The 57,671-nt window shown below is 51.9% G+C and carries 40 protein-coding genes and 2 tRNA genes (2 of these 42 cut by a window edge); 13 read left to right on the forward strand and 29 right to left on the reverse strand.

Features of this window, described 5'->3' with window-relative positions; translation table 11 throughout:
- The 5 genes from CWB99_RS08940 to CWB99_RS08960 all read left to right on the forward strand — a co-directional run.
- Nucleotides 1-2,142 carry the 3' portion of an RICIN domain-containing protein gene (locus tag CWB99_RS08940; protein WP_138551106.1) on the forward strand. The gene continues 219 nt to the left of window position 1, outside the view, so 2,142 of the gene's 2,361 nt are visible here — the last part of the coding sequence; the start codon falls outside the window, past its left edge; the stop codon is at nucleotides 2,140-2,142.
- A 192-nt stretch (nucleotides 2,143-2,334) separates the two neighbouring features.
- On the forward strand, nucleotides 2,335-3,750 hold the full coding sequence (locus CWB99_RS08945) for a PfaD family polyunsaturated fatty acid/polyketide biosynthesis protein (RefSeq protein ID WP_138551105.1): 1,416 nt from the start codon (nucleotides 2,335-2,337) through the stop codon (nucleotides 3,748-3,750).
- Between the two features lie 17 nt (nucleotides 3,751-3,767).
- Nucleotides 3,768-4,823 (forward strand): ACP S-malonyltransferase, encoded by a 1,056-nt coding sequence (fabD, locus tag CWB99_RS08950; protein WP_138551104.1) that lies wholly within the window; start codon nucleotides 3,768-3,770, stop codon nucleotides 4,821-4,823.
- 66 nt (nucleotides 4,824-4,889) lie between these two features.
- Nucleotides 4,890-6,629, forward strand: coding sequence for a carbamoyltransferase family protein (locus CWB99_RS08955; RefSeq protein ID WP_046003637.1), 1,740 nt, complete (start codon nucleotides 4,890-4,892; stop codon nucleotides 6,627-6,629).
- 108 nt (nucleotides 6,630-6,737) lie between these two features.
- Nucleotides 6,738-26,495 carry a non-ribosomal peptide synthetase gene (locus CWB99_RS08960; RefSeq protein ID WP_138551103.1) on the forward strand — a complete coding sequence of 6,586 codons (19,758 nt, stop codon included), beginning with the start codon at nucleotides 6,738-6,740 and terminating at the stop codon, nucleotides 26,493-26,495.
- A gap of 51 nt (nucleotides 26,496-26,546) precedes the next feature.
- Here the strand turns inward: CWB99_RS08960 and serB are convergent, their stop codons facing one another.
- On the reverse strand, nucleotides 26,547-27,560 hold the full coding sequence (gene serB / locus CWB99_RS08965) for a phosphoserine phosphatase SerB (RefSeq protein ID WP_138551102.1): 1,014 nt from the start codon (nucleotides 27,558-27,560) through the stop codon (nucleotides 26,547-26,549).
- Between the two features lie 121 nt (nucleotides 27,561-27,681).
- On the opposite strand from serB, the gene CWB99_RS08970 reads away from it, so the two are divergent.
- Nucleotides 27,682-28,302 (forward strand): AhpA/YtjB family protein, encoded by a 621-nt coding sequence (locus tag CWB99_RS08970; RefSeq protein WP_138551101.1) that lies wholly within the window; start codon nucleotides 27,682-27,684, stop codon nucleotides 28,300-28,302.
- Nucleotides 28,303-28,491: 189 nt separating this feature from the next.
- Nucleotides 28,492-28,683, forward strand: a complete 192-nt coding sequence (locus CWB99_RS08975; RefSeq protein ID WP_010384061.1) for a hypothetical protein — start codon at nucleotides 28,492-28,494, stop codon at nucleotides 28,681-28,683.
- Between the two features lie 89 nt (nucleotides 28,684-28,772).
- Here CWB99_RS08975 and CWB99_RS08980 read toward each other — a convergent pair whose 3' ends face one another.
- The 4 genes from CWB99_RS08980 to prfC form a co-directional block, all read right to left on the reverse strand.
- Nucleotides 28,773-29,537 (reverse strand): TatD family hydrolase, encoded by a 765-nt coding sequence (locus CWB99_RS08980; protein WP_138551100.1) that lies wholly within the window; start codon nucleotides 29,535-29,537, stop codon nucleotides 28,773-28,775.
- An 11-nt stretch (nucleotides 29,538-29,548) separates the two neighbouring features.
- Nucleotides 29,549-30,187: a pyridoxamine 5'-phosphate oxidase gene (gene pdxH, locus CWB99_RS08985; RefSeq protein WP_138551099.1), complete on the reverse strand. Its 639-nt coding sequence runs from the start codon at nucleotides 30,185-30,187 to the stop codon at nucleotides 29,549-29,551.
- Nucleotides 30,188-30,282: 95 nt separating this feature from the next.
- On the reverse strand, nucleotides 30,283-32,025 hold the full coding sequence (gene argS, locus CWB99_RS08990; RefSeq protein ID WP_138551098.1) for an arginine--tRNA ligase: 1,743 nt from the start codon (nucleotides 32,023-32,025) through the stop codon (nucleotides 30,283-30,285).
- Between the two features lie 188 nt (nucleotides 32,026-32,213).
- Nucleotides 32,214-33,803 (reverse strand): peptide chain release factor 3, encoded by a 1,590-nt coding sequence (gene prfC / locus CWB99_RS08995; RefSeq protein WP_138551097.1) that lies wholly within the window; start codon nucleotides 33,801-33,803, stop codon nucleotides 32,214-32,216.
- 283 nt (nucleotides 33,804-34,086) lie between these two features.
- Here prfC and CWB99_RS09000 point away from each other — a divergent pair, with 283 nt between their 5' ends.
- Together CWB99_RS09000 and CWB99_RS09005 are read left to right on the forward strand one after the other, a co-directional pair.
- A complete protein-coding gene (locus CWB99_RS09000) occupies nucleotides 34,087-34,827 on the forward strand; it encodes a thioesterase II family protein (protein WP_138551096.1) in 741 nt (246 codons plus the stop codon).
- 66 nt (nucleotides 34,828-34,893) lie between these two features.
- Nucleotides 34,894-35,853: a zinc transporter ZntB gene (locus CWB99_RS09005; RefSeq protein ID WP_138551095.1), complete on the forward strand. Its 960-nt coding sequence runs from the start codon at nucleotides 34,894-34,896 to the stop codon at nucleotides 35,851-35,853.
- Nucleotides 35,854-35,890: 37 nt separating this feature from the next.
- Here CWB99_RS09005 and CWB99_RS09010 read toward each other — a convergent pair.
- Nucleotides 35,891-35,965: transfer RNA gene (locus CWB99_RS09010), tRNA-Arg, on the reverse strand.
- Nucleotides 35,966-36,186: 221 nt separating this feature from the next.
- On the opposite strand from CWB99_RS09010, the gene CWB99_RS09015 reads away from it, so the two are divergent.
- On the forward strand, nucleotides 36,187-36,369 hold the full coding sequence (locus CWB99_RS09015; protein WP_054015953.1) for a helix-turn-helix domain-containing protein: 183 nt from the start codon (nucleotides 36,187-36,189) through the stop codon (nucleotides 36,367-36,369).
- A gap of 96 nt (nucleotides 36,370-36,465) precedes the next feature.
- Here CWB99_RS09015 and CWB99_RS09020 read toward each other — a convergent pair whose 3' ends face one another.
- From CWB99_RS09020 to trmJ, 16 genes are all read right to left on the reverse strand, one after another.
- Complete coding sequence (locus tag CWB99_RS09020) at nucleotides 36,466-37,254, reverse strand: choline kinase family protein (protein ID WP_171045298.1); 789 nt, start codon at nucleotides 37,252-37,254, stop codon at nucleotides 36,466-36,468.
- Nucleotides 37,241-37,861, reverse strand: coding sequence for a nicotinamide riboside transporter PnuC (gene pnuC / locus CWB99_RS09025; protein ID WP_138551148.1), 621 nt, complete (start codon nucleotides 37,859-37,861; stop codon nucleotides 37,241-37,243). Before pnuC ends, CWB99_RS09020 begins: the two co-directional genes overlap by 14 nt.
- Nucleotides 37,861-38,115 carry a hypothetical protein gene (locus tag CWB99_RS09030; protein ID WP_138551093.1) on the reverse strand — a complete coding sequence of 85 codons (255 nt, stop codon included), beginning with the start codon at nucleotides 38,113-38,115 and terminating at the stop codon, nucleotides 37,861-37,863. The genes pnuC and CWB99_RS09030 overlap by 1 nt, the downstream gene beginning before the upstream one ends.
- A gap of 153 nt (nucleotides 38,116-38,268) precedes the next feature.
- Nucleotides 38,269-38,682, reverse strand: coding sequence for a nuclear transport factor 2 family protein (locus tag CWB99_RS09035; protein ID WP_138551092.1), 414 nt, complete (start codon nucleotides 38,680-38,682; stop codon nucleotides 38,269-38,271).
- An 85-nt stretch (nucleotides 38,683-38,767) separates the two neighbouring features.
- A complete protein-coding gene (locus CWB99_RS09040; RefSeq protein WP_138551091.1) occupies nucleotides 38,768-40,144 on the reverse strand; it encodes a Gfo/Idh/MocA family protein in 1,377 nt (458 codons plus the stop codon).
- A 180-nt stretch (nucleotides 40,145-40,324) separates the two neighbouring features.
- A complete protein-coding gene (locus tag CWB99_RS09045; RefSeq protein WP_138551090.1) occupies nucleotides 40,325-41,398 on the reverse strand; it encodes a phosphotransferase enzyme family protein in 1,074 nt (357 codons plus the stop codon).
- A gap of 43 nt (nucleotides 41,399-41,441) precedes the next feature.
- On the reverse strand, nucleotides 41,442-42,326 hold the full coding sequence (locus CWB99_RS09050; protein WP_138551089.1) for a nucleotidyltransferase family protein: 885 nt from the start codon (nucleotides 42,324-42,326) through the stop codon (nucleotides 41,442-41,444).
- A 239-nt stretch (nucleotides 42,327-42,565) separates the two neighbouring features.
- The gene (locus CWB99_RS09055) at nucleotides 42,566-44,002 is read right to left on the reverse strand and encodes an NAD-dependent succinate-semialdehyde dehydrogenase (protein ID WP_138551088.1); all 1,437 of its coding nucleotides are present in this window, start codon (nucleotides 44,000-44,002) and stop codon (nucleotides 42,566-42,568) included.
- Between the two features lie 60 nt (nucleotides 44,003-44,062).
- A complete protein-coding gene (gene fdx, locus CWB99_RS09060; RefSeq protein ID WP_010384025.1) occupies nucleotides 44,063-44,401 on the reverse strand; it encodes an ISC system 2Fe-2S type ferredoxin in 339 nt (112 codons plus the stop codon).
- A 1-nt stretch (nucleotide 44,402) separates the two neighbouring features.
- A complete protein-coding gene (hscA, locus tag CWB99_RS09065; RefSeq protein WP_138551087.1) occupies nucleotides 44,403-46,265 on the reverse strand; it encodes a Fe-S protein assembly chaperone HscA in 1,863 nt (620 codons plus the stop codon).
- Between the two features lie 60 nt (nucleotides 46,266-46,325).
- Nucleotides 46,326-46,850, reverse strand: coding sequence for a co-chaperone HscB (hscB, locus tag CWB99_RS09070; protein WP_138551086.1), 525 nt, complete (start codon nucleotides 46,848-46,850; stop codon nucleotides 46,326-46,328).
- A gap of 63 nt (nucleotides 46,851-46,913) precedes the next feature.
- Entirely contained in the window at nucleotides 46,914-47,237 is a 324-nt protein-coding gene (gene iscA, locus CWB99_RS09075; RefSeq protein WP_046003656.1) for an iron-sulfur cluster assembly protein IscA, read from the reverse strand.
- Nucleotides 47,238-47,246: 9 nt separating this feature from the next.
- A complete protein-coding gene (gene iscU, locus CWB99_RS09080) occupies nucleotides 47,247-47,630 on the reverse strand; it encodes a Fe-S cluster assembly scaffold IscU (protein WP_138544720.1) in 384 nt (127 codons plus the stop codon).
- A 53-nt stretch (nucleotides 47,631-47,683) separates the two neighbouring features.
- The gene (locus tag CWB99_RS09085) at nucleotides 47,684-48,898 is read right to left on the reverse strand and encodes an IscS subfamily cysteine desulfurase (RefSeq protein WP_138551085.1); all 1,215 of its coding nucleotides are present in this window, start codon (nucleotides 48,896-48,898) and stop codon (nucleotides 47,684-47,686) included.
- 23 nt (nucleotides 48,899-48,921) lie between these two features.
- Nucleotides 48,922-49,413, reverse strand: coding sequence for a Fe-S cluster assembly transcriptional regulator IscR (gene iscR / locus CWB99_RS09090; RefSeq protein ID WP_010384014.1), 492 nt, complete (start codon nucleotides 49,411-49,413; stop codon nucleotides 48,922-48,924).
- 267 nt (nucleotides 49,414-49,680) lie between these two features.
- Nucleotides 49,681-50,403: a tRNA (cytosine(32)/uridine(32)-2'-O)-methyltransferase TrmJ gene (trmJ, locus tag CWB99_RS09095; RefSeq protein ID WP_138544718.1), complete on the reverse strand. Its 723-nt coding sequence runs from the start codon at nucleotides 50,401-50,403 to the stop codon at nucleotides 49,681-49,683.
- Between the two features lie 282 nt (nucleotides 50,404-50,685).
- Here trmJ and suhB point away from each other — a divergent pair, with 282 nt between their 5' ends.
- The gene (gene suhB, locus CWB99_RS09100) at nucleotides 50,686-51,489 is read left to right on the forward strand and encodes an inositol-1-monophosphatase (protein ID WP_138551084.1); all 804 of its coding nucleotides are present in this window, start codon (nucleotides 50,686-50,688) and stop codon (nucleotides 51,487-51,489) included.
- Nucleotides 51,490-51,553: 64 nt separating this feature from the next.
- Here the strand turns inward: suhB and CWB99_RS09105 are convergent, their stop codons facing one another.
- From CWB99_RS09105 to CWB99_RS09120, 4 genes are all read right to left on the reverse strand, one after another.
- Nucleotides 51,554-52,729 carry a mandelate racemase/muconate lactonizing enzyme family protein gene (locus tag CWB99_RS09105; RefSeq protein ID WP_138544716.1) on the reverse strand — a complete coding sequence of 392 codons (1,176 nt, stop codon included), beginning with the start codon at nucleotides 52,727-52,729 and terminating at the stop codon, nucleotides 51,554-51,556.
- A gap of 8 nt (nucleotides 52,730-52,737) precedes the next feature.
- Nucleotides 52,738-53,505 carry a class II aldolase/adducin family protein gene (locus CWB99_RS09110; RefSeq protein ID WP_138551083.1) on the reverse strand — a complete coding sequence of 256 codons (768 nt, stop codon included), beginning with the start codon at nucleotides 53,503-53,505 and terminating at the stop codon, nucleotides 52,738-52,740.
- Nucleotides 53,506-53,664: 159 nt separating this feature from the next.
- Nucleotides 53,665-53,988, reverse strand: coding sequence for a c-type cytochrome (locus CWB99_RS09115; RefSeq protein ID WP_138551082.1), 324 nt, complete (start codon nucleotides 53,986-53,988; stop codon nucleotides 53,665-53,667).
- Between the two features lie 101 nt (nucleotides 53,989-54,089).
- Nucleotides 54,090-54,632 (reverse strand): DUF2058 domain-containing protein, encoded by a 543-nt coding sequence (locus tag CWB99_RS09120; protein ID WP_046003663.1) that lies wholly within the window; start codon nucleotides 54,630-54,632, stop codon nucleotides 54,090-54,092.
- A 217-nt stretch (nucleotides 54,633-54,849) separates the two neighbouring features.
- On the opposite strand from CWB99_RS09120, the gene CWB99_RS09125 reads away from it, so the two are divergent.
- A complete protein-coding gene (locus tag CWB99_RS09125; protein ID WP_138551081.1) occupies nucleotides 54,850-56,004 on the forward strand; it encodes an MFS transporter in 1,155 nt (384 codons plus the stop codon).
- 12 nt (nucleotides 56,005-56,016) lie between these two features.
- Here CWB99_RS09125 and CWB99_RS09130 read toward each other — a convergent pair whose 3' ends face one another.
- Entirely contained in the window at nucleotides 56,017-56,490 is a 474-nt protein-coding gene (locus tag CWB99_RS09130; protein WP_138551147.1) for a prolyl-tRNA synthetase associated domain-containing protein, read from the reverse strand.
- Nucleotides 56,491-56,522: 32 nt separating this feature from the next.
- Nucleotides 56,523-56,915: a hypothetical protein gene (locus tag CWB99_RS09135; RefSeq protein WP_138551080.1), complete on the reverse strand. Its 393-nt coding sequence runs from the start codon at nucleotides 56,913-56,915 to the stop codon at nucleotides 56,523-56,525.
- Between the two features lie 128 nt (nucleotides 56,916-57,043).
- On the opposite strand from CWB99_RS09135, the gene CWB99_RS09140 reads away from it, so the two are divergent.
- Nucleotides 57,044-57,119: transfer RNA gene (locus tag CWB99_RS09140), tRNA-Ala, on the forward strand.
- A 101-nt stretch (nucleotides 57,120-57,220) separates the two neighbouring features.
- Here CWB99_RS09140 and CWB99_RS09145 read toward each other — a convergent pair.
- Nucleotides 57,221-57,671, reverse strand: the end of a protein-coding gene (locus CWB99_RS09145; RefSeq protein ID WP_138551079.1) for a glutamate-5-semialdehyde dehydrogenase. The gene runs 797 nt beyond the window's last position; only the last 451 of its 1,248 coding nucleotides appear in the window; its start codon lies beyond the right edge, outside the window; its stop codon occupies nucleotides 57,221-57,223.

Raw genomic sequence — 57,671 nt, forward strand, 5'->3', positions numbered from 1 at the left:
TACCCGTTACTGCACGACACGATCATGGATTCGCTCAACGAAGAGTCGGTCAATGGTGCCGACTCTGAGCTGGTCGGCTGCTTATCCCACTTCGAATCCCGCATTTCGAATCTGGAAATCAGCCAGCTAACCGGGCCCTTAAATGATATTCAGCATCTCATGAAGTCGGCACACAGAGATGCCACATCAAACCTAAAGGGGATGCATTATGATCTTGCTGAAAAATATAGCAAAATGGCTGATGATCTCGCGACAGTGATCCAAAGCCAACTCGCGCAAATAGACTCTGGTTCAGTTTCTAAGACCACGTTTGATACCCTCACCAGAAGCGTTATTCCCGGGTTTGTCAGCGCAATGCAAATGACCTTTTTGCACCGGGCGGAATTTGACAATATGTGCGAGAACCTGGACACCCCACCTTACTGGCATAACCTCAGTGACGATGGGCTTGTTCCCTATGCCACTTTGTATGATATCCGTGAAGGTACTCAGCACCTTACGAACCTGTTTACCCGGCCAGAGGAGAGCAGCTCGGATAATGCCTCTTGTACATTGGGCTATGCAACCTTCTTCGATTTCATGAGCCTGAAAGATGGTAACTGGGGCGAAGCCTTACGTCAGATAGGCCTGGAAGTTGTGCCCAATGGTCGTAACCCCAGCCTGATCTCGGTAAGGCTAAACTTTGAAGATTCGAAACTGATCCAATATCGGGAAGCCTTTATTTCCCCATGTCGTCACAACGCCTATAAAGATGACTACGACAACTACACCATGAACGCCTCTCATTGCGACAGCAACTACAACTCGCGTATCAGTCAGATCCGAAACCCATCATTTTTAGACCAAACGTCCCGGCATGCCGATGTAAAGGAAGTTATGTATAGCCTGGCGCATGTGATCGACGCGTGGGATCTTAACAACCTGATAAAGACCCGCAATGAGCTAACCGGCAATACCGGAAATATTGATTTTCACAATGCCCTGCGGCTAAAACACGGTCCATCCAACCTGTGTGTTGATCAACAAACTAAGGTACGTAGCGTCTGTACCAATGGCGCCAGTCACTTTGTGTTTGAACCCTTCAATGGCGGCTATTCAATCCAGCGTGCTGAAGACAATCGCTACTTTAAAGACAAAGGTGGCGATGCTGACTTTAAGGTATATTCAGATAGGGGCAATGACGCAACCTGGTATCTCAGCTCAGCCAATAGCCAAGGCCGTTATCAGCTGAAAAATAAATCAACAGGCCGCTGTCTCATAGCATCTGGGGATACGCTGTCCGTCGGGGGGTGCAGCGGAGCACAGTGGGAGATCAACGGCAGCCACGTACCGGCGGACAACACGCTGGTGCGCCTGCGCGACACCAGTAACAATACCTGCGTCAGCCAAAACTGTGATTCAGATACCTACGAGCTCAGACTCACACACCTGGACAATGGCTATAAAATTACTCGCTACACCGACGGTAAACACTTGCGAAATCAAAGTGACATAGGCTTTTCCAATGCCAGACTGTATCGCGTGATAACACCGGGTTCCCCTTTTGGACCAGCTGAAACCATCACAGAACCTGCTGCAGTGTGGTACATCTATGATGCCAACGGAGACAATAAGTTTGCGCTGCGCAATAAAGAGACCAACCAGTGTCTGGTAACACACAATGGTAGCCTGAGTAATATCAGCTGTAACGATAACAGCGAGGTCTGGGCATTTGACCGCAAAACACCGCCGCTGGGTCGTCACCTCCAACTGGCTCAAGATGGTATGTGTCTGTGGTCAGTTGGCTACATCGACTCTAAAATGTCATACGGCTTATCGGCAGGCTGCGAGCAAAGTATGAAACGCGTCACGCTTGAAGGTATGCAAGGGGGTTATTTGATCCATGATCCACTAGACGGACATTACCTGACAGATCCGGGTGCCGCAGAGTATGACCATTTTGGCCTCACAGCCCCCACAGAGCCCAGTGACAATTCGATCTGGGATTTTATCGGCCCTTATGGCAACGGTAAATATCAGATCCGCAACCGAGTCACAGAAAAATGCCTGAGTTCTAAACACCTGAATCAATACACCAGGGGTGCTATGGTGATCAGCTGTAGTGAAGAAGAGAGCAAGTCCTGGGAGTTTAAAACGCGATAATTACACAACAGCGTTTATTTTCTACTATCAACGCTGTTAAAACTTAAGCCTCGGAAATACGTCTGGGGCTTTTTATCATCTTTATGTCGTAACAAAATGGCTTTTACTCCTCCAACCTCTCCCCCTTCTCCATTATGTTTTCATAATTATGTATTACGGTTCAGTGTAATTATCATACTCGGGCATTGACTCTTGATTCAGACACTCTCAGGCGGCACCAGCCCAAACCAGTTTCCAGCCATTTCAGCGCAACAGCTGGGTGCCGCATCGTTTCGGCGCGACTATGGCGTTAACTATGCCTATGCCAGCGGCGGCATGTATCGGGGCATTGCCTCGGCAAAGCTGGTTATCGCCATGGCACAGGCCGGCTTGCTGAGCTTTTTTGGTTCGGGCGGCTTGTCTGTCGATGTCGTTGACCAGGCACTGAGTGAAATACAAAACGCGCTCTCAAAAGAACAACGCTTTGGCCTGAATCTGGTCTGTAATCTGACCCAGCCAGAGCAGGAAATGGCGTTGGTTGAGCTGTGCCTGAAGCGCCAGATTCGTTGCCTGGAAGCCGCGGCTTTTATCCGTATTACTCCGGCGCTGGTACTGTATCGCCTGCGTGGTCTGGTGCGAGATGAGCAGGGCCAGGTGGTGTCGACCAATAAGCTGATGGCCAAAGTGTCGCGCCCCGAAGTCGCCAGTGTGTTTTTAAGCCCGGCCCCGGACAATATCGTTGCCCAATTACTGGCAGATAAACAAATCACTTTAGAGCAGGCCGAGTTGAGTAAGCAGATTGCCATGTGTGACGACCTGTGTGTGGAAGCCGATTCCGGCGGTCATACCGATCAGGGTATGCCGGCGGTGCTGCTGCCTGCCATGCAACTGTTGCGCGATACCCTCAGCGCTGAGCATGCCTTCAACATTATACCGCGCGTCGGTCTGGCCGGGGGCATTGGCACGCCCGCCTCGGCGGCGGCCGCGTTTATGATGGGCGCAGACTTTATCCTGACCGGTTCAATTAACCAATGCACGGTCGAAGCCGACACCTCAGCGGCAGTGAAAACCCTGCTACAAGACATCAATGTACAGGACACTGACTACGCCCCTGCCGGAGACATGTTTGAACTGGGTGCCAAAGTACAGGTACTGAAAAAAGGCGTGTTTTTCCCCGCCCGGGCGCAAAAGCTGTATCAGCTTTATCAGCACTACCCGTCACTGGATGCCATCCCCGCGGCGCAGCGCGCGCAACTGGAAGACAAAGTATTTAAAAAGACCTTTGCTGAGATCTGGCAGGAGACCCGTCAGTACTTACACCAGCAAGGGCGCAGTGAGGAAGCCATGCGTGCAGAGCAGGACCCTAAATACAAGATGGCCCGCGTGTTTCGCTGGTACTTTGCCCACTCGATGAAACTGGCATTTGCCGGAACCACTCAGGAGCGGGTCAATTTTCAGGTCCATACGGGACCTGCACTGGGGGCGTTTAATCAATGGGTGAAAGGTACTGATCTTGAGCCGTGGCAACAGCGCCACGTGGCCAATATTGCCCAGCTGCTGATGACAGAGACCGCCACCGTGCTGACAACCCGAACCCGTCACTGGCTGGCGCCAGCACACGTCGATTAACCACAGGCGAGGCTACAATGAAAAGCTATTTATTTCCCGGACAGGGCGCGCAATACGTTGGCATGGGCAAGGCCTGGTTTGACTTGTTTCCCGAGCATACCCAAACAGCCAGTGACATTCTGGGTTACTGCCTTAAAACTTTGTGTCTGGACGACCCACATAACCAGCTGAACCAGACCGAGTACACCCAGCCTGCCCTGTATGTGGTCAGTGCATTGGCATTTTTGGCACACCAGCAGCGCGACCCGGCGCCGGCAGACTTTATGGCCGGGCACAGCCTGGGAGAATACACCGCGTTGTTTGCCGCCGGTGCGCTGTCTTTTGAAGATGGCCTGCGACTGGTGCAACAGCGTGGCGCTCTGATGAGCCAGGTCCGTGGCGGTGCAATGGCCGCGGTATTGGCGTTAGACGAGGCCGCGATAAGAGCAACTCTGGCAGAGCATCAGCTGGATGCGCTGGACATTGCCAATCTGAATAGCCCACAGCAAAGCGTGCTCTCAGGCCTGAGCGACGACATCAGCCGTGCTCAGCCTGCTATAGAGCAAACCGGTGGGCGGTTTATCCGGCTTAACACCAGCGGCGCATTCCATTCCCGCTATATGACCGATGTACAGGCAGACTTTGCACGCTGCGTGGCAGAGGTTGAATTCAAAGCCCCCGCAGTCCCTGTGATTGCCAACGTCAGCGCGCTGCCCCACCAGAGCAACACTATCCAGTCACAGCTGGTCGCTCAGCTGACCCACTCAGTACGCTGGACCGAAACAATTACCTACCTGCTGGCGCAGGGTGACATGACATTTGTCGAGCTGGGCCCTAAGAAGGTTCTCACTAAATTAGTGGCGGAGATCAAACAACACGCAGCTGAGTACGCACACAGCGATACCCAAACGCTGGCACAGCAGGTTGAACAGTGGAATCAAACGCATGGCGTCGGCACAACAATCAAAGTCGCCCATATTAGCGAGCCAATGCGCACCCGTACCCCAGCCATATTGCTGTTCGGCCACCGACCCGCGGTGTATGTGGAAGGCGCGCAGGGCTATATCGCATTAGACGAAGCCAAAGCGCTGTAACAGAGAAAGAATATGCCCCGGCCCAGGCCGGACACAGAATAATGACCCAACTTTTGGACTGAAACGATGAAATACTATATTGGCCTTGCCACCTCCTTTCATGATCCTGCCATTGCGATTGTCAATCAGCAGGGTGACGTGATTTTTGCCGAAGACGCCGAGCGTTTTCTGGGCTACAAACGGGGCCTGTACTGCCTGCCGGATAACCCCTATTACATCGAGGAAGTCCTCAAGACCTATTGCAGCGACTGCACTGAACTGGTGATAGCCAAAACCTGGAGTAAAGGCCGCGAGAAAAGCACCAACATACTCGAAAACGTGGTGCTGAGCATTCTCGAAACCTTCTCGTTTAATATTGACGTGAACACCCGCGACATCAAAGATCAGTTCTACTTTGCCCGAGCCTCACAGGCCGCTGCGGGGCGCACCCTGTCGCGCTTTTTTGAAGCCTCATGCCGTAACTTTATCGTGGGTAACTACCGTAATAAAAAGCCCACTGAAGTACGCTATTTTGACCACCACCTCACCCATGCAGCCAATGCCTGTTTTAACAGCCCATTCAGCGAAGCATCCTGCCTGGTGGTAGACGGTATGGGTGAGAAAAGCAGTATCGACTACTTCACTTATAAAGACGGTAAGATCACCCCGGCACCCATCAAGGTGAAACGCTCATTTAAAAGTCTGGGCCTGTTTTACACCATTATTTGTGAAAACCTGGGCTTTGATCCGCTCAAGGGCGAAGAATGGAAAGTCATGGGTCTGGCACCTTATGGTAAAAAAGATCAGAAAATCTACGACCTGCTGCGCGCCTCTTTGCAGGTGAAAAACGGCAACTTCGTGGTGCCGAAAAACCTCAATGCCATCATGAAAGAAATCAAAGCCATGGCGCGTGAGCCGGGCGAGTCCATTGAAGCCTACAAAGATTTTGCCTACACCGGACAACTGGTATTCAGTGAGATCTTTATGGATCTGATTGATGCCATCTACGAGCATGCACCCTCTAAAAATCTCGCAATTTCCGGCGGCTGTGCACTGAACTCCTCCTTTATGGGCACCGCGCTGGCGAAATCCAAATTTGACAACATTTTTGTACCCTCAGCCCCGGCAGACGATGGTAATGCCATTGGTGCCGCCTTGCTGTGCTACCAGCAAGACAACCCAAGCTGGCAGCCTTCTACGCAAATTCAGAGCCCCTATACCGGCTCTGAGGTGAAGCAAAAATCACTGGATAAACTGCACCGTTACAGCCACCTCAAAGCCACCGATTACGGCGAAGATGTTTACAAGAAAACCGCTGAGTTCCTGGCTGAAGGTAAAATCATCGGCTGGGCACAGGGCCGTGCTGAGTTTGGTCCGCGCTCGTTGGGCAACCGCTCAATCCTGGCCAACCCGTGTCTGGTCGACATCAAAGACACTGTGAACGCCCGGGTTAAGTTCCGCGAAGAATTCCGCCCCTTTGCGCCATCTATCTTGCATGAATATGGCGACGAGTACTTTGAGGACTATCAGGAATCTCCTTACATGGAGCGTACTTTGGTGTTTAAAGAAGCGGTGCGTGACAAAGTACCGGGCGTGGTGCATGTCGACAACACAGGCCGTCTGCAAAGCGTGAAGAAAGAATGGAACGCGCCATACTATAAGCTGATCGACAGCTTCCGTGAAATCACCGGTGTGCCGGTACTGCTGAACACCAGCTTTAACATTATGGGTAAGCCCATTGTCCACTCGGTTGAGGACATGCTGGCGGTGTTTTTGATGTCCGGCATTGATGTGCTGGTGATCAACAACACCATTTACGAGAAGTAACCCTGCGGCAGTCACAGTATTGATGTGGCTGCCCGATTGAGAAAGACCCGCGCGACGCTCAAACAACAGCGTTCGCACAGCCCGACTAGACGTTTATCGAGACAGATCATGACAAGCAAACACAACCCGCAGACTCCCTCGTTGCCAGACAAGACACCGGATATTGCCATCGTCGGCCTGTCTCTGCGTTTTCCGGGCGCCGATAACAAACATCAGTTCTGGCACAACCTCAGTCATAAAATCAGCAGTATCAGCGAAGTGCCCGTTGAGCGCTGGGACTGGAAAAAATACTACGATCCAAAGCCTGATAAACAAGCGCAAAAGTCCATCAGCAAATGGGGTGGCTTTATTGGCGATATCGCCGGATTTGATGCCGGTTTTTTTGCCATCTCCCCCAAAGAAGCCCAGAGTATGGATCCCCAGCAGCGCCTGAGTATGGAGCTGGCCTGGGCCTGCTTTGAAGATGCGGGGCTCACGCCATCGCAGTTTAAAAATACCGCCACCGGTGTCTATCTGGGGTGCAGCAATACCGACTATCAGGAGTTTTCGACCGGCAATATCGACCCGCACTTTCTGACCGGCATGTCGACCGGGGTGTTTGCTAACCGCATCTCGCACTATTTTAATTTTCAGGGGCCCAGTGAAACCGTCGATACTGCCTGCTCTTCGTCTCTGGTGGCCATTCACAAGGCCATGAATGACTTTCGCTCTGGCGAGATCAGTGCGGCGCTGGTTGGTGGCGTCAACCTGCTGATCACCAAAAACCGCTATGTCAGCTTTAGTAAGCTGGGTGTACTCTCGCCGCAGGGGCGCTGTAAAACCCTGGATGCCGAGGCCGATGGTTATGTCCGTGGCGAAGGCGTCGGCATGGTGTTATTGCTGCCGGTAGAGACTGCCAAAGCGCTGAATGCCACCATCTATGGCATCATCAAAGGTAGCGCTGTGGGGCACTCAGGCAAAACCAATACCCTGACCTCACCGAGCCCGTTTTCACAGTCGCGGGTGATCCAACAAGCCATCGACAATGCCCGGGTTGGCTCTGATCAAATTGGCTTTGTCGAATTACATGGCACCGGCACCGTGCTGGGGGATCCACTGGAGATCCAGGGCCTGAAACGCGCCTTTCGCGCCAGTAAACAGCAAACGCCCGATGCGCCTTGCTATCTCAGCACCGTGAAAACCAATATCGGCCATTTAGAGTCGGCCGCTGGTATTGCCGGAGTGATCAAAACCTTGCTGGCCTTTGAACATGAGCAGGTGCCACCGCTGCAAAACTTCGAGACGCTGAATCCGAAAATCTCTCTGGAGAAATCACCGTTTAAGTTAGCCACCGAGTGTATGCCCTGGACAGGCGAGCAGCGCCTTGCCGGAATATCCTCCTTTGGCTTTGCCGGGGTGAATGCCCATGTGATCTTAGAATCACCACAACGCCTCAACCCAGAGCGCCCAGCGTTAGACACCGCCCTGCCGATTGTACTATCGGCCAGAACCCGGACCGCGCTCACGCAACGTGCCGAAGATTTACTTGCCTATCTTGAGTCGGATAACCCGGTTGAGCTACGAGATTTAAGTTATACCCTCGCGATGGGCCGGGAGTCGATGAAACACCGGATGGGATTTGCCACAGACTCACTGGCTTCTGTCAAAGTGCAACTGAGCAAGTTTGTTACCGGTGAAGCTGGCGACTGGCACTATAGTAAAGTTGCCGCCACTACAGAGCAGAGCGAGGTCACTCACGAAACACTCGCTGCGCGCATAACCGGCTGGGTACAGGGCGATATCATCGACTGGCAAGCCGGCTATAGCAACCTCTGCCCGCAACGTATTAGCTTGCCTGCCTATCCGTTTGAGCATAAACCCTACTGGCTCGACGCAGAAGACGCGGCGCAACTCTCACACCTGCATCCGCTGCTGCATCGCAGTATACCGGCGCTGGGTGAGCTGATCTTTGCCAGTGACTTTACTGGCAATGAGTACTTTTTACGCGACCACCAGGTGCAGGGCCAGGCTATGCTGCCCGGCGTCTGTACGCTTGAAATGGTCCATGGCGCCATGACTTTGTCGGGCCAGCTGGCGGATAACCAGTCGCTGCGCCTGAGTCAGGTGAACTGGCGCAGACCGGTAACCGTTGACGCGCAAAGCGGCCCGGTTTATTTGTCGCTAAAACAAACCGGTGATCGGGTAACATTTGAGTTATACCGTGAAGCACACGATACGCGCCAGGTGTATGCCAGCGGCCAGGCTGAGGTTACAGAGCACAGCGTCACAACGCGCGCCATCGAAGCACAACCTGACGCCCGCACAGTCGCAGCCTCTGAGTTATATCAGCAATTTAGCGCCGCAGGCGTTGACTATGGCCCGGCTTTTCAGCGCATCACTACATTATCTGTGGCAGACCAACAGGCACAAGGCGAGCTCAACCCGGTTATTGCCCCCGACTTTGCCTTTGCCCCCGAGCTACTCGACAGCGCCCTGCATACCCTGTTGGGTTTTGCACAAGATGCCCGCCCGGGATTGCCCTTTGCACTGGAACAGGCTGAATTACTCACGCCGCTGCCATCGGGTCAAACACTGATAGCCTGTGCGACCCAAACCACCCATGCTGATGCCAGCAGCCAGAAGTTTGATGTCGATATCTGCGATGAACAAGGTGCGGTGTATGTGCGTCTGCGTGGATTTTCGACCCGCTCAATGGCGCACGATACCGATGCGACTCAGCTGTTTACGGTACTTCCAGGCTGGCAACATCTGACAACACTGCCACCTGCTGAAACGACTCAATACCGCTTTGATTATCAGGGGCCCGCGTCGCTCAAACCAGCCTGGTGTGCAGACTTGGCTGAGCCTGCTGATCACCTGTTGTGGGTAGCCAAGGACGAGTACGCAGAGCCATTAAAACTGTTTACTCACCTGAAAGCCCTGATCGAACAAGGTAAAGGCACAGAGCCGCTGGCCATCACTTTGCTTACCTTCCAGACGCAGCAAGTGTATGACGAAACCGTCGAGGCACACGGCGCCGGGCTGACTGGATTGCTGCAAAGCGTGGCTCAGGAGTACCCACGCTGGCACGTGCGCATTGTCGATTTGAGTACCACAGACAGTGAGGAGACAAGCCACTGGCAACAGGCGACTCACTTGCCTGCGGGCTTTTATGCGCACCGCAACGACATTTGGCATACCTTCAGCGCCTGCGAGCACACCTACCTGGATTCAGGTAAGTCAGCCTATCGCCAGGATGGCGTCTACCTGGTGCTGGGCGGCGCAGGCGGCCTGGGTCAGGTCTGGAGTGAATGGATGATCCGCCAGTATCAGGCACAAGTTGTCTGGGTTGGCCGCCGTGCGCTGAATGAAGATATTGAGCAGGCAATCAGCCGATTGAGTGAATTAGGCCCTGCACCGCAGTATATTCAGGCCGATGCCTGCGATGAAGCGGCCATGCGTGCCGTGATGCACACCATTGAGCAAGACTATGGGCAGCTCCATGGCGTGGTGCATTCTGTGTTGCATCTGGAAGATCAGGGCCTGGCCAACATGGACGACGCTCAGTTCCTGAGAGCTTATCAGGCTAAACAGGCCAGTGGTGAAACCTTACTGAGCGTGTGCAAAGACCAGCCACTCGACTTTGTACTGCTGTTCTCTTCAATGCAGTCTTTCTCGCCTGCACCTGGCCAAAGTAATTACGCTGCGGGCTGTCAGTATCTGGACAGTCTGGCCCGCTCGGCCAGTGCAGAGCTGCCAATCAAGGTGGTTAACTGGGGTTACTGGGGCGATGTTGGCCGGGTCAGCGACCCGTATTATCAGCGTAAAATGCGCCAGGCCGGGATTGGCTCTGTCGACGCGCAATCAGGCATGGCGGCACTGGCAAAGTTCATGTCTTCATCGCTGACGCAGGTCGGTGTGGTGAAAATGATACCAGAGCGGGCACAGGCGGCGCTGGTGCGCAGCAGCTATTCTTCAGAGTCCAGTTATAACGCATTTCAGTCTGAGCAAGCTGCTCCTGCGCTGGCACTCGATACCCAACCTGCTGACACCGAGATCCTTTATGCGTTGTGCCAGGCACTTATCAGTGCAGGCTGGCAGCATCCGACTGAGCGCACCAAGGCGCTATCAGCCTTGCCGGATTACTTTGAATTATGGTGGCAGGAAACCGCACGCTACCTGAACGAGGCCGGTTTACTACAAAACGACGAGCTGACTCTGCCCGAGCCGCCAGCCAATCTGACCGTACTGGAACAGGATGACTATGCGCTGCTCAACGCGGCGCTGGCGGCACTGCCCGAGATTTTATCCGGCCAGCGTAAAGCCACCGACGTGCTGTTTCCCGGCGGATCACTGACACTGGTTGAATCGGTATACCGGGATAACCCGGTGGCCATGCATGCCAATAAGGCGCTGGTTACCCAACTTACCCACTATCTGGCAAGTTTAGGTGAGCAGCCCATTAGGATCCTGGAGATTGGCGCAGGTACCGGCGGCACCACGCGTACTGTACTGCCCAAATTGCGCAATTTTACTGTCACTGAATACGCTTACACTGACTTGTCGCAGGCCTTTTTCAGCCATGCCAAAGCACAATTTCAGCCAGACTATCCTTTTGTGCAGACCGCCTATTTTGACGTCAGCAAGCCTCTCACTGAACAGCAAATTGACTTAGCCAGCTATGACGTGGTGATTGCCACCAATGTGCTGCACGCCACTCCTGACATGCTGAGCACACTGAACAACGCCAAGGCATGCCTGAAGCGCGGTGGTCTGTTATTAATCAACGAAGTGACTCAGCCATCGCTGTTTACTCAGCTGACCTTTGGCCTGCTCGAAGGCTGGTGGCTGAGCAAAGACACCACGCTGCGCCTGCCAGGCTCTCCTTTGTTGTCGCAGCCGCGCTGGCAGCAGTTACTAAGCAGCAATGGCTTTGAACTGACAGCCTCTGCCACAGACGCGCAATCACCACAGCAAGTGCTGTGCGCGCAAAGTAATGGCCGTTTGGTGCAGCAACGCGCAAAACCGGCTCAACAGACGACACCAATTTCAAACCACAATACAGCGATGCAACAACCCGAACAGACACAGACCGACTCGCAGCCAGCAACAGACAGCGCAACCCTGAGCGATTTCGTCGCCCAAACCCTCGCAGGGATCGCCAGCCAGGCGCTGAGCATGACGGCGGATGAATTAGACCCGGATGACTCGTTTGCCGATTACGGCGTGGATTCGATCCTGGCCATTCAGATCCTCGATGAGATCAATGCCCGTTTTACTCTGAGCCTGCCGCCAACCTTATTGTTCGACTTTCCGTCCATCGCGACGCTGAGCGCGCACATAGTGGCTGAGCACAGCGATAAGGCAATGGCTCTCATGCACAAAACGCAGCCTGCAATGGCGACTACACAACAGGCTGCGCCAAAGTCGATTCAACCCGCTACAGATGAAGTAAAACCGGCTCACAAAACCAGTCATAACAACGCAGACAAAATTGCCATCGTGGGCATGAGTGGTCAGTTTGGTGATGCGAGCAATGTCGACGAGTTCTGGGAGATGCTGAGCAACAAGCGTACCTCGGTGCGTGCGCAGCAACGTTGGGATCTGAGCAACTTGTCACCCGAGGCACAAAACTGGTGTCGTTATGCCAGCTTGCTGGATGACATCGCCAGCTTTGACGCGCCGTTTTTCTCCATCACACCACAAGAAGCTGAGGTGATGGATCCGCAGCAGCGCCTTTTTTTACAGGAGGCCTACCGGGCGCTGGAAGACGCTAACATGATCACTCAGGCTGCGGGCAGCAATACCGGCGTTTATCTGGGCTGCGCGCAGGGCGATTATGCCTCGCTGGCACCCCAGGATGCTCCGGCGCAGTTGTTCTGGGGCAATGCCGGTTCGGTGATCCCGGCGCGGGTCTCTTATTATCTGAACCTCAAGGGGCCGGCGCTGGCCATAGACACCGCCTGCTCATCGTCATTGGTGGCCATGCACAGTGCCTGTCAGGCGCTGAAAAATGGCGAAATAGACGCGGCACTGGCCGGGGGCGTTGCCACCTTATGCACCCCGCAGTTTTCACAACATGCCGGTAAGGCAGGCATGCTCAGTGCCGATGGCACCTGCTATACCTTTGACGACAGAGCCAATGGCTTTGTGCCGGGTGAAGGTGTCGGCGTGGTGGTATTAAAACGCCTGAGTGATGCAGAGCGTGAGGGCGATCACATTCTGGGGGTCATTTTAGCCTCAGCCACCAATCAGGACGGCACCACCAGCGGGATCACCGCGCCTAGCTCAGTTTCTCAGCAACAGTTACATAGCCGTATCTACGAGCAATTTGATATTGCTCCGGACTCTCTGAGCCTGATTGAAGCCCATGGCACCGGGACCAAGCTCGGTGACCCCATTGAATTTCAGGCCCTGACCCGGGCATTTCGTGCGGAAACCCCGCGCAGCCAGTTCTGTGCTCTGGGGTCGGTCAAAACCAATATCGGCCACTGCCTGACCGCCGCAGGCGTCGCCGGTGTGATCAAAACCATCCTCGCCATGCAGCACAAAACCATTCCTGCTTCACTGCATTATCAGCAGGGTAACAGTCATATCGACTGGCAGGATACGCCGTTTTATGTCGCGCAGGAAACCCAACCCTGGACTGTGCCGGATGGCCATCCGCGGCGCGCCGGTGTCAGCTCATTTGGTTTCAGTGGCACCAATGCACACCTGATCCTCGAAGAATATCAGCCGACAAAAACCGCAGTGCAAGTCGCCAGCGCACAGCCGGTGATCATTGCACTGTCGGCCAAATCTCCCGAGGTGCTGCGCGACAAAGCCCGCAAACTAGCGGACTGGCTCGCTCAGACGCAACTGGATGACAGCGCGCTTGAATCGCTGGCGTATACGCTGCAAAGCGCGCGTGAAGCGATGGATTGTCGTATGGCCTTTGTTGCCCACACGCTGGCCCAGGTACACACCCAGCTCAGTGACTTTGCCAATCAACAAGCAGGCACCTACAAACAGGGCAACAGTAAACAAGGCAAAGCCATTTTGGCGGCGCTGGATAAAGACGATTTTAACCGCTGGACGCAAGCCGGTGAGCTGAACAAGCTACTCGCTTTATGGGTGGTCGGCGCCGAACTCGACTGGTCTGCGTTTTACGCCGCTAAGCCAACCTTACTGCGCCTGCCGACTTATCCGTTTGCCAGCACTCCATACTGGCTCAGCGGGGCTCCCAAACTCAAGCAGACGAACCCACAATCGGTACCGACTGCCATCGCAGAAGACTCGCTGTTGCACCTCATCCCGCAGTGGCAACCGCTGGATGTGACTTCACAGGCAAGCTGGTCTGGCAAACGCCGGGTCATCGCGCTGGCTCCACACAACGACATGCCAGATGCCATTGTGCTGCAAGATACATCAGGTGACACAGCACAGCGTATTGAAGCACTGACCATCGCCCTGATTGCACATATCAAACAGCTTGCCAGCACCACTGAGCCTTTGCTTATCCAGCTGCTCGTGCCAGCAAACGAACCGCTGCTGATGGCGCTGGCAGGAGTACTGAAAACCGCCGCACTGGAGCATCACTTACTGAGTGTGCAGCTGGTACAGAGCGATACCAATGCACAATCTGCGGCGCACCTTGTTCAGGCAAGCCAGTATACCCAACACAAAGTGCTGCGTTTTGCTCAGGGTCAGTGTGAAGTACAAACGCTGACGCCACAACACAGCGACGCGCCAGCTTTGATGCCGTGGAAAGAAAATGGCCTGTATCTGATCACCGGCGGTCTTGGCCAGCTGGGTCAGTGCTTTGCCAAAGAGATCCTGACTCAAACCCGCCACGCTCAGGTGATTATCACAGGTCGTCGCACCGCGCCTGAATCGCTCGGGATGCCAGGAGATACAAGCCGAATTCATTATTACCAAACCGATATCAGCACTCAAACCCAGTGTGCTGAGCTGCTTAACCGCATTGGTGCACAGCACGGTGCCCTGACCGGGATTTTGCACAGCGCTGGTGTGATTGACGACCAACTGATTGCAAGCAAAACTCCGCAGGCAGTCCAGCGCGTGCTGGCCCCTAAAGTCTCGGGGGTGATGGCGCTGGATAAGGCCAGCAAAGCAGTACCGCTGGATTTCTTTATCAGCTTTTCGTCTATCGCTGCGTGCTTTGGTAACCCTGGTCAGGCCGATTATGCCACCGCTAATGCTTTCCTGGATGCCTATATGCTCAAGCGCCAGCAATGGGGTGAGCAGGGTCAGCGCCATGGTCTAAGCCTGTCGGTAAACTGGCCGCTGTGGGCACAAGGCGGCATGCAAATGGACGCCGTTAAACAAAGTTTGCTGCGCTCGCAGGGCCTTGCCGCCATGCCTGATGAGCTGGGCCTGAAGGCCTTTTACCAGTTGTTTGCTAAGCCGCATACACAACAGTGCTTTTTATACGGTAACCCGGACAAGCTCACACGCTGGATAACCCCGCAAGCCAAAGTTAACGCCCAGACACCCGCAGCACACAACACGGCCACGCTGAGTGATAGTGCGTTAATGGACCACCTGAAAGCCGTGGTGGCGCAAGTCAGTAAACTGCCGGTGGAAGAACTCGACAGCGACCTCGACTTTAGAGATATGGGCTTTGATTCCATTATGCTGATGTCCGTGGTGCAGCAGCTTGAGGCCGATCCTCAGCTTGGCCTGGACGCTCTGCCACCAGCGCTGTTATTTGAGGTGAAAACCCTCAACCAGTTGCATGCTTACCTTGTTAAACAGCAACCCAATATCGCCACGGTGCAGGTAACACACGAAGAGCCGCTCAGCCAACAAGCGCCATTAGGGCAACTGCCACTATCAAAAGCCCAGCAGGGTCTGTGGCTGCTGCACAAGCAAAACCCGACGCTGTGCAGCTACAATATCCCGCTGGTATTCGAGCTTGCCAGCCTGGATGTTGCCCGTATGCAACAAGCACTGGACAGTCTTTGCCAGCGCCACCCGGTGCTGCGTCTGCGTATTCACGAAACGGATGGCAGACCCACGCAACAGATCCATCCGGACACAATCCGGATTGAGCAAACGTCTCTGGCACCGACCTCTAAGGCAGCCCTGACTGATGCAATACAACAGACCATTGCGGTGCCTTTTGACCTATCAGGACCATTGCTACGCGCAAGCGCCTGGCAAGTGGCGTCGGGCGCTCAGTCACGCCATGTAATGGTAATTGTGCTGCACCATCTGATCATCGATGGGGTCTCCGCCACCCAGCTGCTGTCTCAGCTATGGCAGGCCTATTATGAAGGCGCACCAACGGCAGCGCCCGACCTGGGCTTTTTCGACTACCTTGACTGGGAGCAGCAGCTGCTGGCCAGTCCAAGTGCAGACACGCTGAAACACTTCTGGCAGCAGTCACTGAATCCTGCGCACACACCACTGCCCCTGCCTGGAAAACGCACAACGCAAGTAAACCCGGGCGAGCCAAACAGTGCGCGCGTGACGCTCAACTTGCCAGCCCGCACTGAGCAGCAACTTGAGCAGTTTTTAGCCCGTCACAAACTCAGCACCTCGGTGTTTTTCTTAACCGTGTTTCAGACGTTACTGAGCCGTCTCACTGGTCGCAATGAGATAATACTGGGCACGCCTGTGATGCAACGACCCAAAGCCAGTATGGCGCAGTCGCTGGGCCTGTTTGTGAATCAATTGCCACTGCCACTGACCCGCAATAACAGCACAAATTTTGTCAGCCAGACACGGGCGAACCAGACACAACTGGACGCCGTGATCAGTCACAGCGCCCTGCCCTTGTCTGAGCTGCTCAGCGCCGTCAATGCGCCACGTATACCAGGTGTTCACCCGCTGTTTCAGATAGGCTATGCCTGCCATAACTTTATTCAGGCCGACTGGGTAGAGGACAATCAGGCGCTACTGGGGGCGCTGTGGCAAGAATTCCAGCAGGATGCTGAGCTGGACCTGAGCCTGGAGGTCACCCCGCTGGGTTGCAGCTATCAGCTGGCCTTTAAATTTGCGACCCGCGCTTATGAGCGCCATACCGTGCAAACCCTGGCAGATAGTTATGTGCAGCTGCTGGAAGATGTGCTGCTAAGCGGTGACTTACCACCCGACGGTCAGCCACAGACACCGAGCACAAAACCCGCAACTTTGCTAGACAGCTTCACCTTACAGGCCGCGCAGCACCCGACCCAGACGGCAGTCTCGTTTGCCGGTGCCACGCTGAGTTATCAGGCACTGGAGCAGCAGGCAAACCAGCTGGCCCATACCTTAATTGCCAGAGGTGCGCGGCCCGGCAGCCGGGTTGCCCTATTGTTGCGCCCAAGTGTGGAAATGATAATCGCTATGCTGGCGGTGCTGAAAACCGGCAGTGCCTACGTGCCGGTAGACCCCAGCTCACCAGAGGACAGAGCCCGCTTTATTTTGGCCGATGCCGATCCGGCGCTGGTACTGATGAGCGACGAGCTAACACTGCCTGTCGCGCACAGCCAGGTATATCGCCTCAGTGACTGCCTGCAAAGCAGCACGATGGCACCCGTTACCGCTCCGGGCATAGCGCTGGCGCCGCAAGCGCTGGCCTATATCATCTATACCTCGGGCTCGACGGGTCAGCCCAAAGGCGTGCTGGTTGAGCATAGCAACATTACCGCTTTACTGAACAACACCCAGCCTGGGTTTGGGTTTAATGCCCAGGATACCTGGTGCCTGTTCCACTCGTTTGCGTTTGATTTTTCGGTCTGGGAGATCTGGGGCGCACTGGCCCATGGCGGCAAACTGGTGATCGTGGATGATGCCTGCAAAAAAGACAGTGCTGCGTTCGCGCGCTTTATTCACGACAATCAGGTAAGCATTTTAAATCAGACGCCATCGGCGTTTTATCCGCTGATGACGCATTTGCTGGCGCAACCGGCGCTGACACATTCTCTGCGTACCGTGATTTTTGGCGGTGAAGCACTAGAGCTGAGTAAACTCATGCCCTGGTTTGAGGCAGCACAGCCGCTACCCAAGCTGGTCAACATGTATGGCATCACAGAGACCACAGTGCACGTTACCGAGATGGAAATTACCCGCGAGCTGGTCGAACAGAACCCGGGTAAGAGCATCATAGGAAAGCCATTGCCCGGCTATCGCCTGTACTTACTGGATGAACAACACAGTCCTGTCGCGGCGGGTCAGCCCGGCGAATTGTATGTTGGAGGCTGCGGCGTCAGCCGGGGGTATCATCAAAGAGCGGTACTGACCGCAGAGCGCTTCATCCCTAATCCGCTTGCCGGGCAAAGCGAGGAGCGCCTCTATCGTACCGGCGATCTGGCACGCCTTAATGGACAGGGCCAATATGAATACCTGGGCCGCTGCGACGATCAGGTTCAGATCCGCGGACACCGCATAGAGCTGGGCGAAGTACAACACGCCCTGCTGAGCAACCCGGCCATTCAGGATGCCTGCGTGCTGGCTGCCAGCAAACGTCATGGTGACGTGCTGGTGGCCTACCTGGTCACCCAGGTGCCGCTATCCGATGAAGCGATCCGTGCCGAATTGTTAAAGCTTGTGCCCGAATACATGGTGCCGGCGTATTTTGTCTCAGTGCCCGCGATGCCGCTGACCAACAATGGCAAAGTGGATAAACAGGCGCTGCTCAGCCAGTTGCCGTTTAACTCACACACCGCGCAGGCAGCCCTCTCAACTTTAGAAGCAAGCCTCAGCGCAGCCGTACCGGAGCAAAACATACACGCCGAGGTCTCAGCTATATGGTGTGATGTGCTGGACGTGAGTCAGGTTGCGCCGGATGCGCCCTTTTTCACGGTTGGGGGCGACTCCCTGCTGGCCAATGTACTGGCCACCAAACTGAGCGCCAGGTTCAATATCGACCTGCCGCTGACGGAGGTGTTTCAGTACAGCACCATTAACGCCCAGTGCGATTATTTATCTGCCAAAGTCACCAGCCCAATTGCTGCGCATGTACAAGCACCAGAGCCGGTGCCCCCTGCAAAGCCGACAACCGCTGATCAGGCCATCGCCATGATAGGCTTATCCTGTCATTACCCGGACTCCCCCGACGCACAGACATTCTGGCAAAACCTCATTGAAGGCAAAAACCTAGTTCGCCACAGCCACAGAGCCGAGTCAGACGCGTCTATGATCAGGCTCGATACCTGGGTTGAAGGCCAGGATGAATTCGACCCCGGCTTTTTTAATCTCTCGGAAAAACAAGCCCGTACCATGAGCTATGCACAGCGCCAGCTGTTACTGCATGCCTGGAAAGCGGTGGAAGACGCCGGTTATCGCTGTGACCAAATGCCCAACACCGGCGTGTATATTTCCGCCTCAGGCGGCGACCTGACCGATCTTAACCTGCATGACAAATTCAGCAACGGGGAGTTTGTCCTCAATGCCGAGGACTATGTTGCATCAACGCTGAATCAGCCCGGCACGCTGGCAACCAGTATTTCCTATCATCTGGGTCTGACCGGCCCAAGTCTGTTTGTGCATTCCAATTGTTCTTCATCCCTGAGCGCACTGGCACTGGCCTGCTCGGCGCTTAAAGCCGGTGACATAGACTACGCCATTGTCGGCGCAGCCTGTTTATTCCCGCAGCGCACCACAGGATACAAAATAGAAAAAGGCCTCAACTTTGCCCCCGATGCGCGCTGCAAAGTCTTTGATGCCCAAGCCGATGGCATGATAGGCGGCAATGGCGTCTCTGTGGTGGTGCTCAAACGGGCCGATGAGGCAACCCAGGATAGCGATCACATTTACAGCCTGATTAAGGCGGTGAAGGTGAACAACGATGGCAACAACAAGGCCGGTTTCTTTGCCCCGGGCACCGAAGGCCAGATGCAGGTGATCACCCAGGCACTGCAAAGCGCCGACGTCTCACCGGCGAGTATCAGTTATGTCGAAGCCCATGGCACCGGCACCGCGCTGGGCGATCCCATTGAATTTGCTGCGCTGCAACAGGTTTATCAGCCGCATAGTGAAGCAAAACAATATTGTGGGCTGGGTGCCGTAAAATCGAACCTGGGTCATACAGACACCCTGGCAGGGCTTACCGGACTGGTGAAAACCAGCTTGTCGCTGCATCACAAACTGCTGCCCGGCACCTTGCACTACAGTGAGCCGAATCCACATGTGGACCTGGCTAACTCGCCGTTTTATGTCGTCGACAGTACGCGCTTGTGGGAAACCCCTTTGTTACCAAGACGAGCTGCGGTCAGCTCATTTGGTATTGGCGGCACCAATGCCCACGCCATTTTGGAAGAAGCTCCGGCTGTGCAAACACAGAGTGCGCTAAGCAGTCAACCTTCAATCGTGGTGCTGTCGGCAGCCACACCAGAAGTACTGCAACGTCAGGTTAGTGAGCTGTTGAACTGGCTTGAGCGTACCCTGTGCGATGATGCGCTGAGAGTTAGCCTAGCCTACACCCTGCAAACCGGCCGCCAGGTGATGGTACATCGCGCAGGCTTTGTGGTGTCTTCTCTAAACGAGCTTAAAACTCAGTTGACACATTACCTGGCAAGGAGTGAACAAACACCTTTGAACCCAGTTCCCACTGGCACACCGGCCAGCTGGCTTGCTCAGGGCGACTATCAGGCTATTCTGAGCCACTGGCTGGACAGCGGCTTTGAGGATTGGGGCTTTATGTATCAGGGTCAGGCAATCAGCAAACTGAGCCTGCCCACTTATCCCTTTGATCTGAAGCCATACACGCTCGGCCTGAGCCAGACTCAAACAGAAGAGTTGGTCCCATGCACGCTGAGTGTGCCAAAGTGGCGCACCCAGCCTGTGGTGACAAACAATGAGACAGTTGCGCCCGACAGTACATCGTCACACTGTGTGGTGCTGTGCGACCTGCCGGAGTTGGAAGTCGCCGGTGCCATCACCCAAGTGCTTAGCTCAAGCCATTACGCACCGGAGCAGCAGGTCAGCGACTATGGAACTCAGCTGCTCGACATCATACAGTCTCTCGCGAAAACCAGACAGCCGACCCTGTTACAGCTGGTGATAGGCAACACTCAGGCCGAGCCGCTGGCTAACCTCAACAGTTGTCTGCACGGCCTGCTGAAAACCGCCAGCATTGAACACCCTATGCTGCGCACACAGCTGTTGCTGGTAGACCCGACACTGAGTTCAGATACGCTGTACACTCTGCTGACCAATAACCGCAATGCGCCCGACTCCGTCATTGCTTATCAGGGCACAAGCCGCACTGTATTGGGCTATCAGCCAGTGAACGATGTGAACCCGGTCAGTGCGTGGCAGCCCGAAGGCGTGTATCTTATCACCGGCGGGCTCGGTGGCATTGGTCGTCACTTTATTGCCGAACTGGCCGCTTTACGGTTTGCCACCACAGTGGTCGTAACAGGTCGCCGAGCCGCCGACGACGCTCAGGTAGAGTCGCAGCTGCGTAACCTTAAGCAAGGTCAGGTGCAACTGGTTTATCGTCAGCTGGATGTGGCTCAGAAGATGAATACCTTGCTGCTGGTGCGCGACATAGTGCACGAATTTGGTGCGCTCCATGGCGTGATCCATGCGGCCGGCATAGTGCAGGATACCTTGCTGTGCAACAAAACCCCGACCTCCTTTGCGCAGGTGCTGGCACCTAAAGTCACGGGCGTGGTGGCGCTGGATGAGGCCACAGCAGATCTGCCGCTGCACTTCTTTGCCTGCTTTGCCGGGCTCAGTGGCGTACAAGGTGCCGCCTCTCAATGCGACTATGCCACAGCCAATGCGTTTCTCGACAGCTATATGCACCAGCGTCATGCCCTGGTTGCCAGTGGTGAGCGTCACGGCCTGAGCGCCAGTATCGACTGGCCTTTCTGGCAAGACGGCGGTATGCAGCGCAATGCCCAGTTTGCCCATACGGATACGGCCATGCCCACCAACAGTGGCATAGACGCTTTTTACCGGGCACTGCAACAACCTCAGACGCTGGTGCAATATACCCCGGCCGACCCAAACCATGAGCAAGTCAGTGACACCGCTACACCAGCAGCCCAGTTTAGCAGTGAAGCCGCACTGGACGCTGCGCTGACAGAGCAGCTGAGCACTATGGTAGCGGCTTTACTTGGCGTGCAACCGGATACACTGGATGGAGATACCGATCTGGGCGAATTCGGCGCAGACTCCATTGCCTTTATTACCTTTATCAATCAGCTCAACAGCCGCTATCAGCTTGAGCTTTCGCCCAGCGTGCTGTTTATGCACTCGACCCTGAACAGCCTCAGAGCCCATATTATCGCCGAGTATGGCGATACGCTGATCGCCACGACTAACGAGACGCAAACAAGCTCAACGGATACAGTAGCAGAACAAGCCCCGGTGAATGCCTCAAATGATGAAGCGATTGCCATTATTGGGATCAGCGCCGCCTTCCCCGAGGCGAGTAACCTCGACGAATTCTGGCACAACCTGAGCACAGGCAAAGACTGTGTGACCCGCCACAGCTGGCCACAGCCGCAAGACAGCGAGCTCAGCTGGCCCGGCGAAATTAACTGGCTGGGCCGTCTGCGACGCGACACCGAGTTCGACCCCTTGTTCTTCAATATTGCCCCGGCAGAGTGTGAGCGCATTCAGTTACAGGAAAGCCTGCTGATGATGCATGTCTGGCAGTGTATTGAAAATGCCGGATACGATCCAAAGTCGCTGGCAGGCACCAGCACCGGGTTGTTTATTGGCTGTCAGTCTGGATATCACGAAGGGCTGATCACCTCCCCGGCATTTGCGCCAAACCGCATGAGCTACTTCCTCGACCTGCACGGCCCGAGCGAAGGGGTAGATACCACCTGTTCATCATCGCTGGTTGCTGTACATAAGGCCATGGCGGCGATCCGCCTGGGTGAGTGTGAGCAGGCCATTGTGGGTGGCGTCAATATCATAGACACCCCCACCGCCTCCTTGGCGATGCAGGAGATAGGTGCGCTGTCGCCGGATGGACGATGTAAAACCTTTGCTGCCGATGCCGATGGCATAGTGCGGGGCGAAGGCGTTGGCATGATCATGCTGAAAAAGCGCTCGGCAGCCGAGCGCGATCAGGACGCCATTTACGCCACCTTGCTGGGGTCGGCGGTTAACCATGGCGGAAAATCACAGGGCTTTACCGTGCCCAATGCCCGGGCACAAACTCAGCTACTGGATAAAGCCTGGCGCAACGCCAACATAAACCCAGCCACACTCAGCTACATCGAGTGTCATGGCACCGGCACCACGCTTGGCGATCCGGTTGAGCTGGATGCGCTCAAAGCAGCCTTTAATACACATCAGTGGCCGACGCAGTGTGCGCTGGGCTCAGTGAAAAGCAACATAGGTCATACCGAAATTGCCGCCGGTATCGCAGGGCTTATCAAGGTTGTTTTGCAACTTAAGCATCAGACTCTGGTGCCGTCGCTTCATGTGCATGCACTTAACCCCTATCTGGCGCTCGAGGATACGCCGCTTGCGGTACAAACCCAGGCGCAGCCCTGGGAGCACGGCGATACACCAAGGCGCGCAGCCGTCAGCGCCTTTGGGATCAGTGGCGTGAATGCTCATGTGGTACTCGAAGAGTATCAGCCGAACATCACTGAGCAACACACAGCTTTGCCGGACGCCCCGGCGATGGTGGTGCTCTCGGCCACCAGCAAAGCAGCACTGGCGCAAAAAGTCGCAGAGCTTTCCAATCATGTTGCGACTTTGCCAGACACGCCGCAAATACTGACGCAGCTGGCCGCGACCTTAGCGCTGGGCCGCACGGCACAGGCATACAGACTCGGCTGGGTAGTGTCCTCACTGGACGCGCTGCGCACCGCCCTGAGCGAAGCCGTGCCTGACCAAACCCAGAAAGTTAGCCATAACACCAACGAGCAGCTAACAGCAGAGCAGTTGCTGACACTGCATCAAACCCAGGAATATGCCGCCATAGTGCGCCTGTGGCAATCCGGCAAAGTCGTGAGCTGGCAGCCGCTTTACCCAACTCCTTTGCCAAAACTGCATCTGCCTGGTACGTCTTTTATCAGCAAAAACGCAGTTGAGGCTGAACAAACAAGTCCCTGGCTGCTGCTCGACAACCAATTTCACCCGGCTGCACTGACTCTGCCAGAAGACTGGCAAACATCACTAACTGCACAGCTGGCACACAGGCATATTTTGCTGGTCTCAGACACCCAGGCGCAGCTTGAAACCCTCAGTAAGCCCCTACATGCAAGTGGCTGTAAGGTGACTTCGCTGTGCTTTGAACAACTGGACAACTCAGCGCTGGATCCTGAAGATCTGCCGGATACCATTTTTGTGCTGGGCTGTGGTTCATTGCTTGAGCCGCAGCAGCAGATAAAACCCCTGTTCGAGCTGATGCAGCTAACCGCTCGTCACGACAATCACACAATGCAGCTGTTTTATGCCACTCAGACCGACCCGCAGACAGAAACCCGGGACGACCTGAGTGCCCTGCTGCGTTGCTACAACCTGCGCAATCCGCAGCACAGCTGGACGCTAGTCGAGCAGCTCGGTGAGGCTGCTTGTCTGGGCGAATTGATGCTGCAGGAGTTTGCCAGCACCTTACTGAACACAACCGCGCATCAGCCAAATCAGGTGCAATACCGCGATGGTGCGCGCTTTGCACTGCAACTGACGCAACTGCCGGGCGCAAACGACACAACTCAGCCTGAGTATGAAATACGTCACAGTGGTACTTATCTGATCGCAGGGGCACTGGGCGAACTGGGTATGGCACTGAGCCAGCGCTTGCTGGAAGATTTTGATGCCACTCTCATTTTGCTGGGCAGGCGCGATGAGCAAACCGTACAGCCACAACTGACCAAGCTCAGCGGAAAAGGCACAGTTCACTACCTGGCACTTGATATTGCCGACGCCCAACAGCTGGAACAACTCAGTGCTTTACTGAGCGACAAGTCACTAGAGCTCAACGGCGTGTTCCATCTCGGCACCACCTACACGGAAGAAGAAAACAGCTGGGCCGACTTTGCCCGCTCAATGCAGGTCAAAGTACAAGGCACGCAGCAGCTGGATGCCCTGCTTGGCGGCTGTGAGCTGGACTTTTTTATGCTGTTCTCTTCCATGGCCGTGTTTGGCAGCCTGAATCACCTGTCGTATTCGTACGCCAATGGCTTTCAGAACGCCTTTGCCCGGGCCCGAAATCAACAAGTGGATAAGCGGCAACGTCATGGTCAGACCCAGGCAATTAACTGGGGCTACTGGCATTCAGATGATCCGCTAAAAAGCATTGAAAACAGTTTTGCCGAGAAAAAGGGCTACCAGCTGATCCAAATGCACGATGCCTTTGCGCAACTGCCCAAGCTGCTCAGCACCAAGCGCAGTACCCTGGCTGCCATTTGCACCACAGAGCCCGAACGCATCATGCATAACACAGCAGCACTGTTGCAGCGCAAGCGCCTGACGCACACGCGTCTGGAACAAGTATCGGAAGACACTCCTGATGCGCCTCAGGATATCGCTGGCACTGTGGTGAGCATTGTTGGCCAGGTGCTGGGAATAGCCCCCGATGAGCTGGATCTAAATTGCGATCTGTATGATTACGGCTTTGACTCTATCTCATTGCTGAAAACCTTCCAGCAGCTCAAAGCCCGGCTCAGTATTGATATTCAGGCCGATGCCTTTAAGAACATGAATACCATTCAGGCACTGATCGACGAAATCGACAAGGCCCATGGCCAGGTTCAGCGTGAAGACGACGCACCGTTACCTGAGTTTATTGTCGATGCGGGCATTGATCTACCGACGCTGCCCGATGAGATAGTGCATGCCTATGAGGGCGACGTCCGTCATGTGCTGCTCACTGGTGCAACCGGCTTTTTAGGCAGTCATCTGCTGGCAGAGCTGATGGCCACCACCAAAGCAAAAATATACTGCCTGGTACGCGCCGACAGCGCAAAGCAAGCACTGACTCGCATTGCCGATAATGCCAAGCAGTATGCGCTGACTCTGGATCTGGAGCGCATCGTGCCTGTCCCGGGAGATATGGAGCAATCCCGCTTAGGTGTATCCGATGAGCACTGGGCATTACTGTGCCGGGACATCCAACACGTGGTGCATACAGCCTCGTATGTGAACCATATCCAGCCCTACTTTGCCTTTAAAAAGTCGGTGGCTGGTACCAATGCCCTGCTAACACTGTGCTGTACGGATACGCTGAAGATGATCCATTTTGTCTCCAGCACCACCGCCAGCACCCAGATCAAAGACTCGCACTTTTCGGTTAATCCGAGAGAGTCCTTTATTCCACAAGACGAAGCAGCCTTGCTGTGCAGTGGATACGGTCAGTCAAAATGGGTGCAGGAAGAAAACATTCGTCAGGCATCACTCATAGGTGTGCCCTACACGGTTTACCGCTTTTCAGAAATCTCGGGCTCATCGAAAACCGGGATTGGTAACACGGATGATGTCTTCCACCGTATCCTGAAAATGATGCTCAGCATAGAGGTGCGCCCGGCTGAAAGCCCCTACATGCTCGATATCATTCCGGTTGACCGCGCGGCTACCTGTATTGTCGCCGGCATGAGTGACTCGCAAAAACGCAATCGTGTCTATCACGTGGCTAACCCAGCGCCATTGAGCATAAAGGCCTTTTATGACTTTGCCGCTGAGCGAGGTTTACACTTTACGCACACCGATAAAGCCGAGTTTATTGGTGCCTGTGAAGCCTACGCGGCCCAGCGTGAAGGCAAAGTTCAGGTCATTATGCAGGGCTTGTTGTCATCACGCCCTGGCTACGATGAATATCTGTTTGAAGCCTATTTTATGCCGATGGACCCGTATGATAAGGACAACTTTATTGCACTGACAGAGCGCTATGACATCACGCTGGGTGACTGGGAGCGTTTATTTGATACTTACTTTACCCAGTGGCTGGAAGACAGACACTATCGGGAGATCTGGCAGGAGAGTTAAGTAGACTACAAAGCGGGCGTAATAGCCCGCTTTGCTTTTATTAGCTCACAACTAAACCGGGACACTCAGCAAATAAAGCAGCTGAGTCAAAGACCCTTGGGTAATGGCGGCATCCGCCTGCTCGACCACCTTAGGTTTGCCATGCACAGCCACGCCTAAGCCAGCAGCGGCCATCATGATTAAATCGTTGGCACCATCGCCCATGGCCACGGTTTGATTGGCCGAAATATCAAACTGTTCAGCCAGAGATTTAAGCACCTCGGCTTTTTTGCTGCCATCAACGACCTCGCCCAGTACTTTACCAGTCAGCTTATCGTCGGCAATTTCCAGTGTGTTAGCAAAAACAGCATCCAGCTGCAACGGCGCTTTGAGCGCCTCGGCAAACCAGGTAAAGCCACCGGAGGCAATCGCCAGATGCCAATGATGTGCTTTGAGCACCGCACACAGCTGGGCAACGCCCTCCATCAGCGGCAGGTTGTCTTTGAGTTGCTGAATAAGCGGTAATTCGACTCCGGACAGCTTGGCAACACGCTGATGCAGACTGTCGTTAAACGCCAGCTGCCCGGCCATCGCCTGTGCAGTGACGGCAGCAACCTCATCATACACCCCAGCCAGTCTGGCAATTTCATCAATGCACTCAATTTTGATTGCCGTGGAGTCCATATCCATCACCAGTAAACCGGGCTTGCGCAAGCTCGGCGGCTGGCTGATGGCGGCACCTTGCAGGCCACACTGTGCCGCTAATGTGCGAATGGCCGTGCGCACATCGCGTGTCGACTGGGTATATAAAACCAGTCCGGGTACCATGTCAGCTGTGGGTTGATACAGCGCTAACCTGGTGACTTCAATATCGGCACGCTGGCACAGGCCTAAAATCTCCAGGACAGTCTCCTCGCTGAGCTCATCACCAAAGAAGCACAAGTACTGACCACCTTCTGACAATGGACAAGCGCCAGGCTTAAGGTGATCTTCGTTTTCAATCTGGTACCACTTTGCTAAGGTAAGAAGCTGCTGAGCAGGCTCAGCGATGGCACGCAACTGGATTGACGCGAGTGACTTTGACATGGATACTCCTGATTGGGGTCATATCCGGTTCTTCTGAACCGATGTATTAGTACTTGTTTGGTAACGGTATGCGCCCTTTGTAACATCTTAACCATGGCATGTCAGCAGGCAATCAAGATCTATGAAAAATACACAAGCCCTTGAATATCTCTCCTCGTCACGCAACCGCCGTTTACTGCGTCTGCTGGTCGCGGCAATGTGCTTTTTAACCGTTACCTGGCTGGCCTTTAATACCAGCTTTCGCTCTCATCAGCTGTTACACACTAATGCTGATCACACAGGTCGTAGCCTGACTAAACAACTGGCGCTGAATGCTGCTTTGCCGCTCAGCCGCATGGATACGCCACAGCTCAGGGCTTTGTGTAACCACCTCGCCAGTGACGAATTTGTACTGTCAGTCAGGCTCTACAATCAACAAGGCCAATTTATTATCGGCAACGATGGCCAGGATGCACCACCAGAAATAACCGACTTGCCCCGCCATTTAGCCGGGCTGACTCAGTCTAAGCAGCCGATTGTTGAGCCCATTTATGATACGGAGCAACAACCCATAGGTTTTGTCAGCGTCGAGTATTTAACCGAATCTGCCATGGCAGAAAGTCACCGCCATTTCCACGAACTCGGTCGCGTGGTGCTGCTGATGCTGGCTATTGCCTGTATTTTTACCTGGCAGATTGGCCGGGCCTTAAAGCGCTGGGAAGTGAAACGTCAGATCCGCAATAGCGTTGCTGATGAACAGTAGCATTGCCAGTAACCCTAAAAACCGGCATGGGCTATAAACTATTAAAAAGAAACAAAAAGTTAAAACTATTGACGTCAGGTAGAAATTAAAATAATGTTTTAACTGCGAGTTACCATAATGGGTAATTAGCATACCGCGCTGAGCAATTAAATTCGGCGTTGGTACAATTTCAAGTTTAAGGAAAATAAAATGAAATTACAGATCAAAAAGAAAAATATGAAGACGCTGTCTAATCTACGTAATTTAGATGCTCAGGCCACGCCAAATGTAGCAGGCGGAACGATTCAAACTCGTCCTGTTTCTTGCCAATACTGGTGCGGTAACAGACAGTCTGACTTTAACTGTAATACTGAGCCAGGCAGACACTGTGTAACAGACTAAGACAACACATAAAGTCTCACAAGAGGGGTGAGCCCCTCTTTGCAGCAATTATACCTATCATCCCAGTGCTAACGTATTCATCCAGGGCGTTATCTGCTTAATATTTCCTGCGACGTCTTGTAAATTACCTCTGCAATGTTTTGAGGGGGTTCTTTGCGAATGGCACACAAATGCTCAAACACCTCCACCACCCGTTTAGGTACATTCGGCTGTCCCTGATAACCTGCAAGCGGCATAGAAGGCGCATCGGTTTCCAACACGAGTGAGTCTAACGGCACTTGAGCCAGCGTAGTGCGGGTTTTTGCTGCCCGCGGATAGCTGATGGTGCCCCCCACGCCAAGTTTAAACCCCAGTTTGAGATACGTGTTGGCATCTTGCAGTGAGCCGGAAAAGGCATGAATAACGCCGCCGTTTTGGGGGGGCAGTTGCTTAAAAGCCGCTGCCAGCAGATGATGGCTTTTGCGGTGATGGACAATCAGCGGCAACTTAAGCGCATTGGCCAGCGCAATATGCTCAATAAACAATTGCTGCTGTGCGGCGATGTCCTCCACCATGGCATCAATTCCACACTCACCTATGGCCACCAGCTCTGGGCTATGCTGGTGTGCAAGTGCGGCCAGTTGCGCCATATCACCCGCTTTATGCTGCGCCATAAAATACGGATGCAGCCCAAAAGCGATTTTGATGCCAGGGTACTGCTGCGCAAAAGCAGGCAAAGTACGACACTGCGCCAGGGTCACGCCCGGCACCACACAGCGCTCAACGCCCAGCGCCTGCGCATCAGCCAGATGCTGTTGCAACTGGTCTGTGAGCTCATCAAAATCCAGGTGGCAGTGGGTATCAATAAAGCGCATAAGGCACGGCACTATGGATTCAGACGCTCAACCTGCCACTGTCCGCTGACGTCTTTACGGTACATAAAACGGTCGTGCAGACGGTGCTCTCCCCCTTGCCAGAACTCAACCTGGTGCGGCTTAACACAGTAACCGCCCCAGAAATCCGGCAGCGGAATATCGCCTTTGGCAAACTTGGCTTTCATGCTGTTAAAGGTTTGCATCAGGGCCTGACGCGAAGACACCGGACGCGACTGTTGTGATGCCCAGGCAGCCAGCTGGCTTTCCTTGGGACGAGACAGAAAGTACTTCGCCACTGCGGTGGTTGGCAGCGGCTCGGCCTCACCGTACACAATGACCTGACGCTCCAGATTGTGCCAGGGAAAGTGCAATGAGATTTTGTTATTGCCTTTGAGCTCCTGAGCCTTACGCGACCCGGTGTTGGTGAAAAACACAAAGCCGTTATCGTCCACCTGCTTGAGCAACACAATACGCTGCGACGGCTGACCGTGTTCATCTACCGTGGCCACAACCATGGCAGTCGGATCGCTGAGGTTGGCATCCACCGCTTGTTGCAGCCAGCGTTCAAACTGCACTATCGGGTTGTCATCCAGCTTCTCGCGGGAGAGGCCGTCTTTGGTATATTCGCGACGAATATCATCAAGTTTCATGGTGGTCATTCCTTATATAACACAAAAGGCCGCAACGTTGCGGCCTTAGTCTAGCATGTAATGGACTGGGTGAGCTGCATGATATCACCCGGAGCTTACATCTGCTCCATCACCTCGATGCCCAGCAGCTCCAGACCTGTGTGCAGTGTTCTGGCAACCAGATTACACAGCAACAGTCGGCTTTCGCGTACCTCAGCAGCCACATCGTCTTTGAGGATTGGACAGGCTTCGTAGAAAGTCATGTACAGACTTGCCAGCTCGTACAGATAACCACACAATACGTGCGGTGTTGCTTCGCCGATCATCAAGTCTAACACTTCTTCCAGTTGCAAAAGCTTGAGCGCCAGCGCCTTTTCCTGTGGCTCAACAATGCTGATGCTGCCACCGAGTGCGGCACTGTCTACACCAGCTTTGCGGAAGATACTGCGCACTCGGGTATAAGCATACTGCAAATAAGGGGCCGTAGCGCCTTCAAAGCTCAGCATGGTATCCCAATTGAAGATGTAATCACTGGTACGGTGCTTCGATAAGTCCGCGTATTTTACCGCACCGATGCCCACTTTACGGGCGATTTCAGCACGGGCTTCTTCACTCAGCTCAGACGCGCGGTCAGCCAGTTTTTCGCTGGCACGGCTGACGGCTTCATCAAGTAGCTCAGCCAGCTTCACCGTGCCGCCGGTACGGGTCTTGAATGGCTTACCATCGCTGCCCATCATAGTACCGAACGGACAGAACTCATAGCTGGTTTCGTCGCGCAGCAAACCGGCCTTACGGGCAGTCAGCTCAACCTGATTAAAGTGCAGGCTCTGACGCGCATCAACAAAGATCAGGATACGCTCGGCACCCAGCTCATTAGAGCGATAGTCACAGGCCGCCAGATCGGTTGTGGCATACAGGAAACCACCGCCAGATTTTTGCACGATAAACACCGACGGCTCACCATCTTTGTTTGCCAGCTCATCCAGGAACACCACCTGCGCGCCCTGATCTTCAACCGCAATGTTTTTCTCTTTTAGCAGCTCGATAATACCGGCCAGGCGATCGTTGTAGGCACTTTCGGCCATGATGTCGTCGCGAGTCAGCGTTACATTGAGCTTTTTGTACACTTCTTCAGAGTGCTTCACTGAGGTGTCGATAAACAGCTGCCACAACTTCTGACAGTGCGCATCGCCGCCTTGCAGCTTAACCACGTAATCACGTGCTTTGTCTGAGAAACCTTCTTCGTCGTCAAAACGCTTCTTAGCGTCACGGTAGAAAGTTTCTAAATCGGCCAGGGCCACATTTTCCAGGTCAATGCCTTGTGCCAGCATGTCTTCCAGATGGGCGATCAGCATACCGAACTGAGTACCCCAGTCACCCACGTGGTTCTGACGTGTGACTTTGTCACCACGGAACTCAAGAGCGCGCACCACCGCATCACCAATGATGGTTGAGCGCAGGTGACCTACGTGCATTTCTTTGGCCAGGTTTGGCGATGAGAAGTCCACCACCACGTTTTTTGCCTGAGCGTGCTCAGCTACGCCCAGCTTGGCATCCTGATTAGCCGCTTCCAGGCTGGTTGCCAGGAACTCAGGCTTCAGGTGGATATTGATAAACCCCGGGCCGGCAATTTCAGTTTTTGCAGCCAGGTCGCTGACCTCCAGATTATCGATGATCTTCTGTGCCAGCTCACGCGGGTTGGTTTTCAGTGCTTTTGCGGCGCCCATTGCGCCGTTGATCTGATAGTCACCAAACTGTGCGCGGGTGCTTTGCGTGACCGCCGGGTTAGTGCCTTCAGGGATCCCTGCCGCGGCCATCGCAGACAGAGCTTTTTCAATCAGAATACTTTTAATGTTCATTGTGTTTCCTTTGGGTCAGTGCCTGCGTGTGCACTGAGCAAACATCATCGGCGCCCTCAGGCGCCGGCATAAAACGCGGCTAGTTCAGTTAAGCGAACGGGCGGGCCGGACTCACCAGCTTAAGGTAAGCCCATGGCTCAAATCAACCCGCCCCCTTACTTTTGCGGGCATTTAACAGCCCACAGTGTTTAGTGTTCACGCGTCTGATGGAATTGTACGTCCGGATAACGCTCCATCGACAGATTCAGGTTAACGCGACTTGGCGCGATATAAGTCAGGTTATCGCCCCCATCCAGTGCCAGATTCTGCTCACACTTACGGCGGAACTCGGCCAGCTTCTTCTCATCATCACAGTTCACCCAGCGCGCCGTCTGCACGCTAATGCTTTCATAAATGGCATCCACGTTGTACTCAGACTTCAGACGAGCCACAACCACATCAAACTGCAGCACACCAACCGCGCCTACGATCAGGTCGTTGTTGATCAGCGGACGGAACACCTGCACCGCACCTTCTTCAGACAACTGTACCAGACCTTTCAGTAGCTGCTTTTGCTTGAGCGGATCTTTAAGACGAATACGACGGAACAGCTCAGGGGCAAAGTTCGGGATACCGCTGAACTTGAGCTTTTCACCCTGAGTGAAGGTATCACCAATCTGGATAGTACCATGGTTGTGCAAACCAATGATGTCACCGGCAAAAGCTTCCTGTGCACGCTCACGATCACCGGCCATAAAGGTCACGGCATCTGAAATGCTCACCTGCTTACCGAGGCGTACATGGTTCATTTTCATGCCCTGCGTGTATTTACCCGACACGATACGCATAAAGGCGATACGGTCGCGGTGTTTCGGGTCCATGTTGGCCTGAATTTTAAATACAAAACCGGTGAACTTCTCGTCGTCGGCGCTCACTTCACGCTCGTCCGTCTGACGCGGCAGCGGTGATGGTGCCCACTCTGTCAGGCCATCAAGCATATGGTCTACACCAAAGTTACCCAATGCAGTACCGAAATATACCGGTGTGAGTTCGCCGCTCAGGAATAACTCTTTGTCGAATTCATGTGAGGCACCAATGACCAGTTCCAGCTCTTCACGCAGCTGCTCTGCCAGGCTTTCGCCGATGGCGGCATCTAAGTCTGCGTTGTCGAGCCCCTTAATGGTGCGGACGTCCTGAATGGTGTGGCCCTGACCAGTTTGATACAAAATGGTCTCGTCGCGATGAATGTGGTAAACGCCTTTAAATTCTTTACCACAGCCAATCGGCCAGGTAATGGGCGCGCACATGATGTTCAGTTCGGTCTCAACTTCATCCAGCAGCTCCATCGGGTCGCGGATATCACGGTCCAATTTGTTCATGAAGGTCACGATAGGCGTATCACGCAGACGAGTGACTTCCATCAGCTTACGAGTTCGATCCTCAACACCTTTAGCGGCGTCAATTACCATCAGGCACGAGTCCACAGCGGTCAGGGTACGATAGGTATCTTCCGAGAAGTCTTCGTGTCCCGGCGTATCCAGCAGGTTTACCAGGCTGTCGTTGTACGGGAATTGCATCACCGATGTGGTGACCGAGATACCCCGTTCTTTTTCCATGTCCATCCAGTCTGACTTTGCATGCTGGTTGGAACCACGACCTTTAACCGTACCGGCTTGTTGCAGGGCCTTACCGAACAACAATACTTTTTCTGTGATGGTGGTCTTACCCGCATCCGGGTGCGAGATGATAGCGAAAGTACGTCGCTTATTTATTTCATTGAGGAAAGTCTGATCTGCCATTAGTCAATTCTTTTGGTTATACGCGGATCCATACATGCTGCGCAAAGTGTGCGCACGACACTTTGCAGGGTCATCCGGCGGGTTCATTTTTAATCGTGCACTATTTTCGCCGATCTTGGCACTTTTAACAATCAATGAAGGCAAGTTCAATCAGGATTTCGCGCAACACTAGGCCAATTCGATTCTGTACGTCCCTAATGATGTGAATATTTTTTGAATAAAATGACGTAACTTAATATCGTCTGGTAGGATAGTTCCCAATTTCAGAAAAAGACATAACGATATGAACAACAAGCTTTTTGTAATACCTAAACCGAATCCCAATGCAAAACTCAGACTCTTCTGTTTTCCCTATGCCGGGGGCTCTCCAGCGATCTATATGCCCTGGAGTAATGAACTGCACCCCGATGTAGAGCTGGTATTGCTACAGTTCCCCGGCCGAGGTGCTCGCATGGGAGAAGCGGCCCATGTTGACATGCAGCGTAAAGTCGACGAACTACTTGCACATCAGCCGTTTCTGACCGAGAAACCTTATGTTCTGATGGGGCACAGCCTGGGCAGTCGGGTTATTTTTGAAACCACTAAACATCTGGCCAAACGAAATGCGCCTCTGCCACGTCACCTCATCGCTTCAGGCAGCCGCGCCCCTCATACGTCCTCAGATAAAGAGCGGATCCACAACCTGCCTCACGACGCCTTTGTAGCTGAGTTATATAAGCTCAACGGGACCCCTAAGGAGCTGCTGGAACACAAAGAACTGATGGAGTTGCTGCTGCCCTTACTCAGAGCCGACTTTCAGATTGCCGAGTGCTATCAGGGCGAAGCAATTGCCCTGCCTTGCCCAATCACCGTATTCCATGGGTATGATGATAGTGATATCAGCTCTGAACAACTGCATGGCTGGCAAGACCTTAGTGACCACACTATTGATATTCACTACTTCCATGGCGATCACTTTTTTATTAATCAGTGTCGCGATGAGGTGATCCGAGCGGTTAATCAGGTGCTCAGTAAAATACTGTAGTGGCGCTTGCCAAAACACCTCTGCTAACCAATGATAAACATACCTGTTTACCTGTAGGGATTGAATATGGAAGGCTTACTTCATGCGCTTAGCCTCAATGGTCAGGGTGGCGCGGTGCCTGTCACTGACCTGGCACAGGCACTCCAAGACGAACAGCCAATGTGGTTGCATTTCGACTATACCTGTGAGGCCGTACAACACTTTCTCAGCCAGCTAGATTGCTTACAGGAGTGGGAATGGCAGGCACTACTTGCCGAAGAAACCCGCCCTCGCGTGACCCGGGCCAGTCAGGGCTTATTACTTTTTTTACGGGGCGTTAATCTAAACCCGAGGCAAAATCCCGAAGACATGGTTTCAGTCCGCTGTTTTGTCAGTAAAAACCTGTTGATCACCTGTCGTAAGCGAGTGTTGATCTCTATCGAAGATTTACGTGATGCCCTACTAGATGGTGCAGGTGCGCACACAATTAGCGACCTGACTTGTGCTTTGATTGATCGTCTGACACACCGTATGCAAGACACACTATGGCAGGTTGAAGAACAGCTGGACGAATTTGAAGAGCAACTGGATAAAGAAGAGTCTCAGCCTGACTACCATCAAATTACCCTGCTGCGACGCCAGGTGATCTCATTAAAGCGTTATATTAAACCGCAGCGCCAGGCAATCTATGACCTGATCGATACCAAGGTAAGCTGGCTCAGCCTTGAACAGCGGCGGTTATTGGGTGAAGCCAACAATACCCTGAGCCGCTACATTGAAGAACTCGAAGCCAGTATAGAACGCGCGCAGGTACTACAACAAAGTATCGCCAACCAGCTCAATGAACAACTGAACCAGCGCATGTATATCATGTCTGTCGTCGCCGCTTTGTTTTTGCCATTGGGCTTTTTAACGGGTTTGTTAGGCGTAAATATTGGTGGCATCCCCGGCACAGAGAACCCCTGGTCATTCACTGTCTTTGTGATTTCACTGGTGGTATTGACGGTCGCGGTTGCGGTACTTTTTAAACGTAGAAAGTGGATTTAAGCGTTTGATATGAAATTAGAAAGTGAGAAGCTTAAAATGGCGCTCTCGCTAGGGATCGAACCTAGAACTTGGCCTCCGGAGGGCCACGTGATATCCATTTCACCACGAGAGCAGCATCTTAGTGGTGCCAATAATAATCATATCGAGCAGCAAATACCAGTCATTGTTGTCTATATGCTTAATTTATGGTCTAAAACTGGAAAAAAGACTTCACATAGAGCGAAATTCGCGATATTTAACTATGCTTAGAACAATAACAATAATGACGACCTGTTAATACAAGGGAAATTGGTCTTCCTGTATTAACATGACATCATCTGAGAGGACCGTATTATGACTCCAATGACCACTGAACAAGTTGCTGAATTTTTAGATGTTAAAGTGGAGCGCGTCAGACGACTGGCACGCGAAAACCTTCTGGTTGCCAAACAACAGGACGACCAGGGCGAACCGATTTTTGATAAAGAAGACGTAGAAAAGTATAAAGAACTGGCACAGCGGTTGGGAGGTATTTAGCCCCACGAAAGGCTCCCCCTCTTTTTTCCACTTGCTTCGTTATCAGCCTGTTCTATTGCCCGAATGGTTTCGGGCTGACATGACTGAGCGAAGCAACTAATCCCGCCAGGCTATTTGTTGTACCAATAAAGGGCTTATATACTGTTCTAGTCCACGCTGCTGATACCAGCCGATACTCAGTAACAGATAAACCTGAACATAGCACTTGAGCTTGTCTTGGGCATAAGCAGGCATAGCGATGTCCGCCAGTGTATAATACTGATTCAGCATGGCATTACCCTGGTGTACGGTCAGTGAAAATGACGCACACAGAGCTGCTAAATCAAAATACCGGTCATTGTACTGCGCGTATTCAAAATCGATAAACACTGGCCCCTGCGCCGTCGCCAATATATTATCCCTGACCAAGTCATTGTGGCAAAAACAGATATCTGCCTCAAACTGAGCCAACTGCGAGCACAGTTGCGCAGCATATGCAGACTGCGCCAACACCTGCCCCGCCTCAGTCAGGACGGCATTCAAACTCAGAAGCCCGATCTCAGGTAATACAAACTGATGTAATGTGTGAAGCCTCGTTAATAGCGCCTCACTGAGACTGATAGCCTCATCACTCTGCGTAACAAATTCAAACAAAGCCAGCCGGGTATGGGCATCATAGACGACCGGAGATTGCGCCACGCCAATCTTTGCCAGCTGACGTTGCGCATCCAATGCCATTGTGGGCAGCGCATTTGAATAACGCTTAAGCAGATAGCTTTGCTGCCCTACCTCCAGGTAGTAATTCTTATTACTTAACCCTTTATCGAGTGGTCGTAAAGTACGGATTGAAGCATCCTCAAAGACCAGCCTGAGTAAGCCTTTGAGTTGGGCATCACAAAACGGCAAGCGGCTTACCCTCTTTGTTTTGATGGACCTCGTACCAGCGTACATAGCCCCAACAGACCATCACGGTATAGAAGCCGAACAGCACCAGCGTGGGATAATAGCCCTTGAGGTAGTACAGATACATGGACGCGGCATCGATCACCACCCAGTACAACCAGTTCTCCAGTACCTTGCGGGCAACAAGATAAGTTGTAACCACAGCAAAGCAAGTCGTCAGGCTATCCAGATAGGCCAGTTCAGCATGAGTATAATTGTCCATGACATACCCTATCGCCAATGCCACAACTAAAGTGATCAGGATAATTGCGGCATGTCGCAATAAGGACCAGGACACTATGGGCAATGATTTATCCTGCCTGCCACTGCGCCACATCCACCAACCAACCACCGCCATAAACATGTAGTAAAAGTTAAGCAATGATTCCATCAGCAAGGCACCGTTCCAGTACATCACGGTATAAATAAATGTACTAACAAATGCCGCTGGCCAGCACCAGGAGTTTTCCCGAATTGCCAGTAACAAGTATGCCGCGGATAAAATAACTGCCAGGTATTCCCACATCGACATAGCGGTAAACCCGGCCAGAGTTTCAGTAAGCCACTGCATCATGATTGAGGTGACAGATCGCCACTGATAAATTTACAGACAAACACTATTTTACCGAACTGTTCAAATGAGTGCTTCATTTGCTTAGACAATACTGCCATCAGTACATCATAGTCGCCAAACACTTGGGTAGACATGGTATTTGTTACTACTTTGAGTTCCGGGTGCTGATTCAGCCGCTCAATAAAATCTTTGATAAAAGGAATATAGTCCGAGTGTAGTGGATATTTGCTGATCTCAACAGAGAGTTGCATAGCAGAGTCCTCGCCAGAGTAATAAAGGAGTTAGTTGCTTAGATTGTTTAAATTACTACCACCGTCTGTCAATGTAAGAGGCCGGTAGTTGATCCAATCCTGCTGATAGGAAATCTTATTGTCCGAGTTAAAATGCAACACGGTTGTAAATCGTCAGGGCCCCAGTTCCCGCCCTTCATACATAAAGCGGACGTAGGTCCCACGAATAACAGCACGTCTTTGCTGCTCGTTGACGATCACCTCGTCCAGCGTAAAGGTTTGTTCACCATCCAGAATTTCTACATTTCCCGCTGACCAGTTAAAAAACTCAGCCAGCGCCTGCTTATCTTTGACAGCAAACCCATAGATCATATCTTCAAGCTGCACATCATCGGCATAATAAGACAGAAAGTGTTCAAAGTCCTGACGCGCCTGATAGGTGGCGATATAGTTATTTATTTGCTGTTGAAGCTCACTGGGATGGTGCGTTTGCTGGGCGCCGTTTGAGGTCATACTACAGCCCATAGCCAGCATAGTGATCGATAAGATCAGACACAAAAAGACATGAGTTTTAAATGATCCGCGCAAACCTACCTCCGAGTGTGAGCATCTATCAGGTATCAACCCCGAAATAATACCACACCCGGATTGGATGATCTGTGTTGGCAAGCAACTATGTGCCAACAATCCCCAATGGTTTTGCACTTTCCCAGGCACCCCGGGTAAAGTCTGGGATGGTCACTGACTCACTGCGATTTGCAACTGACTGGGCCGACAAGGGCGAAATCACTGACCATGCGGCGCCATCATAGACATCCTGATCCAGTGGCTCGCCATTGCGTAAACAATAAATCATCCGCCAGAACATCAAAAAGTCCATGCCACCATGACCGCCATTGCGCTCGGCTTCTGCCCCCATCTTCAGCCATAAGGGGTGATCATATTTGGCATACCAGGCACTCATATCCTCATCCCACTCATGGAAAGACTTGGTGCCCCCCTGCTCCAGCGCAATGCGATTCGGGAACCCGGCAAACACGCCATTGGTGCCCTGGATCAGGTTATGTCGGGAGTAAGGGCGCGGCGTCGTCGTATCGTGCTGGATCATGATAGAACGCCCTTTAACCGTTTTTACCAAAGTCGTATTCATATCACCAGCCACATATTGCCATTGATTGCGCTGATGGCCCGGTTCAAATTCACGCGCAGCATAAGCAGCCCGGCCCAGTGCCGGTGAGCTCATTGAGGTTAAATAATCAAACCGGTCGCCCCGATTGATATTCATATACTGAGAAACCGGCCCCAGACCGTGGGTAGGATAGAGATTGCCGTTGCGTTTAGTGTGCCACTCAGTGCGCCAGGAGCCGGTTTTATGCTCCAGCTCTTTCATCTGCCAGCGCAGCTCATGAATATAAGCCGCTTCACCATGTAACAGTTCACCAAACAGGCCCTGCCGCACCATATTCAGTACCATCAACTCATCACGGCCATAGTTGACGTTTTCCATCATCATACAGTTTTTCTGAGTACGCTCTGCGGTATCAACCAGTTGCCACATTTCTTCGACCGTCAGGGCCAGTGGCACCTCGACAAAGGCATGCTTACCACTTTCCATGGTATCCACAGCCATAGGGGCGTGCCAGCGCCATGGAGTTGAAATGATAACGATATCAATATCATCCCGGGCAAGCATTTCCCGATACGCTAATTCAGACCCCTGATACAACGCAGGCGCTTTCACCCCGCGCTCAGCGAGGTAGTTTGCTGAGCGCTGTAACACTTCATCATGGGTATCACACAAGGCAACAATCTCAGCCCCGTCAATGTGGCTCATGCGTTTAACATGACCATAGCCCCGCTGGCCTACCCCAATAAAACCGACACGAACCACATCCATTTTTGGTGCTATCAGCCCAATGACTGATTTACCCTGGCGCTTAGGCACAGTTTGCAACGGATCAGCTTTGCTCTGCACACACCCTGAGACCACGCCTGCGGCCGCCGCAACTCCGGCAGCTTTAAGGAAATCCCGGCGATTTAAATTTGTCATTATTATTATCCTCGAAGATACTTCCCCTGAACGCTAACGGATTGTACACAGAGTTGCAAAAGCGTTGCGACAAATAGATATTTAATCGGTACAAAGCGATGTTCGAGATGCCTGTATCGGCGCTGTAGGTATTTCAGGCATAAAAAAAGCGCCTGACGACGCTTTTTTACCGGTTAAAACTCAGGCGGCATCAATAATATGACCCAACTGAACCTGTTTCGCGACGATATCCTGATACAAGGCAAACTGGTTTCTCGCACGTTGTAAGTTATGCTCAGAATGCTTTGTGGCGAAATAATTATCTCCATCCAGATAGTCGGTAAGAAAGCGTAAACCAATCATAAGCGGCATGACTTTCGCACCAAGAATAAAACTGTGCTTTTCTGTGTCAGTCAGGCTTGCTGACAGAGGTCCTTTATAACCTTTCACCAGCGCAGCAAAAATCTCTTCTCGCACCCTAACATTTGCCAGGTTAGTCGAATCCTCAGCTTCCGGAGAGCAGAAGGTTCTGACCATATCACCAAAATCATAGAGCCAATAACCCGGCATACAGGTATCGAGATCAATGACGGCTCGTGCTTTGTTTGATTCTGAACAGAACAGCATATTGTTGATCTTGGTGTCGTTATGACACGCTCTCAATGGTAATTGCGCTTCCACATTGGCCACCTCTTGTGCAAGTGAAAATTGCGCGCGACAGAACGCAATTTCTTCCTGACACATGGCTGCACGTCCCTGCGGATCGCGACTGAGAACGTCTTCAAACATCTCAATGCGCATTGCCAGATTGTGAAAATCGGGGATCACATGATGGAGCTGGGTTGCATCAAAATCATCCAATGCAGATGCAAACTGACCAAAAGCATTCGCTGCAACTGCCGCTTTCTGTTCACTGTCGACGACATCTTCACTGTAACTGCCACCAATAAACTCTAACGCCCGCCAGACTTCGCCCTCAATATCCACCAGGTAGTCGCCACTGACTGTAGATACATGACGAATGATAGCTAACTCGTAGCCTCCATCTTTGGCCTTATTTTCCAGATGCTGCTCGATTTTTCTCGCATTTTTGACTAATTGCTCGGGCTCTGGAAAAACAACTGTATTGAGTTTTTGCACAACCAAAGCGCGCTGCTTATTTTTTAGCAACATCGTTGTATTGATATGTCCATTGCCAATAGGACGAAGAGAAACAGAGTCTCCATGCAGACCAAATTGCTGCGACAAGACTTCTGCAATTGCGCGATTTTTCATTATAACCTCATTGCCACTCTCAATACTGTGACAGGTGATAGGCTCATCCGTGACGTAGTTCATATAATAATCCTGAGACTCTCTTTAATTCTTCTTTGTAAGTGATACCAAACCAGCGATCACAGGCACGATGCACACGCACTCTGAGCAGGCCCTGCTGCATACAGCTTTGGATACAGTCAGGCAAATAATACTCGCTTTTGACATCGCTGTCATAATTTTCTATAAACCGACAAAACTCGACTTCAAGCTGGGTTAATAACCTCTGCGTTACGCCCCAACAAGTCATCGATGCCAGCGCAGTTGTCGGTAAAATAACCCGTCCGCCCTCGGGAGAGTTACCCGACAGACCTTCAGCCCCCCGCTGAATATCCAGATATTCAACGACTTCTGTTAACCAGCCATTGTGAGTTTGGCATATTCCTCGATTTACGCCACCTTGATGTGACAAGGTTTGCTCTAATGGGTAGCCGACAATGGCCATGTCACTTTGCTCTGGCTCTGCAAAGTGACAAACCAGTTGCTTAAAAGCACCAGGACCGTAATAGTCATCTGCCGTTATCACAATGGCAGTGCCTGGGATATGAGGTTTTGCACACAGCAGTGCATGGCCGGTTCCCCAGGGCTTCTGACGTAATTGTGCTTTGCCGTTAAAGCGCGGTGGCACATCCATGATGGCTTGTTCAACAAGCTCAACCTGCAGTTCGCACGAGAGCCGCGGTAAAATTTCCTGCTCTATCAGAGGCCTAACCTGTTGGTTAATGACTAGCACGACGTGACGGATCCCGGCTGCATGTGCATCCTGAATACTCAGTTCCATAATGGTGCAGTTAAAGTCTGGCAATACCGCAACTTGCTTATTACCGCCAAACCGCTTACCCAGGCCCGCAGCCAGGATCACCAGAGTCGGTTCCTTCCCAGTGTACATAGACAATTTCCAGCCAATCAAAATTTAAACGGCTAGTGTACATAGCTTCGCCACAAAATAAAAGTCGTTGTAAAAAGTGAGATAACAGGTACATGTTAAAAACGCTGAATAACACCCGCGCATTGACATATAAACAACTGATAAAGTTGAATAAAATAGATTTTCAATGCGAATAAAATCCAGCATCTATTCGCACCGCACTCTCAAAAATGAACAGAAAGTTCCACATAGCGGAACAATTAGTTATGAAACTTTTGGCACAGGTATTTAGTTTCAAGAAATTCCTGAAGCCCTTCTCTGGCTCCTTCGCGCCCCAGACCAGATTGCTTCATCCCACCAAACGGTGCAACCGGATTCGAAATAGCCCCCTCATTAATGCCAACCATGCCATATTCAAGCGCCATCGACATCCGATGGATCTGAGACACATCATGAGAATAGAAATAAGCAGCAAGTCCTTCATTGACCGCATTGGCCTGACGGATAACGGTCTGTTCGTCACTGAATGCAATGATGCTGACAACCGGCGCAAAAATCTCCTGATGGTAAATGTCCATCTTTTCGGTCACATCAAGCAAAATGGTCGGTGCCATAAAGTTGCCGGCTCCGTCCACTCCCTTATAAATCCGTTGAGCCCCTTTGCTAAGCGCATCCTCAATCAACTTCTGCGCCTTGTCTTTAGCCCTTTGGTTAATCAGAGGCCCGATATCGGAATTCGCCTCTAACCCGTCGCCGACCACCAGTTTGGCAACCGCCTCAATGAGTGCATTGGTAAACGCCTCTTGTATATCCTGATGGACAAAAACCCGATTGGCGGCCACACAGGTTTGCCCGCCATTTCGAAACTTAGCCACCATCAAGCCTGCCACCGCCTCACTGATATCAGCACTGGAAAAAACAATGAAGGGCGCATTGCCGCCCAACTCCATTGAGGTCCGTTTTACCGTGTCGGCACTGTGTGCCAGTAGTTTTTTACCCACTAATGTGGAGCCGGTGAAAGTCAGCTTACGCACCACAGGGTTTGCCAGTAAGGGGGCTACCAGCGCCTCAGCATCATCGGTTACCAGAACCTGAAAAGCGGCATCTTCAAACCCAGCTTCTAACGCTAATTTGGCCAAAGCAATGGCGCTCAAAGGCGTTTCTTCTGACGGCTTAAGAATAAAGGGGCAACCCGCAGCATAAGCCGGTGCCACTTTGCGCGTGATCATAGCCAATGGAAAGTTCCAGGGCGTGATCCCCAGCACCACACCAACGGGCTGCTTTATCGTTGTCAGCTGGTGCGAGGGACTGTGCGATGGGATCACTTCGCCATAAGCACGTCTAGCCTCCTCGGAAAACCATTGAACAAAACCAGCTGCGTATTTGACTTCAGCCTGCGCTTCACGAAGCGGCTTGCCCTGCTCTTTGGTCATTAGCTCAGCAAGCGCCGCTTCATTGTCCAGAATAAGCTGATGCCAACGCGCCAACACCTCAGCCCGCTGCTGGGCAGGGCGCTGTTTAAGGGTATCAAAACAAGCTTGTGCAGCACTCAGTGCGTGCTCTGCCGCCTCGTGATCGGCAATGGAAACAGTCGCGATGGGCACATCGTTGGCCGGGTTATGTACCGTTAACTGCCGCTGTGATTGCCAGGGACTGCCATTCACCAAGGAGTGGCTTTGTTCGGTGATAAGTGTCATAGCAAACGCTCCTTCCATAACTGAACAGGGCCGCTAAATGCGGCCCTGTCGTGACAAAGATTAATGCTCTTCGTTGACGATATTGAGGTTGTATTTGGGGATTTCCACAACCAGGTCTTCGTCGGCAATCACCGCCTGACAACCCAGCCGGGATTCAGCTTCCAGCCCCCACGCTTTGTCCAGCATATCGTCTTCCAGTTCGTCGCTTTCTTCAAGCGAGTCAAACCCTTCACGGATCACCACGTGACAGGTCGTACAGGCACAGGATTTTTCACAGGCATGGGGAATGCTGATACCATTTTTCAGCGCCACATCCAGTACAGTTTTGCCTGACTCAGCTTCAATGGCTGCGCCTTCCGGGCAAAGTTCTTCATGGGGTAAAAAGATAATCTGTGGCATATTACACCTCGTCTACCGACTGACCTTGCAGTGCGTGTTTAATTGATACATCCATACGGCGTGATGCAAACTCACTGCTTGCCTCATCCACCTGTTCGATTGCCGCTTTGATCGCTTGTGGATCCGTGGCCGTTAATCGTGCGTTATCAAGCCCGGCCATCGCATCGCGCAATGCCGTCAACTCTTGCTCATTAAGCAGCGCGCTGTCGGTCGCCAGTGAGGCTTCCAGTGCTTCCAGTACACGCAGCGCTTCAACCTGCTGCTCTTTAAGCATACGTGCCTGCATATCTTCTTTGGCATTACTCATTGAGTCTTTGAGCATCTGTGCAACCTGGTCATCGCTCAGACCAAACGACGGCTTAACCTGGATCTCAGCCTGTACCTCAGTGGATTTCTCCATTGCAGACACACTCAGCAAACCGTCCGCGTCCACCTTAAAGGTTACGCGAATATGTGCCGCTCCTGCCGCCATTGGCGGAATGCCTTTAAGGCTGAACTTAGCCAAAGAGCGACAGTCATCAACCAGCTCACGCTCGCCCTGCAACACATGCAGCGACATGGCCGTCTGACCATCTTTAAAGGTGGTAAATTCCTGCGCACGGGCAACCGGAATGGTGGTATTGCGGGGGATGATCTTCTCAACCAGCCCGCCCATGGTTTCCAGGCCTAAAGACAATGGCAAAACGTCCAGCAACAGCATATCCGAATCAGGCTTGTTGCCGATCAGAATATCTGCCTGAATTGCGGCGCCCAGTGCAACAACCCGATCCGGGTCAATCGACGTCAATGGGGGCTTAGCAAAGAAAGTTTCGACGGCGCTGCGGATCACAGGCATGCGGGTTGAACCACCCACCATCACCACTTCCAGCACTTCTTCTTTTTCAACGCCCGCATCTTTGAGCGCGCGGCGACAAGAACGCAATGTCTTCTTAACCAGTTCCTCTGCCAGGTCAGCAAACTGTGCTTGGGTCATGGTCACGGTGAATTCCTGCTCGCGCACAGGCAACTTCACGTTCACTGTTTCATAGCTGGTCAGCGCTTCTTTACACGCCTTAGCTTTGTTGATGAACAGGCGCAGCTCTTTGGCAGTCAGGTCGGTTAATCCGGTTTGCTGTTTAAAAGTATTCACCAATAGCGCATCAAAGTCGTCACCGCCCAGGCTTGAGTCGCCGCCGGTGGCCAGCACTTCAAATACGCCTTTATTCAGCCGCAGGATAGAAATATCAAAGGTACCACCGCCTAAGTCATAAACGGCAATCACGCCTTCCTGACCTGAATCCAGACCATAAGCGACTGCCGCAGCGGTTGGTTCATTCAACAGGCGCAATACTTTAAGACCGGCAATTTCAGCAGCATCTTTGGTGCTCTGACGCTGTGCATCATCAAAGTAGGCAGGCACAGTGATGACCGCACCCATCACATCCTCACCACCAAAGCTTTCAACTGCGCGCTGATGGAGTGATTTGAGTATTTCAGCCGATGCCTGAACTGGACTGACAGGACCGGCACAAGTCTGAACCGCCAGACTGCCTTGATGCTCAACAAAGGTGTAAGGCAGCTGACCATAGCTGCTGGCAATTTCTTCGGCCGTTTTACCCAAAAAGCGCTTTACTGAGATCAGGGTATTTTCCGGATCCAATGCGGCTTCTTGCTGCGCCGATTTACCAACGCTTACCTGTTCGCCATGATAACGAACCACAGAAGGCAACATCGCATCGCCATTGATATCCGTCAGGGTTTTGGTCTCACCACTTTGCACTGTGGCAACCAACGAATTGGTGGTGCCCAGGTCAATCCCGATGGCCAGTTTATGTTCATGAGGTGCCGCGCTCTGCCCCGGCTCAGCAATTTGCAATAATGCCATAATGCTCTTTCACTTTGGTGAAGCTGGTTGTCGCTGCATGTTGCAGCCACACCGTATCAATCAGTCGAACAGGCTGTCTTCAATTCTAGACAATTCGTCTTTCAACTTATAAACAAACTTGAGTTTGCGAATATGATCCGCCGCACGATTTAATTCAGTCTCGTCGTCACTCGCTAAAAGCTCACCCAGGCCAGCGCTATATTGCTGCTCCAGCTGTTTGGCTTGCGCTTCAAATGACTCGATTTCCGCTTCCGGATCGCCACTATGCTGAATGTCCTCCAACGCTTCACGCAGCTCCATTTGCTGCATCAAAAAGGCCGGATCCTGCAGGGTTTGTTGCTCAGCGCGAATATCCACACCACGCTCGCTCAGCATGTACTCAGCACGCTTTACCGGGTGCTTCAGCACTGCCAGCGCATCGTTGATCTCTGCGGTCTTTTGTACCGCCAATAGTTTTTCACGCTCGCCAAGGTGGGCAAACTTGTCCGGATGAACCGCGCGTTGCAGGTCAAGATAACGCTGATTTAAAACGCTCAGGTCAACTTGATAGCTGACAGGTAAATCGAATAATTCAAAATATCGCATACGCATCCAATACAGCAAAGCCCTACCAAGGCAGGGCTTTCTATTTTTTAATCACAAGAGAGATTAAACGGTGAAACTTTCGCCGCAGCCACACTCGTCCTTTTGATTCGGGTTATTAAACTTAAACCCTTCATTCAGACCTTCTTTGGTGTAGTCTAGCTCAGTACCGTCGATATACACTAGGCTCTTGGCATCGACGATGAGCTTGACGCCCTTTTCTTCAAACACCTCATCGCCTTCGTCCAGCTCATCGACAAACTCAAGTACATAGGCAAGACCTGAACAGCCGGTCGTTTTAATGCCGACTCTCAGTCCAATGCCTTTACCGCGGTTGGCCAAAAAAGTCTGTACTCGGCCTGCCGCCGACTCTGTCAGTGTCACTGCCATAGTTATCTCTTACTTCGCCTGTTTACTCTTGTAGTCTGCAATTGCAGCCTGGATCGCGTCTTCTGCCAGAATTGAACAGTGGATTTTCACTGGTGGCAACTCTAGTTCAGCGCTGATGTCGGTATTCTTGATTTCACCCGCTTCGTCAAGCGTCTTACCTTTCACCCATTCGGTGACCAGTGACGATGACGCAATGGCGCTACCACAACCATACGTTTTAAATTTCGCGTCTTCGATGATACCCTGATCCGATACTTTGATCTGTAGCTTCATCACATCGCCACAGGCCGGTGCGCCAACCATACCCGTTGCCACATTCGGATCGTTCTTGTCTAATGAACCAACGTTACGTGGGTTTTCCACGTGGTCAATTACTTTATTACTGTACGCCATAATTCTTTCCTCACTACCTGCCTATAGTATTAACTTGCTATACACGGATTTGCTTAATGGTGTGCCCATTCAACTGCATCTAAGTCCACGCCATCTTTGAACATTTCCCAAAGCGGTGACATCTCGCGCAGACGACCAATCGAGTCTTTGATGAGCTTAACGGTATAATCGATTTCTTCTTCAGTGGTAAAACGACCGATGCTGAAGCGGATTGAGCTGTGTGCCAACTCATCGTTGCGGCCCAGTGCGCGTAGTACGTAAGATGGCTCAAGGCTCGCAGAGGTACATGCAGAGCCAGATGATACGGCAATGTCTTTCACTGCCATCAGCAGCGACTCACCTTCAACAAAGTTGAAGCTCAGGTTAACAATGCCCGGTACTGACTGCTCAATCGCACCGTTGAAATACACTTCTTCCATATCCATCACGCCGTCCAGCAAACGCTTACGCAGCGTGCTGATGTGGGCATGATCTTTTTCGAAATCTTCTTTGGCAACACGGAAAGCAGCACCCATGCCCACGATTTGGTGGGTTGCCAGTGTACCTGAACGCATACCACGTTCATGGCCACCACCGTGCATTTGCGCTTCAAGACGTGCACGCGGCTTACGACGGACATACAATGCGCCAATGCCTTTAGGGCCATATACTTTGTGGCCAGAGAAAGACATAAAGTCTACTTTCAGCTGTTGCAGGTCGATCTGTACTTTACCGGCACTTTGCGCGGCATCGACGTGGAACATGATTTTGCGCTCACGACACATCTCACCGATGGTCGCGATATCCTGAATCACACCCAGCTCGTTGTTAACATGCATGACGCTGATTAGAATGGTGTCTTCGCGGATAGCAGCTTCTAGCTTTTTCAGATCCAGCAGGCCGTTTTCTTCCACTTCCATATAAGTGACGTCGAAACCCTGACGCTCCAGTTCACGACAGGTGTCCAGTACGGCTTTGTGCTCGGTCTTAACCGTGATCACGTGCTTGCCCTTCTTCTGATAGAAGTTAGCAGCACCTTTAATCGCCAGGTTGTTTGACTCCGTTGCGCCAGAGGTGAAGACAATTTCGCGCGGATCGGCGTTGATTAAATCAGCGATATCGTTACGCGCCTGGTCAATCAGCTCTTCTGCCTGCCACCCGAAACGGTGTGAACGTGAGGCTGGATTACCAAAATTACCATCCATTGTCAGGCACTGCATCATTTCGTCTGCAACACGCTGATCAACCGGAGTGGTCGCTGCATAATCTAAATATATCGGTAATTTCATTTCTTTCTCCGCTAGACGCCAGTTTACAGCTGGCAACTCACTTGAATATTCTCTAATTGCTTCATTGCACTGTTAACCCCATTGTCCTGACGTGTGGCAACAGACTGCACATCAGAATTGGCGACTAACTCGGCGAGGGAAATACTGTTTAAAAACTCTTCAATACGCATACTTAAGTCCGACCACAGTGTATGTGTCAGACAGCGCATGCCGCTCTGGCAGCCGCCACCTTCACCGTGACATCGGGTTGCATCTACGGATTCATCCACCGCAGCGATCACATCACCAACCGAGATAGTATGCGCGTCGCGGCCCAGCAAGTAGCCGCCACCCGGTCCGCGTACAGAGCTGACTAAGCCATGTTTGCGCAGGCGGGCAAATAATTGCTCCAGGTATGACAGGGAAATTTCCTGACGTTCGGAAATATCCGCAAGAGGCACGGGCCCAATATTTGCGTGTAGTGCGACGTCCAGCATCGCTGTCACTGCATATCTGCCTTTTGAAGTCAGTTTCATGCGTGCCCCCAGAAAAGTTATCAAGGCGCAAATTGTAATTACCTGACTAAGATAGTCAAGTATTAACCAACAACGAATCGCCCTGTACCATGCGGATAACACGTAGGTAGGTACTTACCTGACGTATTCAATCTGCGCTTATCGTAATACCTGACTAATTTCCTCAGGTATTACGGACATTGTAATTACCTGAGTAATTTAGTCAAGTATTTGCGCAAGAGATTATTGCAGCGCTTTGGCATATCTCATACCAAAACGCTAACTCTTTTATTTTATTGATTTATTTATTGAGCTTAAAATCCCACGCAGGATGTTTAATTCCTGATCTTCCGGACGCGCGCGGTTAAACAAGCGTTTTAGCTTGGTCATCACCATGCCTGGATGCTGTTTAATGATAAAGCCTGTGTCGTTCAGGGTCGACTCGAGGTGCTCGTAGAACAGCTCCATTTGCTCAGATGTCGGGTACTGAACATCGTCCTGCTCAACAGGTTGCTCCTGACGGTCAAGGTAGGTCATGCGGGTTTCATAAGCCAGTGTCTGCACTGCCATGGCCAGATTCAAAGAGCTATACTCCGGATTAGCCGGGATGCAAACGTGGTAATTGCACAGCTGTAGTTCTTCATTAGTTAAGCCACTGTTTTCGCGACCAAATACCAAAGCAACTGGCGTTTTCTCTGCACCATCAACGAGTTTTTGTGCGCATTCACGCGGACCAACCATAGGCCACGACAGCGTACGAGAACGTGCACTGGTCCCTATGGTCAGGGCACAGTCTGCAATAGCGTCTTCGAGTTTCTCTACTTGAACCGCATTACCCAGTACATCTGTTGCTCCGGCCGCCAATGCGCTGGCATGACTATCTACCTCACACGCTGGATCGACCAGATAGAGTTTCGATAACCCCATGGTTTTCATCGCGCGTGCAACCGAGCCGATATTGCCTGAATGGGAGGTATTAACCAATACAATGCGAATGTCTTCTAATGCCATGTCTTATGCCTCAGGAAAAAATAATGGCGGAGTTTAGCACAAACGCGAATTCGCCAGATAGTAAAATCAGGGCCAACCGCAAGTCGGTAGCAGAAAGGCTGGTAAAGCGTAAAATCATTCAACAAGAGCGACTCAATAGAACTGCCTGAATTTGAGTCACTTACTCGTATTGATTAAAAAAAGCACACTCTTTTTAGTGCAGGGTTATTTACTTTGCAGGAAAAATCGCTAGAATACGCCGGCTCAAAAATTTTAGTTCTTTTACAATTCAAAGGTAATGCTATGCATCCAATGTTAAACATTGCGGTACGCGCTGCGCGTAACGCGGGTAAGGTGATTCTACGTGCTTGTGAAAACATGTCTCAGGTTGAGACCTCACAAAAAGGCGCAAACGATTTCGTTACAAACGTAGACAAAGACGCGGAACTGGTTATCCGTGACACAATTTTGAAAGCCTACCCGGAGCACGCAATTGTCGGTGAAGAGCTTGGCCATACCGATGGCAAGCAAGCCGATTACCTTTGGGTTATTGACCCGCTTGATGGCACAACTAACTTCATCAAGGGCATTCCTCACTTCGCTATTTCTATCGCGCTGAAAGTTAAAGGCCGCGTTGAACAGGCCGTTGTATACGATCCAATCCGCGATGAACTATTTACAGCCTCGCGCGGTCAGGGCGCACAGTTAAACAGCAAACGTATTCGCGTTACTAAGAGTAACGAACTAGCGGGTTCTGTATTGGCCACTGGCTTCCCATTCAAGCAAAAGCACCACCTGGACGCTTACACTGAGGCCTTTAAAGCGCTATTTATCCAGACCACGGATATCCGTCGTGCCGGTTCAGCGGCGCTGGATATGGCCTATGTTGCTGCTGGTCGTATCGATGGTTTCTATGAAATTGGTCTTAAGCCGTGGGACACAGCGGCAGGTGAACTACTGATCAAAGAAGCGGGCGGTATGCTGATGGATTTCGCTGGCGGTACCAACTACAACAACAGCGGTAATATCGTTTGTGGCGCACCTAAGCTGTGTCAGGCTATTGTAAAAGAAATTCGTCCAGTGCTGACTGAGTCACTACTTAAGTAAGCACATTGGTATAAAAAACCCAAACAACTGTTTGGGTTTTTTTATGTCTGACGCTAAATGTGAGTTACTTGATTTCAACTCGGGCTGAGCGCATTACCACTTCATCATTCAACTCAATGCCAATACCGGGTGCTTCAGAGACCTTGAACACGCCTTTTTCTGGCTGTGGATCCTGAAGACACAGTTCCCGGTTCCACTTTTTGATCGCATAAGTATGATGCTCATGGATCAGGAAATTAGGAATGGCCGTTTCAAGGTGCAAAGAAGCCGCTGTCGCAACCGGGCCACCACAGACATGCGCCTGAATACGGATATCGAAAATGTCGGCGTAATCACAGACTTTTTTCGTCTCAGTAAAACCACCACACAGACCAATATCCGGCTGCAGAACATCAATACTTTGATCTTCAAAATAAGGACGCACATCCCAGCGATTATACAAACGCTCACCGCCGGCGATGGGTACCGCTGTTTTGTTAGCCACTTTGGCGTGCAAAGAATGGTTGAGATAATTAACCGGCTCTTCGTAATACATACAGTCAAACTCTTCTGCAATCTCAGCAATTTGAATCGCAGAGGTCGCGCCCGGTAAACTGTGGCATTCAAAAATAATATCAACTTCATCGCCCACGGCTTCACGAATAGCCTGCATACGCGCCCGGTATAATTTCATCTCGGCGCGGGAGATCAGCTTGGTGCGGTCGTAGTAGGTATTACCGTCTTTGTCGTACATGATAGGGTCAACTTTAACCGCGTCATAGCCTTCAGCCAGCGCTTTGTGAGCTGCCTCAGCATATTCGTGTGGCTGCACCAGTGCCTTAAATTCATTGTCCCAGTCAAACTGAAGCTGCGATGCATAGGTACGCAGCTCGTCGTTCACTTTACCACCCAGCAGTTGATACACTGGCAGGTTTAAGGCTTTACCTTTAATGTCCCACAGTGCTGTATCAATGGCGCTCATTGCAGCATACACCACAGGTCCGCCACCGAGTCCCCAGAAACTCTCACGCAGCATGCGGGCCCACAGCATTTCAGTCTGGAACGGATCGTGACCGATTAAAAAGGCTTCCGCCATTTCTTTGATCATGGCAGCCGCTGCGCTGTGGCCCAGATCATAGGCCAGGCCCGCTTCGCCCACCCCGGAAATTCCCTCATCGGTATGAATACGAACAAATACCGGGGTCCAGGCAGGTCTGTCCGGACAGTGAATATCAAACACTTCGACGCGATTAACTTTCATTTTGACTCCTATTCGGCAAAGCCAGGATCCAGGCGGTATGCCTTTCTCAACATGGCAGGCCAGGCTAATTGGCCACCGGTGCTACCACTGTGCACCACCTTTGCCTGATTATAAATATTGTCCTGAATGGGCTGCGGCACTTCTTTTGCTGGGCGACCAGTTGCCAGAATGGCGACCTGGATCTCACAGGCACGTTGCAGATCATAAAAACGCATAAAAGCATCACCGACTGTGGGTCCCACAGTTAAACCACCATGATTTACCAGCAGCATATGATTGGTGGTGCCAAGGTCATTTTGTAATCGGGCTTTTTCTGCTTCGTTCACCGCCAGACCTTCGTATTCGTGATAAGACAGTGATGGCAATGAAAACATGCTGTGTTGGCTCAGCGGCAGCAGACCTCCTTCCAGGCTCGCAACTGCGATGGTTTCTTTGGTATGCAGATGGATCACACAATGGGCATCTTCACGTACTTCATGGATTGCACTGTGGATGGTAAAGCCGGCCGGATTTATTTCAAAGGGGGTGTCGTCCAGAATATTGCCTTGCAGGTCAACTTTCACCAGATTAGAGGCGGTGACCTCATCAAAACTCAGTCCGAAGGCATTAACCAGATAATGCTCAGTACCAGGCAGGCGTGCAGACATATGAGTGTAGATCAGATCGCCCCAGCGAAAGTGTTCCACCAAGCGGTAACACGCTGCCAGATCAACACGCAGTCGCCACTCTTGCTCACTGACTTTGTCTTTTACGTTGAGTTTCGGCAATTCAAACATGGCCCTTCCTTTTGTTATAAAGCCCAATTTATTTTGGATGTATAGAAGTCTAAAACACTCATCTCCGGGATGCAATAACTCAATCCGGGAGAAAGCAGAATAGTCGATGTGGATCAAAAAACCACCGACAAGCGGTGGTTTTTTTATTCACTGTCAATATTACTGAACTTTTGACAGGTAATCGGCAATGGCTTCCAGCTCTGCGTCAGATACGTTTGCTGTCATGGCTTTCATTGCCGCAGACATACCATTGCTGCGCGCACCCGATTTAATGTCTTTCATCTGTGCCAACAGGTATTCTTTATTTTGCCCAGCCAATTTAGGATACAGAGGCATGATAGGTGCTTTACCTTCTGCGCCATGACATGTCTGGCACATTTTTGCAGTATATAGCGCTTTACCATCAGCTGCACTAGCAGTACCAGCAGATAGGGCAGCAACGGCCAACGTGCTGGCCAACATCAGTTGTTTCATCTTGCTCATATCTTTTCTCTTCTTATATAACGGATCAATTCAAGTGTAGTCTATGCCGCACTGTTATCCATACTCTCATGACGGTGAGCTTACAGGTACGGCTGCTATGCCTACCAGATCAGATCATCCGGGACTTCGAAGTCTGCATACGGATCATCTTCGTCTTTATCTTTCTGATCATCTTCAACATGAAAGACAATGTACTTTTCATCTACTTCAGCAATCTTACGTGCCGGCTCATCCTGTAAGACATAAAACTGACCTTCCAGCACGCATATCGCCAGTCTGCCTTTCGCTAATGCCTGCTGGGTTTGTGCGTTCACATCCAGCTCTTTAATTTTACTTTCATAAGTAAAGTTAAAGGTCACATTGCCTCGGATCTCATCCTGATTATGGTGTTCCAGAATTTGTTTCACCCTGGCAACCTGCTCACGCTCTTTGAGCTCAGCCTGCTTTGCCTTGTTCAGCTCTTCCGCTTTTTGCTGCTGAGCCTGTTTAGTTTGTTCAATGTGTTTTTGCAGATCGCTGACGTCGCTGGTCGCGCCTTTTTTCTTCTTTTTCTTTTGCGCTTTGCGTTTTTCGCTCTTCGCAACTTTGGCTTTGTGCTCGGTGGTCAGGCCCGCTTTCAAAAGTTGATCTTGTAGAGATCCCATAATGCCACTCCATAAAACTAGACTGACGCTATTTTAACGCAGTGGACGAATTTGACCACTGCTGGTGAACATTCCGGAAGAAAAATTTTGCACCTCAAAAATCTAGCAGAGTCGGCACTAAAAAATATGATTTAACGCAAGTTTTCTGTGATTTACTTCGCAATTGTGTGGTTCGACAGGCATAATTTGAGCGCGATTTGCTCATTATGGATAGATTATGTCTCTGCCGCACTTGCTGCTGTGCTCTGTTGCCATTTTTTGTGTGCTGTACGCCCCTCAACCCTTGTTGTCTTTATTTGCAGAGTCTTATCAGGTCGCGCCGGCGAAAGCTGGCATGCTTATGTCGCTGACCATGCTGCCACTGGCTGTTGCGCCTATTTGCTACGGATTATTATTTACGAAGCGTAATCCATTGCGGATCATCAAAGGGAGCATGCTGATGCTGGCACTATGTTGCATCGGTTTTGCGTTCAGTGGGGATTTTCAATGGATGATGGCAATACGCTTTATGCAGGGTCTGTTACTTCCGGCCGCCCTCACCGCAATGACCGGTTATCTGGGCCGAACTTACCAGCATAACCAACTGAAGCGGTCAATGAGCTGGTATATTGGCAGCACCATTGCCGGAGGTTACCTTGGCCGCACATTAGCTGCCAACTTTGCGGTGTGGTTCGACTGGCAGAGCTTTTACCTGCTCAATGCCGTTGTCCTGATAATACTGGCTTTGTGGATAAAGCCCCAACGAGCTCAGATCGTCAACAGTCCGGCCAATCACCCTTTAGCATATCTCAAACCACTCAAACAGGCTGATTTGTTAGGTCTCTATGGGGCGGTGTTTTGTATGTTTTTTTGTTTTGCCGCGCTACTCAACTATTTGCCCTTTATCCTCAGTAACGACTACCAGATTAGCGATCCTCGTCTGATCGGCTGGGTCTACACAGGTTACCTGGTTGGTGCTTGCCTGTCTTTGTCTACACCATTGCTGAGTAAGCTACGAGCCAGCATGTGGCAGATCCTCAGTGGCTTATTTGCGGTGTATTGCCTGACGATTGCGGGCATGTTGTGGCATAGCTTCTGGCTGTTTCTGGTGTTATTCACCCTGTTTTGTGCCTGCATGTTTATGATCCATGCCAGTGCCGCTCCCCTTGCTAATCAGCTTAGCCGAGCCGAATCCACTGTGACCAATGGCGCCTATGTTTCATTTTATTACTGCGGCGGAGCGCTGGGTTCCTACCTACCTGGCCTCATCTATCAGCGCTGGGGACTGCCTTATTTTTTGCTGTCTCTATTGATAATGTGTATCGCCGGGTTAGTGTTGATATGGCGTAATCACCATTATACGCGGTCCAGCAGAGCCAGTCTTCCTCTATAGCTGCTCTGTGGTTCAGGTTTGTCGTTCAGGTAAGGCCAGCCACTGCGGCTGATGGCCTGTGTGCTGCCACACTAGCTCAAGGTCTGCCAAGGACAATACCCAGGTTTTATCATTTTCGAAAGGATGGCATTGCCATAAAGCAGCCTCACGTAGATCCTCATCCAGCCACAGCTGGACATGCTGCTGGGGGTCATTGGCCGTCGCCAGCGCGGATACACATCCTGGCTTTATGCCCAGATAGTGTTGTAGTCGACTGTCTGAGGCAAACCCCAGGCGAGACAGGCCTTGCTGTTTGGATAATGCCTTCAGATCAAGTTGCTTACTTGCAGTAGTGATCAATAGAATGTGTTGCCGACCGTAGTTATCTCGCAAAAATAGGTTTTTCAGACGCGTGCCTTCACGGGCCAGCTCGAGCCGATCAGCATCCTGACAAGTTGCCAAAGGAGGATGCTGGTATGCCTGATAGGATATGTTTAGTCTGTCCATGAGTGCAGCCAGCGCATCGACAGTCAATACGCTCACTGACACACCCCGCGCAGCTGGACACTCCGATTACGCCAGAACACCTGCTCTATCTTGTAACCAGACTGACAGTAACTGGCATCCTCCAACGCCTGCCTGAGCCTGGTAACCGCTTCGTCTTCCAGTTTGAGCTTAAGCTCCGGCGAGTCCTCTACCCTTTGCTGCTGCGCAAAGCGTTTTAACTCTCGTCGGGAAACCGGTTTGCTGGTATCCAAATTCATTTGTGGGGTGGCTTTCACCGTGACGACAAAAGCAAACTCATCTTGTCCTTTAGCGTTCACACGTTGATGTAATTGCTGGCTTTCAACTTCCAGAAGTGGTGCCTCTGGCTTACTACTACAAGCACTGAGCAGTAGGGCGGCGCCGAACAGTAGACTCACACGTATCATAAATTTCTCTGTGTTTTTTGCCCAGTGTAACAAAGCAAAGCGGCATCTTGGCAAGTTTTTTGAGTCGAAGACTTGACGCTGGGTAGAAAAATGATTTAAATTCTCACCGTCAAATCGACACCGGAAGTGGGGCTATAGCTCAGCTGGGAGAGCGCCTGCCTTGCACGCAGGAGGTCAGCAGTTCGATCCTGCTTAGCTCCACCACTTTCCGCATCTCCTTGCTCATTAATCCCAAACTCAAAACCCACACAAACAGGCAGTCTGTCAGGCTACTTTCAGGACACATCCTTGTACCCAGTAACTTACTAATCTCTTATCTGACCTTCACCATTGACCAGATATTTTTCTGTTGTCAGCGACTCCAGTCCCATCGGACCATAAGCATGCAGCTTGGTCGTTGCAATGCCAATCTCAGCGCCTAAGCCCAGCTGACCACCATCACTGAAGCGTGACGAGGCATTCACCATAACAACCGATGCATCGACGCTGCGCTGGAACAGTTCTGCCGTTTGCGGATCCTGAGTACAGATCACTTCAGTGTGGTGACTGCCAAAGCGATCAATGTGCGCAATGGCGCCGCTGAAATCAGCCACTTGTTTGACTGCAATCTCCAGACTAAGATACTCTTCACCAAACTCATCGTCTGCCAATACGGTGGCACCGTCGAAGTAACCGGCACTTGCCTGATCAGCATTGATCTTAACGCCACGCTGCTGCAGGGCTTGTGCGGCCTGCGGCAAAAACTGCCCGGCAATA

The sequence above is a fragment of the Pseudoalteromonas rubra genome (genome assembly GCF_005887095.1).
Lineage (GTDB): Bacteria > Pseudomonadota > Gammaproteobacteria > Enterobacterales > Alteromonadaceae > Pseudoalteromonas > Pseudoalteromonas rubra_E.

Coding starts and splice junctions, on each gene's coding strand:
- fabD (WP_138551104.1), top strand. CDS start 3,768: ATGAAAAGCTATTTATTTCCCGGACAGGGCGCGCAATACGTTGGCATG.
- CWB99_RS08955 (WP_046003637.1), top strand. CDS start 4,890: ATGAAATACTATATTGGCCTTGCCACCTCCTTTCATGATCCTGCCATT.
- CWB99_RS08960 (WP_138551103.1), top strand. CDS start 6,738: ATGACAAGCAAACACAACCCGCAGACTCCCTCGTTGCCAGACAAGACA.
- serB (WP_138551102.1), bottom strand. CDS start 27,560: ATGTCAAAGTCACTCGCGTCAATCCAGTTGCGTGCCATCGCTGAGCCT.
- CWB99_RS08970 (WP_138551101.1), top strand. CDS start 27,682: ATGAAAAATACACAAGCCCTTGAATATCTCTCCTCGTCACGCAACCGC.
- CWB99_RS08975 (WP_010384061.1), top strand. CDS start 28,492: ATGAAATTACAGATCAAAAAGAAAAATATGAAGACGCTGTCTAATCTA.
- CWB99_RS08980 (WP_138551100.1), bottom strand. CDS start 29,537: ATGCGCTTTATTGATACCCACTGCCACCTGGATTTTGATGAGCTCACA.
- pdxH (WP_138551099.1), bottom strand. CDS start 30,187: ATGAAACTTGATGATATTCGTCGCGAATATACCAAAGACGGCCTCTCC.
- argS (WP_138551098.1), bottom strand. CDS start 32,025: ATGAACATTAAAAGTATTCTGATTGAAAAAGCTCTGTCTGCGATGGCC.
- prfC (WP_138551097.1), bottom strand. CDS start 33,803: ATGGCAGATCAGACTTTCCTCAATGAAATAAATAAGCGACGTACTTTC.
- CWB99_RS09000 (WP_138551096.1), top strand. CDS start 34,087: ATGAACAACAAGCTTTTTGTAATACCTAAACCGAATCCCAATGCAAAA.
- CWB99_RS09005 (WP_138551095.1), top strand. CDS start 34,894: ATGGAAGGCTTACTTCATGCGCTTAGCCTCAATGGTCAGGGTGGCGCG.
- CWB99_RS09015 (WP_054015953.1), top strand. CDS start 36,187: ATGACTCCAATGACCACTGAACAAGTTGCTGAATTTTTAGATGTTAAA.
- pnuC (WP_138551148.1), bottom strand. CDS start 37,861: ATGCAGTGGCTTACTGAAACTCTGGCCGGGTTTACCGCTATGTCGATG.
- CWB99_RS09030 (WP_138551093.1), bottom strand. CDS start 38,115: ATGCAACTCTCTGTTGAGATCAGCAAATATCCACTACACTCGGACTAT.
- CWB99_RS09040 (WP_138551091.1), bottom strand. CDS start 40,144: ATGACAAATTTAAATCGCCGGGATTTCCTTAAAGCTGCCGGAGTTGCG.
- CWB99_RS09045 (WP_138551090.1), bottom strand. CDS start 41,398: ATGAAAAATCGCGCAATTGCAGAAGTCTTGTCGCAGCAATTTGGTCTG.
- CWB99_RS09050 (WP_138551089.1), bottom strand. CDS start 42,326: ATGTACACTGGGAAGGAACCGACTCTGGTGATCCTGGCTGCGGGCCTG.
- CWB99_RS09055 (WP_138551088.1), bottom strand. CDS start 44,002: ATGACACTTATCACCGAACAAAGCCACTCCTTGGTGAATGGCAGTCCC.
- fdx (WP_010384025.1), bottom strand. CDS start 44,401: ATGCCACAGATTATCTTTTTACCCCATGAAGAACTTTGCCCGGAAGGC.
- hscA (WP_138551087.1), bottom strand. CDS start 46,265: ATGGCATTATTGCAAATTGCTGAGCCGGGGCAGAGCGCGGCACCTCAT.
- hscB (WP_138551086.1), bottom strand. CDS start 46,850: ATGCGATATTTTGAATTATTCGATTTACCTGTCAGCTATCAAGTTGAC.
- iscA (WP_046003656.1), bottom strand. CDS start 47,237: ATGGCAGTGACACTGACAGAGTCGGCGGCAGGCCGAGTACAGACTTTT.
- iscU (WP_138544720.1), bottom strand. CDS start 47,630: ATGGCGTACAGTAATAAAGTAATTGACCACGTGGAAAACCCACGTAAC.
- CWB99_RS09085 (WP_138551085.1), bottom strand. CDS start 48,898: ATGAAATTACCGATATATTTAGATTATGCAGCGACCACTCCGGTTGAT.
- iscR (WP_010384014.1), bottom strand. CDS start 49,413: ATGAAACTGACTTCAAAAGGCAGATATGCAGTGACAGCGATGCTGGAC.
- trmJ (WP_138544718.1), bottom strand. CDS start 50,403: ATGGCATTAGAAGACATTCGCATTGTATTGGTTAATACCTCCCATTCA.
- suhB (WP_138551084.1), top strand. CDS start 50,686: ATGCATCCAATGTTAAACATTGCGGTACGCGCTGCGCGTAACGCGGGT.
- CWB99_RS09105 (WP_138544716.1), bottom strand. CDS start 52,729: ATGAAAGTTAATCGCGTCGAAGTGTTTGATATTCACTGTCCGGACAGA.
- CWB99_RS09110 (WP_138551083.1), bottom strand. CDS start 53,505: ATGTTTGAATTGCCGAAACTCAACGTAAAAGACAAAGTCAGTGAGCAA.
- CWB99_RS09115 (WP_138551082.1), bottom strand. CDS start 53,988: ATGAGCAAGATGAAACAACTGATGTTGGCCAGCACGTTGGCCGTTGCT.
- CWB99_RS09120 (WP_046003663.1), bottom strand. CDS start 54,632: ATGGGATCTCTACAAGATCAACTTTTGAAAGCGGGCCTGACCACCGAG.
- CWB99_RS09125 (WP_138551081.1), top strand. CDS start 54,850: ATGTCTCTGCCGCACTTGCTGCTGTGCTCTGTTGCCATTTTTTGTGTG.
- CWB99_RS09130 (WP_138551147.1), bottom strand. CDS start 56,490: ATGGACAGACTAAACATATCCTATCAGGCATACCAGCATCCTCCTTTG.
- CWB99_RS09135 (WP_138551080.1), bottom strand. CDS start 56,915: ATGATACGTGTGAGTCTACTGTTCGGCGCCGCCCTACTGCTCAGTGCT.